Origin of the sequence: Blautia sp. HCP3S3_B11, assembly GCF_052064435.1 — a bacterium.
Lineage (GTDB): Bacteria > Bacillota > Clostridia > Lachnospirales > Lachnospiraceae > Blautia_A.
Window position 1 is genome coordinate 1 of sequence record NZ_JBQHVP010000027.1, and the last position, 44,752, is coordinate 44,752.

Below are 44,752 nucleotides of genomic sequence, written 5' to 3' on the forward strand. Positions count from 1 at the left end.
ACGAGGTAGATAGGGCAGAGGTGGAAGTGTGGTAACACATGGAGCTGACTGTTACTAATCGGGTGAGGGCTTGACCAAGAATCGCAGGAAGTAATGATTTTCAGGGAAATGTCAGCATGTATGTAGTTTTGAAGATACAGTAGAAACCAGCTAGTAGTTAGCTGGTTTTTTTGTGCGCAAAAATAAAAGAAAGTCTGTTATATTGACTGCAAATATGCGAAGAAATCCTGCCGTTAGAAGAATGTAGAAAATTATATAATTGCATTACAGAAAATTATAGAAAGTGGGATTAAAAATATATTGTATTGCAGAAAAAAGCACTTTAAAATTAGTAGCAAAGTTTATAGAATCTAATTTATTTAAAAACATATATGGGAGGGTTTTTCATGAAGATTTATGTAAATGGAAAAGCTGGTCATGACGGAAATGGTACAGAGCAGATGCCATTTCGTCATATCAATGATGCGGCAAAAATTGCACAGCCGGGGGATGAAGTTCTGGTAGCGCCTGGAGTTTACCGGGAATATGTAGATCCGATTCATGCCGGTACAGAAGATGCGAGAATTACTTACAGGAGCGTAGAGCCTCTCGGTGCAGTTATCACTGGTGCAGAACGTATTCAGACATGGGTTCCTTATAAAGAAGATGTATGGGTATGCCGTGTAGCGAACAGTCTTTTTGGCAGCTATAATCCATATACAACTATGGTTTATGGTGACTGGTATTTTGCCAAAGCTGACAAACACACAGGATGTGTATATCTTAATGACCGTGCTCTTTATGAAGCTGGAAGTGTAGAGGAATGCATCAAAGCTGAGGTTTATGAGTGCAGCTGGGTTCCGGAAGAGTCTACTTATAAATGGTATACAGAACAGGACCAGGAGAAAGACGAGACAGTCATTTATGCGAATTTCCATGGAGCAGATCCAAATAAAGAAAATGTAGAGATAAACGTACGCCGTGAGTGTTTTATGCCATCCAAAACCGGTGTGGGATATATCACAGTCAGTGGCTTCGTAGTTACAAAAGCAGCAACTACCTGGGCTCCGCCTGCAGCTTATCAGGATGGTATGATCGGACCTCACTGGAGCAAAGGATGGATCATTGAGGACTGCGAAATTTCTAACAGCAAATGTGCAGGTATTTCTCTTGGAAAATATTATGATGCAGAAAACGATCATTATTTTACAAATAAATATGTGAAGAGTCCAACTCAGATGGAAAGAGATGCAGTATGCCGCGGACAGTATCATGGCTGGCTTAAAGAAAAAGTAGGAAGCCACATTATCCGTCGAAACGATATCCATCACTGCGAGCAGGGTGGTATTATCGGCCGTATGGGCGGTGTATTCAGTATTATTGAGGACAACCATATTCATCATATCAACAATATGATGGAACTGGGGGGTGCAGAGATTGCCGGAATTAAGATGCATGCTGCAATTGATGTTATTATGAGAAGAAATCATATTCATCATTGTACAATGGGAATCTGGTGCGACTGGGAAGCTCAGGGTACACGACTCACTCAGAACTTGCTTCATGATAATCAGCGACCGGCATTTGCAAAACAGTTGAAAGGCGGTATGATGTGCCAGGATATCTTTGTTGAAGTAGGTCATGGACCGACTCTTATTGATAACAATATCCTTCTGTCAGACGCCAGCCTGCGTTTTGCTACTCAGGGTGTTGCTATGGTACATAACTTGATCTGCGGTGCTTTAACCTGTGTAGGTGATGGAACCGGATGGCGTTATACACCTTATCATATGCCTCATCGTACAGAGGTCAGAGGATTTATGACAATACTTCATGGAGATGATCGTTTCTATAACAATATTTTTGTTCAGAAATGGCCTTCAGAAGATTTTATCATAATGCATGATTCTGATGATGGATTTGATTCTGAGAACAGAAAAGTTGGAACCTGGATGTTCGACGAGTATCCAACTTATGATGAATGGATCTCACAGTTTGATTTTGCAAAACCTGCAGATATGAAGAAACTGGAGCCGGTTCACTTTGACCATTTACCGGTATGGAGTGAGGGAAATGTTTACCTTAATGGTGCAAAGGCATGGAAACATGAGAAAAATGGACTCGTTTCTTCTGAGAATGTGAAGGTAGAATTAACAGAGAAAGACGGAAAATATATTCTGGATACAAATATTTACGAGATTCTTGGAGATTTCTCCGGACGTATGATCAATACAGAAGTTTTAGGAAAAGCTTTTGAGCCGGAAGAATTCTTCGAAAATCCGGATGGAACACCGATAACATTTGACGCTGATTACTTTGGTGGACACAGAGGTGCTAAGGTGATTCCTGGACCTTTTGCAGCGAAAGAAGATGCTGAGAAAAATGTTAATATTTGTGCTTTTTAACCGAATCAAGTAAGGAGCGAAGCGGATGATTTTATCCGTTTGACTTAAATTAAGGAAATAGAGAAGGCCAGCTGGATGTCAGCTGGTCTTTTTTGACGTTTTTTTGATTGTTTGTCTTTAAATGAAAAAATTTATATATTACTATATTTGTAGAAAAACAGCTTGACACTAATCTTCTACATATGTAGTATATGATTAACTTCTACAAAAGTAGAAGAAACGGATAAAAATGGAGTTACAATTAATGACGAAAGGGGAATTCTTATGAACAGAAAAAGATTTATTACGGTTGTTGCTTCGTTATCGGTGTTTTGCATGTCCATGACTGGAATGAATGCTGTATGGGCCAGGGATGGCGGGAGTGAGAAGTTTGATCCGCAGCCAGTGAGTTCTGACTGGGAGCAGAAGGATATGAAGGGAACATATGCTTATTTTGTGAGCGGTAAGGACTGGGTTGGTGTTTATAAGTATGATGCAGATGATGATACCCCATTGTTTGCGAAAGCAAGTGATCAGTATGCGGCTTGTTACGAAACGGCTTATTCTGTTGGCAGTGATCTTTATGTGGTGAAGGGATTTGCGAAAGATGTAGATGATATCGGTAAGGTGCGTGAGATGGTGGAGAGTATTTCCTATCCGGGAAATCCGGCATTAGATACACAGGAGGGTTTTGACAATAGTGGAAGTGATCAGGACGACAAGCAGAATGAAGATCAAAATTCAGAGGCAGGAGAAACAGAGACTTCCAATGAGGTAAATGTGGATACAGATGAGGACAGTGGCAATAATATTTATCTTGAGACATTGACACTTGTGAGAGAGGATGGAAGTACTTTTACGATTACTCAGCAAACAAATGGGGATTATTGTTACCGGGATGATGATGGTGTAGGATATACGGACAATGGTGATGAGAGTTATACAGATGAGTATGGAAATACTTATAGGGCTTTAAATGATGCAACACATTACCTGGGAATAACATTGGAGCAGCATACACTGGAGTCTTCTGATGGAAATACGGTTACAGTTACACAGACGACAAATGGAGATTATTATCGGGATGATAATGGAACTGATTTTACTGACAATGGAGACGGAACCTGGACAGATGAAAATGGAAATGATTATACAGAGATAAATTAGCATTGACGGATTATTGTGTGGTTGCTACAATAAAATTATTCCTACAATTGTAGAAGAAATGAGGTGATTTTATTGAAAAAAGCATATCAGCGTTTGCCGGAGTCAGAGTTGGACATTATGCTGGCTTTATGGAACGGGACTCCGCCGATGACCCGGGCGGAGATTGAGAAGCTGGTGAATGTAAAGAAACAGCTGGCTCCGACTACAATCTTGTCACTGCTGACCCGATTAGAGAATAAGAATTTCGTTTCTGTAGAGAAGCAGGGAAAGATGAATCTGTATACGCCTCTGGTATCCCAGGAAGATTATCAGGCAAATGAAAGTAAGAGTGTACTGGAGAAACTTTACGGAAATTCTCTTAAGAAGTTTGTGACTTCTCTTTATCAGGGAAAGAAGATAAGTTCAGAGGAAATACAGGATCTCAGTGATTTTCTGAGGGAGTTGGATGAGAAGGAGGAATAAGTGATGGCGGAATTTGCATTACATGTTTTGAAGCTTAATATTATTTCCGCAGTTGTTATTTTTCTTGTGCTGGGGTTATCTGTTTTGTTAAAGAACAGATTTACAGCAAGATGGAAGTACGTGGTTTGGCTGGCTGTTGCAGTGAGTCTGCTGGTTCCTGCGCGACTTCCATCGGATTTTTCCCTTATAAATTTCAAAGTGCCGGGGATTGAGAGCAGTGGGAATGAAAAGATAACTGCGAAGAGAATAACTTCGGCAAATGCAGATTCTGCGAATGTAAATTCTTCTAAGGTAAATTTAGAGGATAGCAGTACTGCAGATAAAAAACTGCAGGATACGGTTGTGACAGACAAAACATCCGCAGACACAGTTTTGACAGATGAAGTGCAGTCTGCTTCAAAATCTGCAGCATTGTTTGGCAGACATATCGTACCGCTGGCTGCAAAGATTTTTATGATCGTATGGCTGGCAGGTGTGGTTATAAAATTACTGGCAGAGATCTGTGCATATTATTTTTCTATGAGAAGCCTGAAACGGATGAGTCTTCCGGTGAATGATCTGATGAAGTGGAAAATGTACCGGGATGTGTGTGAACAGAAAGGGATTGGCCGAAGACCTGAACTGATGCAGAATGCAGGACTCAGTACGCCGCTTCTGACGGGATTATTCCGGACGAAATTGTATCTTCCGGCAGTTGGATATTCAGCGGAAGAGCTGAAGCTGGTTTATCATCATGAGCTGACGCATTATTTACATAAGGATTTGTGGTATAAGATGCTTCTGAGAATCTGTGCATCTGTGTACTGGTTTAATCCGGCACTGTTGTTTATGCTGTGGGAAGCTGACAAGGATATTGAGAATCTCTGCGATGCGGAAGTTGTCCGTGTCTGCAGCAGAGCAGAACGTAAACTGTACCGGAAACTTCTGCTGAGAACCGTTGCCATAGATAATCAGGTGCCTTATGTGACGGCAAGTCTGAATGACAGCAGTATGGTTTTTAAAGACAGAATTCTGTATATGCTGAATATGAAGAAGCTTCGGAAGAATATTCTTCCAGGAGTACTTTTGGCGATGGTGCTTGTTGGAGGAAATCTGGTGTTTTGTTTTTCGGGAGAGGTGATTTCCGGGGCAGAGAACACGCAGGATCAGATACCAAAAGACGGAGATGAAACAGGACAGGATTCCGAAGAAGATGCTAAGAAGAGAGAATTGGTTGATATGGTGGCAGCTCATGAAACGTCCGGTGGTCAGCAGCTGACAGGAAAGGGAGATAAGCCGGAGGATTCAAACCGTGATGGTTCGACAGAGAATTCAGAACAGATTGATGCTGCAGATCAGGAAGAAAATCAGAATCAGACAGGAGTGAATTCTTCTGATGAAACGGGGGAAAATTCTGACGGTCAGAATCCTGATCCGGATAATTCGGGAGATGGTTATTCAGATACAGATAATAATGGAACCCCTGGAGATGATACTACAGATAAAACGGTTATTAATACATCATCATTGACAGTACGAGGAAGTGGCGGCAGTACATTTGAAATTGAAAGGGTGTTGTATTCTGATTATTCTGTTGAGTACAGAGGATATGATGGTGTTGGATATACTGATAACGGAAATGAAAGTTATACAGATGATTATGGAAATACATATCCCGCTTTAAATGATGCAACTCATTATTTGGGAACAACTTTAGAATCTGTACCATTGCAATGATGGGTTCATTTGGACCAGTGGTAGCGTTATCCAGTCTGTCCAACAATCTGAATCAGACACTGGCCAGTGGTGAGAGAGTTCTGTCTTTACTGGAAGAAACACCGATGGTGGAAGAAATTCCGGAAGATATGCATATAAAAACGGTATCCGAAAATTTTTCAGGTGCAGAAGCAAATAATGTTACATTTGCCTATGAAAATGAAACAATCCTGGATGATTATTCCCTGAAACTGGAGCCAGGCAAGATTACCGGCATCCACGGAGCCAGTGGTTCCGGTAAATCTACACTTCTGAAACTGCTCATGCGTTTCTGGGATGTAAATCAGGGAAGAGTATCTGTAGACGGTGAAGACGTAAGAAAAATCCCAACCAGATATCTGCGTGACATGGAAAGCTATGTAACACAGGAAACTCACCTGTTTCACGACTCCATTGCTAACAACATTGCGGTAGGCAGCCCGGGAGCTTCCAGAGAGGCAATCATCGAAGCAGCAAAGAAAGCATCCATTCATGATTTCATCATGAAACTTCCGAAAGGCTACGACACAGAAGTGGGCGAGCTGGGAGATACCTTATCCGGCGGCGAGAAACAGAGAATCGGAATCGCAAGGGCGTTCTTACATGACAGTCCGCTGATTCTTATGGATGAGCCAACTTCAAATCTGGATTCCCTGAATGAAGGAATCATCCTGAAATCATTGCGAGAGGCTTCAGAGAAAAAGACTGTAGTACTTGTATCACACAGAAAATCTACGATGAATATCGTTGATACTGTATTCGAAATGAAAGATGGCAGGGTTTCGTGAGCCTGATATCAGAGAATAGAAAAGAGGCTGTTGCACTAATTGCTTATGTGGTGTGACAGCCTTGTGTATTGTGAACTGAAAATTTGTTACCGAAATGCAAGTCATAGGGCCTGACACCAATGTGGCAAAATTCAATCGGCAACGCAGAAAATTGATTCTCAAGGAATGTTGACATGTATGTAGTTTGGAAGATATACTAAAACTAATATGACTCACGCTAATTAACAATCTGATTTATGCTGGATAAATTTTCATCTACAAGGCGAAGGAATGAGGCGTAGCGGTGGCTACGCCGATTGACGACAAAGCAGTAGATGGGAATTTATACAAATGAAACAGGTTGCTAATTAGCGTGAGCCATACTAGCTAGATGATAGCTGGTTTTTTTGTGCATAAATATAAAAAGAAGGAATAGAAGAATATGAAAACAAGGGAAGAAGCATTAAAATATGGACTATCATTTAAAAATGTATATGAAGAAAAACCTTTTCATGACCAGAACTGGCAGTTAGTAAGAGCCAGAGAAAGTAAAAAGGCTTTTCTCTGGATTTATGAAAAGGATGGATATATTAATCTGAATGTAAAGGTAGATCCACAGTGGCGTGATTTCTGGCGTTCTGCTTATGATTCAGTAATTGCGGGATATCATCAGAACAAAGAACACTGGAATACGCTTATTTTGGATGGAAGTATACCGGAGAAAGATATAAAAAGAATGATTTCTGAAAGCTATGATCTGGTTACTGACAGTCCGACAAAAAGAATTTATGAAGCGGTCAAAAGAATACCCAAAGGTCATGTTGCGACTTACAGTAAGGTTGCTGAGATGGCTGGTAATCCCAGAATGGCAAGAGCAGTGGGAAATGCTCTCCACAAGAATCCGGATCCGGAACATATTCCATGCTTTCGGGTGGTAAATGCAAAGGGCGAACTCGCGGGAGAATTTGCTTTTGGAGGAGCCGGTGAGCAGGCAAAGCTTTTGGAAGCAGATGGAATAGAAGTAGAGGATGGAAAAGTTAATCTGAAAAAATATGGAATCTGAAAAGAATGATCGAGGTTCCAGTTTTCTGTATCGCGAAACATGTCTCGGGATTTTGGCATTTTCATGCCAAAACACCTCGCGGGATAGTGACGTGTGAACAGTAACGCTGTTACTGTTTTCTGATGTATACGGCGTTTCTTTTGTTGATTATAGGCTTTATGAATGATAAAATCAATTTATGAGTTTTTATTATACGATAAGTAATGCTTATGAAAAAGGAAACTACACAGAAAAAACTATCTGATATCAATAGAGTGGGAGAGTTCAAAAAGATTATGTTAGATTACAGAACGGAAACGTTTATGGCAGTATGCAATGTTATGAATTACAGGGAGGCGGCAGAGCTGTTACATATTACCCAGCCGGCAGTTACCCAGCATATCCAGTTTTTGGAGAAGGAGTATGGCTGCCGTCTTTTTCTTTATGAAAACAGAAAACTGATCAAGACCCCTGCTGCACAGATGCTGGAGGATTATCTGCGATCGGTTCAGCAGCGTGAAAATTTTCTCAGGGAAAAGATAAAAAACAATGGTCTCCGGGAACTGCGTATCGGTGCAACCAAGACCATTGGTGACTATGTGATCACAGACAGGATTCACGATTTTTTAAATCAGCCGGATACAGCACTGACTCTGATCGTGGATAACACAAAGCATCTTTTGCATTTATTGGAACAAAATACTCTGGACTATGCCATCATAGAAGGATTTTTTGACAAAAACAGGTTCGGAAGCCAGCTGTATCGCCGGGAACCTTTTGTGGGAATCTGTCCGAAGGATCATCCCTTTGCAGGCCGTGAAGTATCTGTAGAGGAGATCCTGAAAGAAACTCTGATCCATCGCGAAAAAGGCTCTGGAACGCTGGCTATCCTGGAGGAAAAGCTTCTGGAGCATAATGAATCTTTGGAGCGTTTTCACCGGCATATATGTATTTCCAGCTTTAAGATTATCATCGACTTGATCAAGTCCGGGTATGGAATCTCATTTGTATATGAAATACTTGCCAAAAGCGACCCGGAGCTTGGGATTTTTACACTGAAGGGTGAGCCCATAGTCAGAGAATTTAATGTTATTTATCTGAAGCATGCAGATGTGAGGGAGAAGATGGAATGGTTTTTATGACCAATTGGCTATGCTGTCGGTTTTTTACTAAATTTTTGCAAGAAAAATAAGCTGCCAGCATGATGTTAACCGAATCGAGTAGGGATTTCTATTTTATATGAATATTCTTTTTTGTCGGATAGTAATTATCGGTTACTGTTCATTTGTAGTATTCCGCGAGGTGTTTTTTGTGAGCGAAGGTCACAGAAAACCCGAGACATACCGCGCGAATTTATGCGATTAGCATAAATTTTGTGCATCGCGTAGCGTGTTACTGGGCACGGAGTGCACAGTAATAATTATCGTAGGATTGTATTTAGTTGACAGTAATACTATTGATTTCCAGTAAGAAATTGGATATAATAGGTGCAGAAATAAAAAAGAAATTTTCATCTCTGAAAAATAACAGGAGATCAATAAGGAGGAAAATTCACATCATGAAAATCGGAAATGATATTTATTATGTAGGTGTAAATGATCATCAGGTAGATCTGTTTGAAGGACAGTATGTAGTGCCAAACGGTATGTCTTATAACTCATACGTGATCATGGATGAAAAGATCGCAGTTATGGATACTGTAGATGCTAATTTCAAGGATGAATGGCTTACAAATGTAGCAGAGGTTCTTAACGGCACAAAACCGGATTATCTGGTTGTACAGCATATGGAACCGGATCATGCGGCTAATATTGAGAACTTCATGAAGGCATATCCGGACACAATAGTTGTTGCCAACACAAAGACTTTTACCATGATGGAGAATTTCTTCAGAAAACTGAATCTGGACGGAAAGAAACTCGTAGTAGGTAATGGCGAGAGCCTGACACTTGGAAAACATGTTCTGACATTTGTATTTGCACCGATGGTTCACTGGCCGGAAGTTATGGTTACATATGACAGCGCTGACAAAGTTCTGTTTTCCGCTGACGGATTCGGTAAATTCGGAGCACTTGACGTGGAGGAAGACTGGGACTGCGAAGCACGTCGTTACTATATCGGAATCGTTGGAAAGTACGGAGCTCAGGTTCAGAAACTCCTGAAAGCAGCAGCAACTCTGGATATCCGGACAATCTGTCCGCTCCATGGACCGATCCTCACAGAGAACCTTGGACATTACATTGAGAAATACGATATCTGGTCCTCCTACAAAGTAGAGAGCGAAGGTGTTGTGATCGCCTATACATCTGTATATGGTAACACAAAGAAAGCAGTAGAACTTCTGGCACAGAAACTGGAAGAAAAAGGATGCCCGAAAGTAACTGTATTTGACCTTGCAAGAGATGACATGGCAGAAGCAGTGGAAGATGCGTTCCGCTATGGCAAACTGGTACTTGCAACTATTACATATAACGGAGATATTTTCCCATTCATGCGTACTTATATTGAAAATCTGACAGAACGCAACTACCAGAACCGCACCATCGGACTGATTGAAAACGGAAGCTGGGCACCTGCTGCAGCAAGAATCATGCAGGGAATGCTTGAAAAGAGCAAAAATATTATATGGCTTGAAAATAATGTAAAGATTACTTCTTCCTTAAGCGAAGCAAACGAAGCAGAGATTGAGGCTATGGCAGAGGAACTCTGCAAATAATTGATAATTGTAAACAGCAGGATCGAAAGATTCTGCTGTTTTTCAGAATAAGATAACCCTGGTTACTGAGAATGGAGTGAACAAGTAACTATATTCGTAAGAGAAAGGCAGGAATAAAGCATGACAGTAGCAGAAGTTGTAAAGAAAATGGTAGAGTATTCCAAGGGAGATCTTCATGACATCAATCATTTCATGAAAGTATACGCATATGCAAAAACAATCGCAGAAGGCGAAAATCTGTCACCGGAGCAGCAGAAACTGGTGGAGGTAACTGCAGTTGTCCATGATATTGCCTGCCCTCTCTGCAGAGCAAAATACGGAAATGCCAACGGTAAGCATCAGGAGGAAGAAAGTGCGGCACTGATAGAGGAGTTTTTCGCAGATTCAGATCTGCCGAAAGAATTTGTAGATCGTGTTTCTTATATTGTAAGTCATCATCATACAATAACCGGAATCGACGGTATTGATTATCAGATCATGATAGAGGCAGATTATCTGGTAAATGCAGATGAGAGTAATTTTTCCGGAAACAATGTGAGAAACATGCTGGAAAAAGTATTCAAAACAGAGACAGGAAAATTCCTGCTCCAGTCTATGTATCAGAAGAGGCTGAATGCTGAAGAATAAAAAGAAAACGTTAAGAAAGATTATGAGTGAAAAAAACCGGTGCAGAAATGTGTCGGTTTTTTTGTAGGAAAATTCAGGGATTATAATTTGCTTGTATTACAATTATATGCGGACGAGAAGTTATAATAAATATAAAAAATCTGGCATCTGAAAATTTATTTAAAAGATATGAAACTTTTCTCTATAATTCTCCATCTAATAAGTGTAAAACAAAACAACAAAGCTTCATTCGAATGAAACATATTTGTAAAAACATAAGAGCTACTGGATATGAAGTAAACAGTAACACATAAAACTCTAAGCAAGGAGGATCAGCATTTGATACAGTTGGTAAAGCGCTCCATCTCAGGAGATGCGGATGCATTTCTGGAACTGATGGAAAAGAATTCTCTGGCAATGTACAAGGTGGCGAGGGGAATCCTAGATAATGATGAGGATGCCGCAGATGCCATGCAGGATACCATACTTACCTGCTTTGAAAAAATACATACTCTTAGGAATCCGGAACATTTCAAAACCTGGATGATCCGTATTCTGATTAATGAATGCAATAAAATCCACAGACATTATAAAAACTTCAGCAGAGCCGAAGAACTTCCGGAAGTCCCCGGACAGGACATGTCCATTGCAGAATTTGAGTTCAAGGAAATGCTTGGAATGCTGGACGAATCCTACAGGATCATACTGGTTCTGTATTATGTAGAGGAATTTCGGATCGCAGATATTGCTTCTATATTAAATATGAACGAAAACACCGTAAAAACCAGACTCGCTAGAGCGCGGGTACAGTTAAAGCAGGAATATGCACCGGTAGAGGAGAATGACCGAAAGAAAGTACAGTACATGCCAGGAAGTAAAATGACCAATCAGCCGGGGAAAGAAAACAAAGGAAACACACATGGTATATTAAAAAAAAATCCGGTATCAGCAGGAAGCATGACGGCGAGTGTAAGAAAGGGATGAAGTAAGAATGGCAAAGAAGTTTAATTTTGATAAAAAGATGGAGAATGATGCAAACAATGTAATCGAAGAAATTCTGCAGGCAGATTTCCCACTGCCGAAACAGGCGGAAGCAGCAAAAAATGAGGCATTTGCAAAAATCAGAGAGATGGCAGCTGCTTCTGAAAGACAGGAAAGTGCAAAGGATACATATAGCGAAGAAAATAGAAAAGTCGAAAGTCTGGAAATTAACAAATATAGTCAGGATGACAGAGAGTTTGCTGATAATAGCAATTCAACGCAATCTCACAGAAAATTCAAAACAGTCTATAAGACAGCACTTGGCATGACAGCGGCAGCAGCAGTATTTTCTGCAGTGTGCATTACAAATCCTGCATTTGCAGAAAATATTCCACTGGTTGGCAATGTATTTGAGCGCATTGGCAATTCCCTTGGATTCTCTGGGAATTTCAGCAAATATGCGACACCTTTAGAGGATGAAAACAGCAGTACGGAAGTTGGCAGCACACAGAATGAAAAAGAACAGAACACATCCTCAGACAACATGAACACCAATGCAACAGAATCTGATAATAAAGAAAATGAGAATACGGGTAGTAAATGGAGCCAGACTTATAATGGTACAACACTTACTGTCTCAGAAGTATATTGTAATGATACTGCATTGTACATATCCCTTATCATTAGCATGGAAGAAAAAATTCCGAATACTCTTCTGACAGAAGACGGAACGCCATGGATCAATCTGAACAATGGCAGTATATGGATGAAATGTGATTTTAATGATGGCGATATGCTGGTGAATGCTCCGCTGGATGGACAATTGATTGATGATCACACATTTGCAGGAGTGCTGCGTATAGACAACACTGAATTCACTTATGATTTTGCAGGGGAGCAAAGATTTAATGAAGCCTGGGAAAAATTCTGGAAAGAAAAAGGAATTGATGATGTGTATAATGCTACAAATGAGGAGATGGCAGCAGCAATTGGAATAGAGGATGCAGAGAACGTAACTATTGAGGACGCAGTCGCAGAAGGAGCACCTGACGAAAAAGATTATCTGAAAGAAATCAAAGTTCCGGATCAGTTTACCATGAAATTAAGTTTTCCTCAGATAGTAGGTATGTTACCTGAAGAAGAAACTACAACACCTGAGATTCTACAGGAGTTGAGAGATGAACGTGACCAGGCAGTGGCAGATGCAGGTTTAAACGAAGACGACTATGAGAATTTCACAGAAGAACAGCAGGAAACATTAAGATTGATCGACCAGGAAATGTATAATAAGTATACAAAGCTTTATCCGGATGTAAATAAACACCCAAATAAATATGAAAACTGGTGGGTGGACGGAGACTGGGACTTCACAATTCCTGTAGAAAAAAATGATGCACAGACAGTAACAAAAGAGATTCAGGCTGTAGACAGCGAAGGAAACGGAGTCACATCTCTGACTAAGACACCGTTTGAGATTACCATGAATGAAAGTGGTGACACCGCGGATTATTTCCCGGTTATTCTGGATGCAGATGGAAAACCTATGAGTTTTGGAAAGTTCACAGGAACTGCCAACACAGTTGCCATTTCAGACAGAGATATTTCCACAGTATACGTATACCTCTGCGATTATACCGAATACATGGACGAACTGAAAGGATACTACTGGTCCGACGATTACGAAGAAAAGGCAAAGACTAAGACCTTTAAGCAGCTCTTGGACGAGTGTGCAGTTGCCAGTGCGGAAGTACATTTTGATGAAAATAAATAACAAAGTCCAATAACTGAAACAGCATTCCCATAAACAAAAATGTGAGAATGCTGTTTTTATAACTTTGATAAAAAATAGTCAATTTAAAATAAAAAAAACAGTAGCATCCTGGCAAAGTAAATGTTACAATGTAGGCGTCTCAAAAAAAGAGTGCAGAAGGGAGCAAAATCGAAAATGGATTACGCAAAAGAATCTTTAAAAATGCATTATGATTTAAAAGGTAAAATTGAGGTTGTATCAAGAGCCAAAGTAGATTCCAAAGATGCCTTAAGCCTTGCTTACACACCTGGTGTTGCTCAGCCTTGTCTTGAAATTCAGAAAGACGTAAATAAGAGCTATGAGCTGACAAGACGCTGGAATACAGTTGCTGTTGTCACAGACGGAACTGCAGTACTGGGACTTGGAGATATCGGTCCGGAAGCAGGTATGCCTGTTATGGAAGGTAAATGTGTGCTCTTTAAAGAATTCGGTGGTGTAGATGCCATTCCGCTTTGCGTTCGCAGCAAAGATGTTGATGAGATCGTTAAGACTGTAAGCCTCCTGGCCGGATCTTTCGGTGGAATCAACCTTGAGGATATTTCCGCGCCAAGATGCTTTGAGATCGAAAAGAAACTGAAAGAATGCTGCGACATTCCGATCTTCCATGACGATCAGCATGGAACAGCCGTTATCACACTTGCAGGTGTTATCAATGCGCTGAAACTTGTTGGAAAGAAGCTTGACGAAGTGAAGATCGTTACTTCCGGAGCAGGTGCTGCAGGTATCGCCATCATTAGACTGTTAATGTCTATGGGACTTAAGAACGTAATCATGACAGACAGAAAGGGTGCGATTTACGAAGGCAGAGAAGGATTAAATCCGATCAAAGAAGAGATGGCTAAGATCACAAACTTCAACAAAGAGAAAGGTACTCTTGCAGAAGTGATCAAAGGCGCAGACATCTTCATCGGTGTATCCGCACCTGGAACACTGACACAGGATATGGTCCGCACAATGGCAAAAGATCCGATCATCTTTGCATGTGCAAACCCGGTACCTGAGATTTTCCCTGACGAAGCAAAAGCAGCAGGAGCAGCAGTGGTATCCACAGGACGTTCTGATTATCCGAACCAGGTAAACAACGTACTCTGCTTCCCGGGACTCTTCCGTGGTGTACTGGACGCAAGAGCATCAGATGTTAACGATGAAATGAAAGTTGCAGCAGCATATGCAATCGCAGGTCTGGTAAGTGACGAAGAATTAACAGCGGAATATATTCTTCCGGCAGCCTTTGACCCACGTGTAAAAGACGCTGTAGCTAAAGCTGTAGCAGAAGCAGCAAGAAAATCAGGCGTAGCAAGGATTTAACCGAATTGCGAATATCCGCTTGACACAAATAGAATAATGAAGCCCTCTGTTTTCATGTGAACAGCATGCAGACGGAGGGCTTTTTTTCATAATATTCAATCTGACCTCTAAAAAATTTAAAAAACTGGTCATTGAAATAATGACACATTTCGCGTATGATAACTTCAACGTATTGATGTGTCAATATGAGAGAATATCTGATAACGAGAATCAGGCAGGTAGTTTGGCTTATTGATATGAACCTGGATTCTATCAGATTATACGAGAGGGGACAGTTATTATGAATACTCAGAACAGCACAATTACAAAACTTGCAGAGACAGCTCTTATGGCTGCGTTATGCTATGTATCTTTTACATTCCTGCAGATTAAGATCCCTGTACCGGGCGGTGATGCAACATCCATCCATATCGGAAATGCATTCTGCGTACTGGCAGCACTTCTGATCGGCGGTGTATACGGCGGATTATCCGGTGCCATCGGAATGGGAATCGCAGACCTGATGGATCCTGTATATATCACAGGCGCACCAAAGACATTTGTACTGAAATTCTGTATTGGCCTGATCACAGGTCTGGTAGCACATAAGATTGCAAAGATTAATGAAAGTACAGATAAGAAATATGTTTTCAAATGGAGTGTGATTGCTTCTGTAGCAGGTCTTGCGTTTAATGTTGTGGCAGATCCGATCGTAGGATATTTCTACAAACAGTATATTCTCGGACAGCCTCAGGAACTGGCACAGGCACTTGCAAAAATGAGTGCTGTAGCGACATTATTCAATGCAGTTGTTTCTGTGATCCTGGTAGCAGTGATCTACAATGCAGTACGTCCGGTACTGATCAAAAGTCATCTGCTTACAGTTACCGGTAAGAAAAAAGAACAGGCAGCATAAATGGATACAAAATGAATAAGACATAATAAAACAGCATTTCGGGTGCAGAACCTGAAATGCTGTTTTATTATGTTACAGGAAATTATTCCGTAATGTTCTGCGCAGAAGTTTTTACTTGTCTGACGAAGGAAAAACAGGCACAAGCCATAGGATACAATTCAAAGAGTATGCACTTTTTTGACCTCAAAGTAGCACTTTTTTAGACATAGTGTAATAAGATAGAAAAAAGAAATTGTGCATATTTAACAAATGACGAAAAAGAAAGATAAAAAAATTCAAACTTATGCGAAAAAGGTCTTGCTATTTCAGAAACAAAGTGGTATTATACAACTATCAAAAAACCTTATGCGCAAAAGGTAAAAAGAAACAGTTAAAAAAATGACGAGGTGACGAAAATGAAGAAAAAAGTATTTGCAACACTTTTAGCAGTATCTATGATCGCATCAATGGTTCCGGCAGCAGTATCCGTACAGGCAGCAGACGGTGACAGTATTCGTCTTGTAAACGGTAAGATCGAAGTTGACGCTCAGCTGAAGAAATTAGCTGAAATGTATGAGAAAGAAACAGGAACTAAAGTAGAAATCGAATCCATGGGCGGCGGAATCGATATTCAGGGTACTCTGAAAGGATACTATCAGTCAGATAACATGCCTGACATCTTCGTAAACGGCGGTGCTACAGACTTCGCTAACTGGACAGACCTTTTAGTAGATATGAGTGATCAGGAATGGGCTTCTGACACAGATGCAGCTTATGTTGATGAGAGCCAGGGTACAATCGGTTTCCCATATACAACAGAAGCAATCGGTCTTGCTTATAACAAAGACATCCTTGACAAAGCAGGAATTGATCCTTCTACATTAACAGGTCCTGATGCAATCAAAGAAGCATTTGAGACAATTGATTCCAAGAAAGATGAACTTGGACTGACAGCAGTTGTAGGTTATGCAGCAGAACCAGTTAACCTTTACTGGTCAACAGGTAACCACTTATTTGCAAACTACCTTGATGCAGGTCTTGACAGAGATGATACAACATACATTGACATGCTCAATGATGGCGGTAAGGTTGACGAAGAGCGTTTAACAGATTTCGCTAACTTTGTAGGTCTTCTGAATCAGTATTCAGATCCTGCACTCCTTGTATCCGGTACATATGATCAGCAGATCCTTAACTTCTCATCCGGTAAATATGCATTCGTTACTCAGGGATCCTGGATCGGTGCAACTATGACAGGTGATGATGCAGATGCTTATAAAGAAGCTGGTAACTTCGAAGTTGGTATGATTCCATACGCATTTGAAGACGGAATTGATACAATCCTTACAAACTCTCCATCCTGGTGGTCAGTATATAAAGATGGTAATGTAGAAGCAGCAGAAGCATTCCTTCAGTGGCTGACAACAGATGAAGCTCAGGAAGTTCTTGTTAAAGAAGCAGGTTTCGTAAGTCCGTTCAAGTCCTGCACAATCGTTGGTGATGATCCATTTGCTCAGACAATCACTGATTATGTATCTTCCGGAAAGACATCTGCTTGGCATTGGCTTGGTATGAAAGAAGGTCTTGCACAGAACTATACAGGTCAGGTATTTGCTGACTATGCATCTGGCAGCCTTGATGAAGCCGGATTTGTTAAGACACTGGAACAGGTTATCCAGGGTGCATATGCAAACTAATAATTGAAACTTAACGGGCGGCGCTTATGTTGCCGCCCACTTTTATTTGCGCTGCATACCTGAGTAAAGGTCTGGCAGACCTTTACCCAGGTACGCAAAAAAGTCTAAGACGCATTGATTTTTGCTTTGAAATAAGAAATAGGAAGGATGAAGGCAAAATGAATACAAACAGTGCTAGTAAAAAAGCAATTTCCATGGTATGCCTGATCGCCGGTATTATTTTACTGGCAGCATCATTGATCCAGGATATTTCCGGAAGCGGAGCAGGCTGGAGAGGTCCGGCGCTGATCATCGGTGCAATCGGCATCTTACTGGGAATGTATTTATTCCCGACATTAAAACATCACAGAAGCATCGTTAACTTTATATTTGTATTTCCATTGTTATTTACATTTGTAGTAACAGTTATTATTCCATTATGCCTTGGTGTGTTTTATTCCTTTACAGACTGGAATGGAATTAAGATGACAGGATTTGTAGGATTTGCAAACTATAAGGCAATGTTCAATGAACCAAGTTTTCTCTGGTCACTGATCATCACAATTCTGTTTGTAGTTCTGAACATGGTTCTGGTAAATGTAGTAGCGTTTATGCTGGCCTTACTCTGTACCTCTAAGGTTAAGGGACTCTCATTCTTCAGAGCTTCCTATTTCCTGCCAAACCTGATCGGCGGTATCGTACTTGGTTATGTATGGCAGTTCGTATTTAATAACGTACTGATCAAGATGACAAATAATATTTCACTTCTGTCAAAGACAAACACAGCTATGATGGCTATCATCGTTGTTTATATCTGGCAGTATGCAGGTTATATCATGCTGATCTATGTAACAGGTCTGACACAGGTACCTAAAGATGTACTGGAAGCATCTCAGATCGATGGCGCAAATGCAGTTACAACATTATTTAAGATCAAGATTCCGATGATCGCAGCTACAATTACAATCTGTACATTCCTTACCTTAACATCAGCATTCAAACAGTTCGATGTTAACATGGCTTTGACAAATGGTACAGGTTCTGTTGCAAGTTTCTTCGGAAACTATCTGACAAACGGTACTCAGATGCTGGCTCTGAATATTTATAATACAGCAATCTCCAAGAACAATTATGCACTTGGTCAGGCGAAAGCTATTCTGTTCTTCATTATCCTGGCTGCTGTATCTATTATTCAGGTTAGAATTTCCAATAAGAAGGAGGTTGAAATGTAATGGTTACGAAGAAAACTCCAAAGGTAGTGCTTACAGCTGTTGCGATTGTTATCGCAGCGTACATATTATCTCCTTTCTATCTGGTACTTATTAATACATTTAAGAATGCAAACGGTATTGTTGCAAACCCTGTAAGCTTTGCAGGTGCAAGCTTTGCACAGTTTAAGACTAATATTTCAAACGTTGTCAACAACTCCAACTTCAGTTTCTGGAGTGCATTCGGAACATCTGCGATCATTACAGTTGTTTCCCTTGTATTACTTGCTTTATTCGGCGGTATGGCTGCATGGGTTATCTGCCGTAACAAGACAAAATGGTCTACCGTTATTTACATGACATTTATCGCATCCATGACAATTCCTTTCCAGGTAGTTATGCTTCCTCTGGTTTCTACATTCCGTGATGTAGGTAAATTCCTTGGAATCAACATGCTTCAGTCTATTCCTGGTATTGTATTTGCATACTGTGGATTCGGTGGTGCTATGACAGTATTTATCTTAACTGGTTTTATTAAAGGTATTCCATATGAACTGGAAGAAGCTGCAGCGATTGACGGATGTTCTCCTGAGGGAACTTTCTTCCGCATTATCCTTCCGCTTCTGAAACCGGTTATTGTTACTGTTACTATTCTGAATGGTATGTGGATCTGGAACGATTACCTTCTTCCTTCTCTGATGTTAGGACAGAATGGTAAGGTTAAGACTCTTCCGGTTGCTGTACAGGCGTTTGTTGGTTCTTATGTTAAGCAGTGGGATCTGATCCTTACTGCAGCACTCCTGGCAATGATTCCGATGATCATCGTATTCCTGCTTGCTCAGAAGCAGATTATGAATGGTATGGTTGAGGGTGCTATTAAATAGGCTTGCAAATACTTTTTGAAAAGCTGTCGTTTTCCTCATTTATTTGGAAAGCGACAGCTTTTTTAATGATTTCAAAGGGGACACGAAGAAAAACATTTATTTTTCTTCGCTGTGAATTGGCTGGGACTGTGAATGATAGTATGGAAGTGCGTTATCGGATATGGAGTGGAGAAAAAACGGAACAGAAACGGAATAGAAAATGGTAGTATAAATTTACTGATATGGGCTTGAAATGTTGGAAGTTTTATAGTAATGTAAGTGATACAACGCTTAAGGCGAGGGCTGTCTCAGAACAGTCTATTTTTGTGAAGAAGGATGAGGAAAAGTTTTATGGAGAGGACGAAAGAAAGGTCATCGTTTCGTAAGAAGTTTATCGGTGACAGGAAGTTTTATATGATGGTTCTGGCTGTGGCTGTTCCGATTATGATCCAGAATGGAATCACGAATTTCGTGAGTCTGCTGGATAATATTATGATCGGACGGATCGGGACGGAGCAGATGTCGGGGGCTTCCATTGTGAATCAGTTGATTTTTGTCTATAATCTGTGTATTTTCGGAGGGGTATCCGGAGCAGGTATTTTTACGGCACAGTACTTTGGACAGAAGGATCATGAGGGTGTGAGGCAGACATTCAGGTATAAGTTCTGGATGGCTGTGATTCTGACAATCGGGACGATTTTGCTGTTTCTGACTGTTGGAGAGAATCTGATCAGTATGTATCTTCAGGGAGAGGGTACTGCGCAGCAGATTGCAGATACGCTTAAGTATGGAAAGCAGTATCTGGATATTATGCTGTTGGGACTGCCGCCGTTTATGATGGTGCAGATTTATTCCAGTACTCTGAGAGAGTGCGGAGAGACTGTTCTTCCAATGAAAGCAGGGGTTGTGGCAATCTGTGTGAATCTGTTGTTTAATTATCTGTTGATCTATGGTGTGTTTTTCTTCCCGAGACTGGGTGTGAGAGGTGCGGCAATCGCAACTGTGCTGTCCCGTTATGTGGAGGCGGCAATTGTAATCAGCTGGACACACAGGCATACGGAGAAGAATGCATTTGCAAAGGGGCTGTACAGCACGCTTAAGGTTCCTGCGAATCTGACAAAGAAGATTCTGGTCAAGGGTACACCGCTGTTGTTTAATGAGACTTTATGGGCTTCTGCCATGGCGATGCTGACTCAGTGTTATTCGATTCGAGGGCTGAATGTGGTTGCTTCGCTGAATATTTCCAATACCATCAACAATGTGTTTAATATTGTGTTTATTGCCCTGGGAGATTCCGTGGCAATCATTGTAGGACAGCTTCTGGGAGCGGGAGATATGAAGAAAGCGAGAGACACAGATAACAAGATGATTGCGTTCTCAGTGATGTGCTGTACCTGTGTGGCAATGGTGATGTTTGTTATGGCGCCGCTGTTTCCAATGCTTTATAATACCAATGATGAGGCAAGGGAGCTGGCGAAGTATCTGATTATGATCACTGCATTCTTTATGCCGCAGAATGCGTTTTTGCATGCAACCTATTTTACTCTGCGTTCCGGTGGAAAGACGATTATTACGTTCCTGTTTGACAGTGTGTTTATCTGGTGCGTCAGTGTGCCGATCGCGTTTGTGCTGAGTCGTTATACAGGAATTCATGTGCTTGTGATTTATGCATGTGTGCAGCTGGCGGATTTGATTAAGTGTGTGATTGGATTTGTGCTGGTTAAGAAGGGTGTGTGGCTGCAGAATATTGTTTCATCATGATAAAAATTTTCAATAACATTTGGCTTGACTAACCGATATATTATAGTGTATTATCAGAAAAAATATTTATATTCTCTTTGCACTGCATTACATTCAACAGAATGCGAGATCAACAGTACAAACTGAGCAGGCGATGCCCGAGATGCTCGAGGGCGTGGGGCCGGGCCGCGCGAAGCGGCAGCAGATATGAAAATTTTCAGACATATCTGTGGGACAGTGTATGTTCCGCAGGTGTGTCTTTTTGTTTTCTGAAAAGTATGTTTTGGAAAGATTTTCTTTTAGAGGGATTTTTTTAGGAGGATTTTCTGAGACAGGTGCAGTTCCGAAATACAAAAAGACCCCTGTAAGACCGCACTTTGATAAGTCACAGAAAGGAAATATGTTTTCTGACTGTGGCGCAATGTATGTGACATAAGAAGAACCTGTAAACTCAAATATAGGAAAGTACAAAAGCTTATATATTTGAAAAGAAAATTTAGGAGGTCCTGGTTATGGAACAGACAAAAAAATTAAACATGACAGCAATGTCAGACAAGACAAACAGTAACACGACAGCTAAGAAGGAAGAGCCTGCATGGGAACATAAGGTGGCAATGAAGGTATCAGGTGTGAGTATTGCAGTAAACCTGTTACTTTCCTTATTTAAATTACTTGCCGGAATTCTGGCACATTCAGGTGCCATGATCTCAGATGCGATTCATTCAGCATCTGATGTGGGAAGTACTTTCGTGGTAATAGTCGGTGTGAATTTATCCAGCAAAAAATCCGATAAGGAGCATCAGTATGGACATGAGCGGATGGAATGTGTATCTTCCATTATTTTGTCCGGGTTACTTCTGGCAACCGGTATCGGAATTGGTATGAATGGAATTGAGAACATTATTAAGAGTACTTCAGGAACAAGCATTGCAATTCCCGGAACATTGGCACTGATTGCGGCAGTTGTTTCTATTGTAGTGAAGGAATGGATGTTCTGGTATACCAGAAGTGCTGCGAAGAAAATAAACTCTGGCGCACTGATGGCAGATGCATGGCATCATCGCTCAGATGCAATGTCTTCTGTTGGTGCATTTATCGGTATCCTAGGTGCAAGACTTGGCTTCCCGATCCTGGATCCGATTGCCAGTGTGGCAATCTGTGTACTGATCGTGAAAGCATCTGTGGATATTTTCAGAGATGCAATTGATAAGATGGTTGACCATTCCTGCGATGAGGCAACAGAAGAGAGTATGAGAGAAGTAATCATGGGAGTGAAAGGAGTGAAGGGAATCGACCTTCTCCAGACACGACTTTTCGGTTCCAAGATGTATGTGGATATTGAAATTTCAGCAGACGGAACGATTCCTCTGGATGAGGCACATGACATTGCGGAAAATGTTCATCATAGTATAGAGAAGAATTTTAAAGATGTAAAACACTGTATGGTTCATGTGAATCCGGTGAATGAGTAAGCCCTTAAAAATAAGAAAATCAAGAAAGCGAAAAGTTTCTGGAGAGGATTAAGCGACAGAAACTTTTCGCTTTTATTCGTGAAAAATGACGATTAACAGAAAAAAATATATAAAATCATTTTATGTAAAGTAAGACGTATTGAATTGAAAAAAATATTTTGCTAAAATTAATTTGAATTTTTTAAAACCAACTCCATCCCTCAATCGTCTATATATCAGAAGGAGGGATGAGATGAATGATGATATCCTGAAAAAACTGATTAAAAATACAATTGATAACCTGCCAATTCCCTGGGAACAGCTGTGGATGGTCTTTCAGCGGATTATGCAGTGCATACCGCAGAGTGTACCAGTTCTCGAAAGGGAAAATCAGGGGGAAATTGAGAAAAAATCAAACAAGGAAAAACATATAACAGACCAAAGCAAACAGGAAAGAGGGAGGAATTAGTGATGCTTTGTCCAAATTGTGGAGCAGAATGCGAGGATTCTGCAAAATTTTGTATGGATTGTGGATGTCCGCTGGAGGCGGCACCGGTGTATTGCACTAACTGTGGGTGCAAACTGGAGAAAGACGCTGTTTTTTGCCCGGAATGTGGTATGAAAGTAAATGCAGTAGAAAATCAGAAAAATATACAGCCTGCGCAGTGGACGGAACCACAGCAGGATGATGGTCAGCAGTGGAACGTGCAGCTGGATTCCAGACAGCAATGGGAACAGGAAGAATGGCCACAACAGCCGTCATCTCCGAAAACGCAGAAAAAGGTGAAAAAAGAACGTCCGACAAAAAAGAATAAAAAGGGCAAAAAAGGAGTTTTAGTAGGAGGTCTGGTAGTTGGTGGAGTTGCTGCAGGAGCAGGGGGAGTATTCCTGTATCTGAACCATAAACCGGCTGTTGAACTGAAATCCTGTTATGAAATTACTTTGACCGGTAACGATAAGGGCGCAACCATATCTGTGGAAATAGATGGAGATAAGCTTGAGAAAAAATGTCAGGATCTGACATTGAATGAAAAGAAAGCAAAAGCAGCCATCAGAAAAAAAGCAGAGGCAAGTAGCAGCCTGGAAAGCTCGGATATAGATGAAAATTATGAGGAAATGTTTGAATACTCTGGAAAAACCCCAGGAGAGATTATCGGTTACAATCTGGAACAGGATATGAAGGTAAAGCCTGAGGAAGAATTAAGCAACGGCGATACAGTAGAAATTTCCTATGACGAAGCAAGAATGGAAATCCTGGAAGCTGCATACGGATGTAACCTGAAACCACTTACAGAATATACAGTAGAGGGTCTGGGAGAAACTTCTGAAAGTGAAAAAAATACAAGCGATTCCAAAAAGGAAGCCAAGAAGGATTTAAAGAAAGACTCCAAGAAAGAAAAATCTGAGAAAGCAGAGGCAAGTCCTACACCACAGCCAACAACAACACCGACCTCAAGTCCTACACCGCAGCCAACAGCAACTCCAATTCCTGAGCCAACAGCAACACCGGTTCCTGCCAGAACAAATACTGCATTACGGTCAGATTTCTATAAGGATGGAACTGTAACAGGTACCAGTGAGGATTATATATGTCCGGACAGTATATTCAGACAACTGACAGCAGAAGAGCTGGCAGGTTACAGCAATAAGGGTCTTTGCTTTATCCGTAATGAGATGTTTGCACGTCTGGGCAGACAGTTTAATAACCCGGAACTGGCATCATACTTCAGCTCTATGCCTTGGTATAATGGAAATGTATCTCCTGACAGCTTTATGGTAGCTAATTATTCCGGTATTACCATCGATGGACGTACCGTAGACAGTGCTGCTATCGATTACAATACGGAATTGCTTTTATCCATGGAAAACTCTTTGGGATTATATATTCCACTGTAAGGATTAGTTTATTGTATAAATTAGGAGAAAAAAATGTTTTGCGAAAAATGTGGAAAAGAACTTCCTGCAGACGCCCGTTTCTGTGAACACTGTGGAAATCCTGTAACAAGGGAGGAAAGCCTTCTGGACAGGGCGAAAAGACAGGATCAGGCAGCCCTGGCTGAAATTTATGAGCAGACCAGCGGTGCAGTCTACAGAGTGCTGAAGATACTGATCAAAAATGATGAGGATACTGTGCAGGATTTACTGCAGGATACCTATGTAAAAGCATTTACCAGACTGGATCAGCTGCAGGATGAAAGCAAGTTGCAGCCCTGGCTGAAAACCATTGCCAATAATTCAGCCAAGGACTGGTTGAAGAAATGTAAGCCTGTGTTTTTTACAGCTATGGCAGGCAATGAGGGAAATGAAGAAACAGAGGCTTTGTCCTTTGAGGAGAATATAGAAGCTGATCGTATTGACGAGAATCCGGAGTTGGCAATGGATGAAAAGGAAGTCCGCCGTCTGGTGATGGAGATCCTGAACCAGCTACCGGAAGACCAGAGAGTAGTCCTGGGAATGTTCTATTACGAGGACATGTCTGTAAAGGAAATTGCCTCGATACTGGAGGTAAGTGATAATACAGTAAAGAGCCGTTTGAATTACGGACGAAAAAAAGTAAAGGAACTGGTACTGGATCTGGAAAAGAAAGGCACCAAACTGTACAATGTTGCACCGTTTACCTTCTTTGTATATCTGCTGTACAGACTTGGAAAATCCACATCTGTGGAAGCGGCCGAGCTGGATACCCTGCAGACTGCGCTGCATACAGCATTGCAGCGCACTGCAGCACAGGAGATATGTAAGAATGCAGGACACACTGCACAAGAAGTTGCAGGACAGACAGTTCAAAATCATGCAGAGAATATGGCTTCTCAGGCAGCGACACATACGGCATCCACAGGAGTTGGCAGTGGAGCGTCAGAGGCAGCATCAACGGTACATAATGCATCACAGGCCGCTTCAGCAGCATCAAAAGCTACGGGAGCTGCCGCCGGCACTGCAGCCAGACATGCAGGGCTGAAGGTGGCAGCAGTGATTCTTGCCAGTGTAGTAGGCGGTGGCGGTATTACCTATGGAGTGGTAAAAAATGCAGACAAGATTCCTGTGATCCAGAATATAGCAGAGGACAATGAAGGTCCGTCAGTAAAGGTTGCAGAGAAACCGGAAGAAGAGGAAAGCACAGAAGAAACTGCTGACACTGAAGAAGAGAAAGAAGATACTGGGGATAAAGCAGAAGCTGAGATACCGAAAACAGAAGAGGAAATCTATAAGGAGTTTTATGAGGAATATGTAAGGAATGAGAATCTGCAGGTTATAGATAATAATTCCCAGCTGAAGTATCATCCTTATGAGGGTGCATATCAACAGGATCTTATGCTTGGATGTCATATAGAAGATTTTGGCGGAGATGGTAGTCAGGAACTACTACTTTTGCGTACCAAGGAAGAAAATTGGGAGTATGATGTTACGCCACCGGATCCGGAAGTGAACAGAGTACTGGTGTTGGAGTTATATGGGATAGAAGATCAGGAGGTATTTCAGAGACAGACTCTGAAAATGCCAGGCAGTGCATTAAATGAGATTGTATCCTATGTAAAAGAGCAGATTGGAATGGAACGGATCGGAACAGATTTTTATCTGTGCCGTTATGGAATGTATCATGGAAGCGCCGGTCCTGGATCTCATTATAATACTATAGTGAAGGTTACAGATAACGAATTACAGATGACCCACAAACTATATTATGTAAGTTCAGGCAATTATGCTATGAATGGAGCATGTGAAGTAGATGGAACCAGTTACTTTACCGGCAATGCAGATACAGATGAGAACTTTATTAACAGCGTGATACAGCAATATAATATTTCAGCTTATCAGGATGTTTCCCTTCCCTTCCTGTTTAATTTGAACAGGGAAGAAATAACAGCTCAGGAGATGAATGATACCTTCGTGGTAGACAATTGCTTTACAGCACCGGAACAGACAGCACAGGTGGAAGCTGCTTCCCAGTCTGGGCAGGTGGATAACACAGTGTATTACTATACATCACAGATCAATACCCAGGAGATGACCATAGATGGAAATTCTTATGGAAAGGCTGTGATCAGCGGGGTAGAGTATAATGATGACAATATTACTTTTGACTGGTCATATCACAAAGTAACAGATGCGAATTCTGATGAATATTATCAGAACAGCAGCTTTGTGCCCCGGGAAAAAACAACATTTCAAATAACTCCGGAGACAAAATATTATACTGCAGAATTAGATACAAGCACAGATCAGACAATGTATAATTATTATAACAGGGATGAATTCCTGCCGTTAAAATTTAATGGACTTCAATTGCATATGAAAGTTCAAAACGGAAAAATCCTGTCCATGTACGAAACATCCTGACATACTGTGAAAAAAATAAAAAAATTTAAAAAATGTACCCCCTTTTTCTATTTTCAATCGTCTATAGATTAGAAGAGAGGAGGAAAAGGTAATTGGAATGTCTTAAAAGTACTGGTATCACTAGAAAAAAGGTATATATTGTCCAAATTGTGGAAAAAAGATTGAAAATTTGGCAGCATTCTGTCCGAAATGTGGAACAAAATTAAATATCAAAAATCGGATGATAATTATTGCTGGCTGGGCGGAGAGAAAAATGAGAGCGGAGCCTGGGGCTGGGTTACAGGGGAAGCCTGGGATTATACCAGCTTTGCAGAAGGACAGCCGGACTTTATGAATTCAGCGGAATATTATCTCTGTACATCAAATCCGGCAAATACCTGGAATGACTCTGATATGGAAGGAAATACCTGGGATCCGGGCTGGGGAAATTCCCGTGGAATCAGTGGATACATTATTGAATGGGACAGTGACCCGGCAGCCTGACTGATGTGGGAGAAGAAAGAATAAAGAAATACAAGAGGAGGAAAGAATATGTTTTGTACAAAATGTGGAAGAAAACTGGAAGAAGGAGAAATTTGCACCTGTCAGCAGCCAAAGAGTGTGCCAAAGATGCAGCCGCAGGCAAAGGTTGAACCGCAGCAAGTAAAAAAAGAACAGACAGGGGAGCCTAGACCTGTAGATTTACAGACAGGTCCGTCAGCTTCACAGCAGAATCAGAAAACCGAAACACATAGCCAGTCAGCACGGCAGCAGGGACAGCAACAGCAGAATGCCGGCTATCAGCAGAGACAGCAGTATCAGCAGAATTCTAATTATCAGCAGGGACAGCAGTATCAGCAGAATTCTAATTACCAGCAGCGACAACAGTATCAGCAGAGTACCAATTACCAACAGAATGCTAATTATCAGCAGAGACAGCAATACCAGCAGAATATGAACTACCAGCAGGGCAACATGCGAGGATCCAGAGAAGCTGAATGGGCCAGGGAAAAAGGTACGGAGGCACTGGGAAGTGCAAAAACATTTCTGGGAGCAGCCGGCAGCGTATTAAAGAGACCTGTATCTGAGGCTGTCAGAATGTCTGGCGATTGCACTGGCAAAAGTGGACTTCGCTTTATCACTGTAAAAGCAATATTTATAACCATTATTGTTTTGATCCTGTCTATGGTGACTGCAGGGAAAATCGCATCTGCCTCCAATGGATACTTCGGTTTCTTTGATATCAAGATGCCATATCTGACACTGATCGTACTGTCTCTGATTGCTACCATTGGTTTTGATATGGTCAAAGTTGGGATTATGACTATGATGACAAAAGCATTTGGCGGTTCTGCAGCTCCAAAGGCAATGTACTCCGTAGTAGGGGTTCAGGCAGTGTTTGATCTGCTGATCACTGCAGTAATATGTGTACTGATGATTATTTCCCCAAGTATTGCAACGGTTGTTGCCTTTACTCTGGGTCTGGTATATGCAATTGGGCTGACACCTTTTGTGGGATATGCGTCCTATACTGCAGTTACCAATATGGACAAAGATAAGAGAGTATATGCTTTCTGGATCATTATTATCCTGCTGGTTATTGTAGCATTGGTGATATGTCTTCTTGTGGGCGTAGGGGTTGTAGAAAAGATTGAGTCTATTGTAAACAGTTCCTATGACAGTTACAGCAATTCCCTGGATTCTCTTTTTAACATGTTCAGCTGATTGCGAATATCCGCTATCCGCTTGACTAAACAGATGGACACATTATGATTGAGGATAAATAAAATAAAAAGAAGTCTCTGAAAAAAAGTGGATACTATTATTATAAAATTGTAGCTTACCGTAAATCAGGTTCCAAAACACTGAAATCTGCAGCATCCAATGAACGTTATACATATATTTATTAAAACAAAATCCATAACAAAATAAAAACACATATCTTTGAATCATTTTCAAATGATCGTTTAAGACCATCGGCTTATCCCAGGCCGGTGGTCTTTTTTGTTGCCTTTTTGTATCAGAAAAAATTTAAAAAAATAAAAAAAAATTTCCAAAATATAAAACCTGTCCCCAGTGTCATTCGTCTATAGAGTAGAAAGCAGGAAAGACGTAATCTGCAAAAGCAGTAAAAAGTAAAAAAATAAAAAAATTTTAAAAAAACTTAAAACCTGCTTACCACTTCGCTCGTCTATAGAGTAGAAGGCAAGAAAAACAACATACAGAAAGAAGGGAAGAAATATGACATGAGTTAGCTGAGACTGTGTTACATGTAAAAAATAAGATGATAATGAAAAGGAGAATTTAATTATGGAAACAAAGGCAGCTGAAAACTATTTAAGAAATACGGAACTTACTTTTAAATTTAAGGCAATTGCCGCAATGGTAATGGCAGCATTATTTGGACTGGTAGTACTTTTGGAAACAATCACCGGACATGGCATAAGTCATTTGGAAGATATCTATCTGGTTATAGGAATCATTGCCCTGATTATAACAGGTGGAGCTGCGAAAGCAATTAAAATTGCATCGGCTGCGTTTACCTGGGGATATCTGTTGACACCACTGCTTTTATTTGACATTGCTTTTGCTCTGGGAGCGGCCGGAATTGTATTGGTTATTTCAGTAGGACTTCCATGTATTCCGATTGCATTAGTAGCCTGGGATATATATAAAGAACGTGCAAATGCAAAATTATACTTATAAAAAGGAGATATAAAACTATGAAGAACAAAAAGGTAACAGCTTTAGCTATGATGATGACAATGTGTATGTTAGGAAATTCTGCTGCAGGTGCAGCAGAGTTTTCTTCCGGACCTTCTTCAGTGACTGATGCATCAGAATCCGATTCAGTGGAGAATTCTAATGTGACAGATGCAGATCAGCCTGATGTACTTACAGACAGTACCGATGAGGAAGTTTTTAATGCACAGGAGGATGCAGAGCCTTTCTCTGATGCAGAGCTACTGGATGAGTTTTCTGCTGATGAGGGGACAGATGAAATTCCGGAAGTACAAGACCCGGGAAGTGTTGACAGTACCCTTGCTGCCAGATACAAAAATGCTGTAGTAGAGGCGGAGCTGGAAGCAGATCCTAATGTGAAGACAACCTGTAAGGTTTATAATGGCAGCAATCTGGAAAATCAGGATTATTCCACATTTGGATCCTGTGTAGATTCCTATGAATGTATAAGTCCGGATGGGGGCATCATGCGTGTACAGTTTGGTGCTATTGATGGAAAAACGCTGGTAGAGTACTATGATACCGATTACAATATCCAGAAGACAGTGACGGTACCTTTGGCACTTCCAAAATATGGTGCCTTTTATGAGAGTGGCAATCATTATTATATCCTTACAGGACAGGATAATCCTGACAACAATGATGCAGTTGAAGTATATCGTGTGACAAAGTATTCCAAAGATTGGAAGGTACAGGGATCAGCAAGCCTTTACGGAGAAAATACAAAGAAACCTTTTGACTTTGGCTCAGCGAGAATGACAATGAACGGAAATATCCTCTATGTAAGAACCTGTCATGTGATGTACGGCGGACATCAGGCAAATGTTACTTTTTCTGTGAACGCAGATAATATGACAGTAGTGGATAAGAAGACCGATATCAGCTATGCAGACACAGGCTATGTAAGTCATTCGTTTAACCAGTTTATACAGATCGATCAGGGTAAGATGACAACTCTGGATCAGTGCGATGCTTTTCCAAGCAGGGCACTTGTAATGCTGAAGTACAGTGCTGATCTTAGCGAAGGTAAATTTGTTCCGGATTTTAATTACGTCTCCAGTGAAGAGATGGAAAGACGTAAATGTGCCAAGACAGATATTATGGAAGTAGGCGGTAATCTAGGCGACAACTATACCGGAACTTCAGCCGGAGGATTTGAATATTCTGATTCCTGCTGGCTTGTGGCCGGCAACTTTGATACAGATGGTGCCGGTTCATCCAGAAATGCATTCATAGCAGCAGTGCCCAAGAATGGCGGTGACCCGGTAGTCAGATATTTTACCAATTATGGGGGAACAGATGACAGTGCGTCAACTCCCCATCTGGTGAAAACAGGCAGCAACAGTTTTATCCTGCTGTGGTCCAGTCAGGGAAAGGTTTACTATACAGCAGTGGATGGAAACGGACAGCAGTCCGGAACAACCTATGTTATGGATGGAAACCTTTCAGACTGTCAGCCAACCGTGATCAACGGAAAAATATCCTGGTATACATGGAAACAAAACGTTAATGTTTTTTATGACATTAACGCATCTGATCTTTCTGAGGCCAATGCGGTGAAAATCGTGAATGGACACAAATATTCTTATGGAACAGAAGTGAAAGATGGAATGATTTCCAGAAGCTGTACCGTATGCGGACAGGATCAGGACAAAGCAGCAGTGCCGGTATCTCTGGATCCGATATACAAAAAAGAAAATGGTGGTCTTGCATATTTAAGCGGAGATATCAGCCTGGATCCGGGAGTTACTTACTCTGTGGAATGTGGCGCGAATTTTACAGCTTCAGGAGAGCGTCTGTACGACTGTGAAGTGATCAGTTCAGACCCGGATGTGGTATCTGTGAATATGAAAGGAACGACCAGTGCAGATATTACTGTACATAAATCAGGAACAGCAACATTGACAATCCGGTCCAAATATAATCCGGCAGCAGCGGTGAATGTGAATATTTCTGCCGGAATGCTGGAGAGCCGGCAGTACAGTATCAAACTTTCCCAGGATAGTTTTGTCTATGACGGAACTGAGCATAAACCTGAGGTGAAATTGTATAAAAATGGGAAAGAAGTTTCTAAGGACAATTACGATGTAACGTATGAAGGTGACCTGGTAAATGCAGGCGTAGTCAAGGCTGTTGTGAAAGGAAAAGGTGGTATTGAGGGAACGCTTACGAAACAGTATGCAATCAAAACGGTGAAGTTTTCCGAATGCAAGGCTTCTGTGTCTGAAGATCCGATTTATTTCTATGAGGACAAGGAATACACTCCTGAATTTACAGTCAGGGACGGAGACAGAGTGCTGACAGAGGGAAAAGATTTTACGGTTTCTTATAGATATAATGACCGCCCGGGATATGCGCAGGTAACATTCAGAGGAATGGGGAATTATGATAGCAGCAGTATTTCTAAACAGTTCTATATCAATGCAAGGGACATGAAGTATTGTAAGATTACTCTTTCATCTGATTCCATCCAGGCGACAGGCAAAAAAATTGAACCGGGAGTGACAGTTAAGTTCGGGGAAAAGACTCTGAAGGAAGGTGAGAATTTTACGGTTTCCTATACAAATAATATCAAACCGGGAACGGCCACAGTGACAGTAAGGGGAATCGGAAAGTATACCGGAGTTTTAAGTGTGAAGTTCACGATTGAAGCTGCCGCTGACGAAAAAAATGATGATGACAGTAAAGGTGACACAGGTAATAAGGGCGACACCGATAGCAAGGACGACACAGGTAATAAGGGAGATGGCAAGAAAGAAGTTAAAATCAGAGATTGCCAGATAGAAATCAAGGCTGAGAATCTCATCTATGATGGAACGGAGAAAAAACCGGAAGTAATCGTTTTGGATAACGGGAAAACACTGGCAGAGGGACAGGATTACAGTTTAATCTATGATAATAATACATATGCAGGAAAAGCGACTGTTTATATCAATGGAAGAGGCATATACACGGGAAGCGTACTCAGAGTTTTTGAGATTGCCCGCGCAGATGCCATTGTAGATGCATCTTCAAAAACTATAACAATGAGCAGTAAAAAACAGAATATCGCAGAATCAGTCACTACTGATGGAAAGATCACATATAAATCTTCTGATTCGAAAACCGTGAAAATTTCCGGAGATAAATTTATAGCATTAAAACCTGGAAAAGTAGTTATTACGATTTCCACAGAGCAGGGAGCAAACTATAATGCAGCTTCGGATAAAAAGATTACAATTACGGTCAGACCACTGAATACCGGAAAAGTTACATCAAAATCCAGTGCAAAAGGTCAGATAAAAATATCCTGGAAAGCTGCAAAATCTGTCAGTGGTTATCAGGTTCAGTATAGCAGATCTGCAACTATGAAAAATGCGAAGAGTGCTACTGTGAAGAGCAATACCAGAAGCATGACACTCAGAAAACTCAGCTCAAAGAAGAACTATTATATCCGCATCCGTACTTACAAAGTTGTAAACGGTAAGAAATATTACTCTAAGTGGAGTACGGTGGATAAAGTAACGAGCAGATAAATAGTTACTGTTCACTCCGTTCTCAGCAACACGCTTCGCGATGCGCAGGATTTATGCTAATCGCATAAATCCGCGCTGTATGTTTCGGGATTTTGGCATATTCATGCCAAAACACCTCGCGGGATAGTGGTGTGTGAACAGTAACAACAGTAACGATAAATATCAATGTTTTAAAGCAAAAGACTTGTAAATATCGTTCTGATGGTGCATAATAAAAAGTAGGAATTTTTAATCGGCAGATATAAATTTACTATTTATTAGCTGCCTGAAAGGGGAGAATTGAAAATGAGGGTATGGAAAAGTAAAATAATCGGATTTATGATAGTGATATGTGCTCTTTGTATCACGGTGAGTCTGGGAAGTGTACAGAACGTTCAGGCGGCATCGAAAGCCAGATACACGATCAGAAAGATACAGGAGAAGAAAACATACAAGAAATCAAGCGCAACTTATTCCTATGAACTTCCACAGTTAAAGGGAAAAAGCGCAGCAGTAAAGAAAATCAACAAATCTTTAAAATCATACTATACCGAGAATCTGAAATTAAAAAAAGATCTCTTCAAACAGTTCTCTGATGATAAGAAGGCAGGCTATCTGGATAAAAAGACAGAGATTCTTTTTGCAAATACCAAATGCAAGGAGACTTATAATAAGGACGGATATGTAAGATTTGTTTATTACTTTACCTGGCATGGATGTGGAACAGGAAACGAGAACGGGACGGCTGTTATTTACCGTCTGAAAGATGGTAAGAAAGTAGAAGAGATTCCAGCTTCAGCAGCAGACCTTAAAGGTCTGAATCTTGTCAAAGGTACCTGGTATATGACTGATTCAGAACAGGATAAGTCCAAAGTGGAGTTTTCAGGAAAAACAATCAAATATTATTGCTCTGATTCATCAACCGTGAATTGGAGTGCGGCGATTGACGAGGTTATCAAAACAGATTATGGATATTACTTCAAAGTAGACTTTGGATTGAATATTTATATCGGATACCAGCTTCGCCTGACAGATACGAATACTCTGATCTATGTGGGAATAGGAGATCCGTACAGTTCTGAAGGTCTTAATAAGGAGGCCAGCTTGTCACGAAATTAACCGAATCAAGTAAGTCCCCTGCTTCAATTGCGAATATCCGATTAACTAAACATTACAGTGCCTTAAAAGATATTAATTCTGAACGGAATAAACTGAAGTAAAAATCTATGAAAAGCGAAAAGTTTTCATTCACTTTATGCGTGGAGAAACTTTTCGCTTTTCTCTATATTATGTTATGATATTCTAATAATTTGGTATTAGAAATTGACCTTTTGCCCGCGACTTTTCATTTACCAGAATAATCTATATTACGCTGATTCTAAAGGAAGATACTATCAGAAGCGTTTTCGTGAAAATGGACAGCTATATTTTACAGCAAGTGGTGCAGCAAAGAAAAACACAAATGCTCTTTTGAAGATGAAAGTTATGCAGACCGTTTCAGCTATAACAAATCCTGGAATGTCGCAGGAACAGAAGCTCCGGGCATGTTGGAATTACATAACAGACTGGAGTAAGTTTAACTATGGTGGGGATGATCCGGACAGAAGTAAAAAGGGATGGTATCGGGAAACTGCGTTGAAAATGTTAAGTTCAAGAACTGGCAACTGTTATTCCTTTGCATGCGCTTTTGCGGCCATGGCAAAGGAAGTTGGATATAAAAATATAAAAGTAATAATAGGGTACGATCACTGCTGGGTAACTATTAATGGAAAACATTATGATCCACAGGCACACTGGTCCGGCTGGATTCGCAATATTTATGGATTGAACGAGTATCCGTCAGGTTCAGATGGCGTGACGGTATGTGATTTTATGAAATGATATCAAAATGGTTGTTATTTGCCAGCAGTATTCGGAAGGATGTTAGTAACGAACAAAAGAGCCGGAAAGCATTGATTTTATTAGCTTTCCGACTCATTAGAAGCAGGGGATGAGAGAATTGAACTTCTTCCACCCCCCCCGATGTGGGGCGTATCGAATTTTTACCAATTATAGTTTTATTCCCTGAATCGCGTTATCATACAAAAACTGCTTTAATTTGTCTGAATTTCCTGTATTGTAAAAATCCAGTAAAAGGGAATTAAATTCTTCCATATATTTATCAGTAATAGTCATAATACCGGCACCGGCAGAAATCAGAACTTTATTGGCAAGCATCAGGCTTGTACGCTTATTTCCATCCCAGAAAAACTGTCCCCTTGCTCCCCAGGTAAAAAATTCTAATGCTTTATCAGTAGCGGAAGCATTTGCATTGGAATAAATGAATTTTAGCTCATGCGTAGTTTTTTCCTTTTCTGGAACAGGCGGTTCATAATCTGTTCCGGAGATACCAACACTTCCGGTACAAAGCTTTCCCCATTCGAGAGCTTCGTTTCTTGCAATATATTCATTCAATTTACACCAGTATTCGAAAGTAATATCTTCTTTTACAGTACTCAGCAAAAATTTCCACGCATCACGCATATTCAGAATAGCCTGAATATCATCAAGCTGTACATCAGGTACGTTTACACCGTTTAAAATAGTCTGTGTCTGAGGAAAGGTTACAGCCCTGTTTTCCATTTTCATACCACAATATACATTCTCGTCCCATTTCTTTTTTGCAAGAAATAAACTCTGCTCAGGAGTTAAATGAAACTTATCTTTAAATACAGGCATTGTTTCTACCTCACTTTTTGCATTTTGGGTATATTATAGCATTCTTTTATATCGTTGTAAAAAAATAAAAAAAATTTCCAAAAATATAAAACCTTTTTTCAGTTTCACTTGTCAGTATAGTGAAAGGGGAAAAATACCTTAAAAATATAGGACATTTTTCCTCTGTGCAGTCTTGATTATAGATAATTTAAAATCTATAATAGAAGTAAAAAAATATGTCTGCAAAGGAGGCTTTGGGAAAAAAGAAGAACAGAAAAAAATAAATCGAAAAAATTTTAAAAATCTTAAAACTTTTTCGAAACTCACATTGTCTATATAGTGAAAACAATAAAAAACACATAAAGGAGAAAAGAGATTATGAAAAAACAGAAAGTATTATCACTCATTTTAGCAGCGGCATTATGTGTCAGCACACCAGCATCTGCCATGGCAGCAGAATTTAGCAGCGGATCTGAAAATGATGCAGTACAGGTAACGACAGAAGCTACTACAGAGGATGTGTTTACAGACAGTGTAGACACCACAGAAAAAACTACAAAAAATGCAGAAGTAACAGAATTTGCTCCAGAAGTTGAAGATGGGGAGGAAGACGCAACACTTAATGCAGAGGCTGGAAGTGATATTGATGATGCGACATCTATTTCATTAAATACAAAGTATACAGGAGTATTATCAGATAATAATGATGCTGATTTTTATAAAGTTACATTAAATGAGGCTGGGTTGTTTAGCATTAAAGGTATTTTTAGAACGAGATATGTCAGATGGAGAATATATGATGATTTTGGAACAGAATTAGATATTAGAGCTTGTAAGATTGATAGTTTGAGTCAGAGAGGTTCTTTTGAATATTCATGGAATTTAACAAAAGGAACTTATTATATTTCAATAGATCGTTATGGAGAGGGGACAACTGGAGCATATTCTTTTACATTAGGACACAAGAGTGCAAATGAATCATTTGTAGAAGATCAGGGCGGTTCTAATAATAATTCAGATGATGCAAACCAAATTGCATTAAATAAAACATATAAAGGTCAGCTTGCACTTAATGATGAATATGACTGGTATAAATTTACAGTTCCGAAAAAAGAAACTGTTAAAGTGATAGGAAGAGCACAAGAAGATGTCCGGTGGAAAATATATGAAGAAGCAGACGGCATTATGACTTCAGTTTGGGATAGGAATGACGATTCATTGGAATCTGATATAGATTTAAATGCTGGTGATTATTATTTAGTAGTATACAAAGGAAATTCTGCAAATTATCAGTTTAAGCTTCAGACTCATACCCACAGCTGGAAAAATGAAATCACCAAAGCTACACTTACAGAGAACGGTACAATCATTCCAAGATGCGCTTGCGGTGAAACTGGAACAATCAAAACAATTTACTGCCCGAAAACCATTCGTTTATCCAAAACAAAATACAAATACAACGGCTACGCACAGAAACCAACCGTAAAAGTAATCGGCAGTGACGGCAAAGTGATCAGTCCTTCCTATTATAAAGTAACTTACAGCAGAGGTTTAACAGCAAAAGGTAAATACACAGTAAAAATTACTTTCAAAGGCAGATATTCCGGCAGCGTTAAGAAATATTTTAAAATCGTATAACTGATTTTTAATCCCGTCCCCACAGACTGATTTTTCTGTGGTCTGTGGGGACGGCAATAATTTTTTTGAATCTATATAGATGTTACAACATCTATATACTTCACAAAAAACAACATAGAAACTATAAGATCACAGTAAAACCAAAAAACATCATATATAACAAAAAAATTACACAGACAGGAGAGAAAAGCTATGAAGAAAAAAACATGGAAAAAAGTAATTGCTTTATTTGCCGCATTTGTGATGTTGCTCACAGCAATTCCGACATATGCAAAAAAACAGATGCCATTTTCGGTAGAACTTTCCAAAAATCTGATTCTTCCATTTCAGCCACCTTTTAATCACAGCAATAAACTGCTGATTGGAACTGTTTATGCAATGAGTCCAGATAAAGTAACGGTTAAATCCAGCAATCCTAAAATTGCAATTATAGAAAAAGAAGACGAGACAGGAAATGACACAACTCTTTCTGCGACACCGGTAAAACCAGGAAAAGCCACTTTTTATGTAACTCCGAAAGGAAAAAAGACTTATACCGTTAAAGTAACCGTTGTAAAATATCAAAATCCCATCTCTTATATTAAAATTGGAAATACCACCATTAAAGGCAGTGCTTTTGACAAAACAGGAAATGTAAATCTTAGCTATGACAAATTTAAAGGAAAAAATGTGAGATTTATTATGAAGGCAATGAATTCAGAAGGATGGCAGATTCAGAAACATAATATTAAAGCCTATAATTATAGCAAAAATTACTATAAAGAGCTTGGAAGAAATGGAACGTTTAAACTGTGTGGCAAAAAAGGAGACTTCCAGATTGGTATGTATCTGAAAAATCCAAAGAAAAATCTCTATATGTATTTAACCATAACTTTTAAATAATATTACGGAGTAGAAAGTTTTCAGTCTGACTATTCAATAAAAGAAATAAAAAAGAAACCAAAGACAAAGCCGGGAGGTGAGAAACATGGATAAGCCTTATCAGAGAGATATTGAACTGCTGCGAAAAGAGCTGGAATGCTATAAATATGTGGCAGATAACTGTAAAAAAGAGCACAGTGAACAGTTCCAGAGATATCTGACCACAACCTGCCTGGAACTCCGCTATGCGATTGAAACGATGGAAGAACGCCAGAAAACAGCGGTAAAAGAGCTGGAGGTACTTTCGCTGAGAGAACGTGAAAGAATGCTGGAACCACTCTTTCAGGCAGCAGAGGAAATTTCAGACAATGCAAAAGGAAAATCCTGTCAGGAACTTTCCGGCTATATTCAGCAGTTTATTACGGGATTTCTCATGGATCTGGTAGATTACAGATACCAGCCGGGATAAAAAGCAGATAACAGATGTATGTGAAAAAGAAAAAGTAAAAAGATTCGAAAAAGACATAAGAAAAAGAAAATAAAAAAGTCATATAAAATGAAAAGGAGTGCAGAAAATGAAGAAGATAAAAAAAGCAGGCAAATATTTCATGACAGTTTTACTGGTAGCTACTTTACTGTTTACATGGTGTGCACAGAGCACAGTTACCGTATCCGCAGCTTCCAAAGCTACCTACACGATTAAGAAAATAACACAGAAGAAAAGTTATAAGAAAGTAAGTGCCAGCTATTTATATGAACTTCCACAGTTAAAGGGAAGCAGTGCAGCGGTGAAAAAAATCAACAAATCACTGAAAAAAGACTATCAGAAAGATCAGGAAAACAGAGAGAGTTTGTTTGACTGGTTTGAGAGCAGCAAAAATTATGGCTATGAACGTGCATTTGTCAGTCATACAACATGCAGTGCATCTTATAATCAGAACGGATATATCAGTTTCCGCTATGGAGTAAACTGGTATGTTGGAACTGCCGTCTATGCCTATGAATATGGAAAAACTTACAGACTGAGAGACGGAAAAGAACTGGGAATCCAGGATGTAGTGGCAGGAAAGGCAAGCAATGTCAAGAAAACAATCGCAACCAAATACGCGAAAGAAGTTGCTGAAAGAGGATATTCCTACATTATGAAAATGAATCTGTCAGATTTTCAGTTCTTTCTTATGCCTGGAAAGAAAGTAATCGTATATTTTGGACCAATACAGCCGATGGGAGGACATGGTCCGGCACAGATTACACTGAAATCCAAAATGTAAAAATCAGATCACGGACAGTTACACAAAAAGAAATTCAGCAGTTTTAAGAAGGAGAACCGTCTATGAAGAATAACACAGTGAAATCGTTATCAATTCTTCTTTCAGTGTGTATGCTTGGAACCTCTGCCGTGAGCGCAGCAGAATTTTCTTCCGGTCCGGCTACAATAGAGACAGCTCCGGCACAGGTAGAGATTCCGGATGCGGTAAATGAGGACACAGATGCAGCGAACACAGAAACTCAGAACATACAGGAAGACACTATTGATCCGGCAGGAACTCTCACAGATCAGAACAGCACAGAAAAAAGCGAAGAAGAAGCATTTGGCACCGGAGAAGAAACATTTTCCGATGAAGAAAAAAATGAGGAATTTTCCTCAGAGGAAGAAATTCCGGAAGCAGAAGAGGAAGTGGTGGCAGGTCCTGTGGACCCCACTCTGGAAGCCAGAATGAAGGACTCAGCAGTGGAAGCAGACATAGAAGCAGACCCAAATGTAAAGACCACCTGTAACGTGTACACCGGAAACAGTGTGGAAGCACAGGATTACGATATGTATGGTCATCGCATCAGTTCTTATCTGACAACCAGCCCGGACGGCGGGCTGATGCGTGTTCAGGCAGGGGCGATTGATGATAAGGTTCTGGTAGAGTATTACGACAACTCCTATAACATTCAGCGGACAGTAACCGTTCCGCTTGCACTTCCATTGTTTGGTGCATTTTACGAAAGTGGCAGCAATTATTATATTCTGACAGGACAGAATAACGACAGCCAGGACGATAACAAAGAAGTCTACCGTGTAACCAAATATTCCAAAGACTGGAAAGTACAGGGTTCCTGCAGCCTTACCAGCAGCACGAAGGGAATCAATACTGTGCATCCATTTGAGGATGGCTCTGCGCGAATGACAATGAATGGAAACTATCTTTATGTAAGAACCTGCCGTACCATGTATGCATATGCGGTTGATGGAAGGAATCATCAGTCGAATATTACATTTTCCATTGATACTTCCAACATGACTCTGGCAGATCATTATGGCAGTGCGCTTGGCACGAAGTACGGCTATGTTACCCATTCTTTCAACCAGTTTATTCAGGTTGACAATGGAAAACTTGTGGGGCTTGACCAGGGTGACAGCCACCCGAGAGCACTTGTGCTCCTGAAATATCCTTCAGATTTAAGTGAAGGCAAATTTGCACCGAAATCACAGGAAAATGGCTGTGAAGAAATTCACTTTATGGATTTTCCGGAAGGTGGAGGAAACTATACGGGGGCTTCTGTGGGGGGATTTGAATATTCAGATTCTGCATATCTGACAGCAGGAAACTATGACAGTGGCGGAATGTATTCTTCCCGAAATGTATTCGTAGCTTCTGTAGCAAAATCAGGTACAACACCTACAGTAAAATATTTTACCAGTTATTCCGGTGAAGACAGTGCATCCACACCATATCTGATCAAGACAGGAAGTAATCAGTTCATACTGATGTGGTCGAACCGCGGAACGGTTTACTATACCATGCTGGATGGAAATGGAAATCGGGTGGGAAGTACTTACAGCATGACCGGAAACCTTTCAGACTGTGCGCCTTCTGTTATCAATGGAAAGCTGATCTGGTATACCTGGCATGATAACGCAAATGTATTTTATGAGATCAATCTGTCATCTCTTTCCGCAACACGTGCAGTGAAGATCGTCAATGGTCATCAGTATGTTTACGGAAAAGTGAATGATGGCAGAGTCACCAGAAAGTGCAAGATTTGTAATCAGGATCTGGGAAGTGTATTAGTTCCAACAGGAATAGGCAGAGTTTCTTATAAAAAAGGAAATTCCAAACGTGCACTGGAATCAGGACAGGAATTTGCTAACGGACAGAGCTATGAAATAGAATGGGAAACGCAGCATGAGAACTGGAGCAGTGATTTAGAGGCTCTGGATGACTGCGTGGTCAGCAGTTCTGATGAAAGTATCTTATCTGTAAAACAGACAGATGAGAATCATGCAGTGATCACAACGAAAAAATCAGGAAAGGTAACTCTGACGATCGCTCCCAAATATAATCCGGAAGCAGCCTTAAATATTGATCTTTATATCGATATGCATTTACTGAATAATAATGGATATAAAATCACATTTTCTCCTTATAGTTTCACTTACAATGGTAAGGAACAGAAGCCGAAAACAGTTCTCCAGATTCTTTCAGGAGGTAAATGGCAGGATCTTCAGAAAGGAAAAGATTATACAGTCAGCTATGATGGTGACTTCACCAATGCAGGAACACATACAGCTACTGTAACAGGAATCGGCAGTTATACGGGAACTTTAAAGAATAACTTTACGATCAATCGGAAAAGGTTAAGAGACGGATGCACAGTTACGCTGGCGAAGGAGTCTGTCAGCTATAATGGCAAGGAACAGAAACCGGATTTCATAGTTAAGGACGGAGACAGGACGCTGGTTCCGGATAAAGATTATACGGTTACATACAGAAACAACAAAAATGTAGGTACCGCTACAGCAACAATCAGCGGAACCGGAAATTATACAAGCTATGTCACAACCACTTTCAAAATCACTCCGGCTCCGACTGAAAAACCGGGCAAACCGGAGAAACCGGGCAAACCAGAGAAAACAGATATCAGCAAATGCACAGTAACTCTTTCAGCAACGTCTTTCAAATACGACGGAAAAGAGAAGAAACCATCCGTAACAGTAAAAAATGGAACAAAAGTCCTCACTGCAGGAACCGATTACACAGTCAGCTACAGCGACAACATAAAAGCCGGAACAGCCAAAGTCGTGATCACCGGAAAGGGAAACTATACCGGAAGTGTAACTAAAACATTCAAGATTGTAGAAGAGACGAAAGGAAACGATGACATCAGCAATGCTTATGTGCTTCTTTCAAAAAATTATTACGTGTATGATGGAGAAGAACACAAGCCGACAGTTACCCATGTATATGTAAACAATAAACTGGTCGATTCGAAGAATTACACTGTTACATATTCCAAAGATCTTGTAAATGCAGGAGAACCGGAGATAACAATTACCGGAACAGGAAGCTTCACCGGAACCTGCAAGACTACATTTACCATCGCACCCCGTGAATTTTTAAACTGTACAGTCATAGATCCGGAGGGACCATTTTACTATTATGAAGGAACTGCTTATACACCTAAATATGTAGTAAAAGACGGAGATAAAACTCTGGTAGAGGGAAAAGACTACAAAGTTACCTATAAATATAACGATAAGCCGGGACATTCCTGGAATACGATCGAGGGTATGGGAAACTACAGAAATGATGTGATTCAGAGACAGTTTTACATCATTCCGCCGCTCTTAAGTGAATGTGTGGCATCTCTGGAGCAGGATCCGGTCATTTATGAGGGGCATCCGGTAGAACCGAATATCATCGTAAAATTCGGAGAAAAAACACTGAAACTGAATCAGGATTATACAGTCAGCTATGTAGGAAATGACGGACCTGGTACTGCAATCGCATATATCAACGGAAAAGGAACTTACAATGGTCTTATCATTCTGAATTTTACGATTAAAAAAGCAAATGCCAAAACAAAAGATCTCAGTAAAGCAAAAGTCACGATTTCCGGCGATGCAATACACTATGAAAAAAGAGTCGAAATGCCGCCTGTAACTGTGGAACTGGATGGAAAAGTTCTGACCAAATCTGTAGATTTTATTGTAACATTCAGAGGCAGTGTCGGAGCAAAGACAGGAACTCTGGTTATTACAGGAAAGGGCGACTATACGGGCGTGATTGAAAAGCCGGTTAATGTTGTTTACAAAGATACAACAAATACAGAACAACCAAAAGATATCAGCGGCTACACAGTGGGAATCGGAGGAGATACCTTTACCTATACCGGTTCTGAGATTAAACCAAAAGTTCAGGTCTCATCAGAAACAGAAACTCTGAAAGAAGGAAGCGATTATACCGTTTCCTATAAAAATAACATTGAAGTTGGCACAGCAACAGCTGTTGTAAAAGGAAAAGGAAATTATACAGGCACCCTGACAATTACTTTTAAGATCGTGAAAAAATCCCAGGATGATGGAAATAAAGATAAGATTTCTGTCGGAAAATGCGACTTTATTGTTATGGATGATGAAGAAACCTACAATGGTACTGCACACAAACCGGATGTAATCGTTGCCTGGCTGGAGAATAAACTGACAGAAGGAACCGATTATACCTTATCCTACAGCAATAATGTAAATGCCGGAACTGCAAAAGTGACCATCACTGGTATAGGAAAATATACCGGATCTGTTACCACAAGTTTCGAAATCAAACCAGCTTCTCCTGAAATTCAGGCCAAAAACAAGACTGTGGATATGGGCAGCGGAAAACAGGATATTATGGAGAAGATTCAGACAGATGCGAAGATAACCTGCATCTCTGATGCTCCTGGCATCGTAGAAATCTCCGGCGATAAATTTATTCCAAAGAAACCGGGAAAAGCTACGATTATTATCACTACAACAGGGGAAAAGAATTATTTTTCAATGGATCTGGCCAGACTTACGATCACAGTACGTCCGATTAATACGCAGAAACTCACCCTGAAATCCAGTGCCAGAGGAAAAATGACAGTCTCCTGGAGTACTGCGAAATCTGTCAGCGGGTATGAAATCCAGTACAGCAGATCAAAGAATATGAAAAATGCACGGTCTCTGACAATGAAAGGAAAAACCACACAGGTAACCCTTAAGAATCTGGCTAAGAAAAAAAATTACTATGTACGCATCCGTACTTATAAAACAACCAACGGTAAAAAATACTATTCCACATGGAGTACCGTAAAAACTGTTAAAGTGAAATAACGGATGCTGACAGTAATTATTTACTCAAACTTCCCACACCAATAAGGTGTGCTGAACCTTGAAAATCCAATATTTCAGCCAATAAAAAAGGCATAAATACAATCCTTTGGT

General features: G+C 40.4%; 32 protein-coding genes, 1 pseudogene and 1 riboswitch. Of the genes and pseudogenes, 32 read left to right on the forward strand and 1 reads right to left on the reverse strand.

Annotated features, from left to right (window positions below; genetic code table 11):
- The first annotated feature begins 386 nt into the window (after window positions 1–386).
- From ACTNC0_RS16750 to ACTNC0_RS16880, 27 genes and pseudogenes are all read left to right on the forward strand, one after another.
- The gene (locus ACTNC0_RS16750) at window positions 387–2,384 is read left to right on the forward strand and encodes a right-handed parallel beta-helix repeat-containing protein (RefSeq protein ID WP_441088285.1); all 1,998 of its coding nucleotides are present in this window, start codon (window positions 387–389) and stop codon (window positions 2,382–2,384) included.
- Between the two features lie 264 nt (window positions 2,385–2,648).
- Window positions 2,649–3,530 (forward strand): hypothetical protein, encoded by an 882-nt coding sequence (locus ACTNC0_RS16755; RefSeq protein ID WP_441088286.1) that lies wholly within the window; start codon window positions 2,649–2,651, stop codon window positions 3,528–3,530.
- Window positions 3,531–3,593: 63 nt separating this feature from the next.
- Entirely contained in the window at window positions 3,594–3,992 is a 399-nt protein-coding gene (locus tag ACTNC0_RS16760; RefSeq protein ID WP_441088287.1) for a BlaI/MecI/CopY family transcriptional regulator, read from the forward strand.
- A gap of 3 nt (window positions 3,993–3,995) precedes the next feature.
- The gene (locus ACTNC0_RS16765) at window positions 3,996–5,708 is read left to right on the forward strand and encodes a M56 family metallopeptidase (RefSeq protein ID WP_441088288.1); all 1,713 of its coding nucleotides are present in this window, start codon (window positions 3,996–3,998) and stop codon (window positions 5,706–5,708) included.
- Window positions 5,690–6,514, forward strand: a pseudogene (locus tag ACTNC0_RS16770) (ABC transporter ATP-binding protein); the annotation flags it as partial. The gene ACTNC0_RS16765 and the pseudogene ACTNC0_RS16770, both read left to right, overlap by 19 nt.
- Before the next feature lie 421 nt (window positions 6,515–6,935).
- On the forward strand, window positions 6,936–7,556 hold the full coding sequence (locus tag ACTNC0_RS16775) for a methylated-DNA--[protein]-cysteine S-methyltransferase (RefSeq protein WP_441088289.1): 621 nt from the start codon (window positions 6,936–6,938) through the stop codon (window positions 7,554–7,556).
- A gap of 275 nt (window positions 7,557–7,831) precedes the next feature.
- Window positions 7,832–8,677, forward strand: coding sequence for a LysR substrate-binding domain-containing protein (locus tag ACTNC0_RS16780; RefSeq protein ID WP_441088290.1), 846 nt, complete (start codon window positions 7,832–7,834; stop codon window positions 8,675–8,677).
- A 416-nt stretch (window positions 8,678–9,093) separates the two neighbouring features.
- On the forward strand, window positions 9,094–10,251 hold the full coding sequence (locus ACTNC0_RS16785) for an FprA family A-type flavoprotein (protein WP_441088291.1): 1,158 nt from the start codon (window positions 9,094–9,096) through the stop codon (window positions 10,249–10,251).
- 120 nt (window positions 10,252–10,371) lie between these two features.
- Window positions 10,372–10,878, forward strand: a complete 507-nt coding sequence (locus ACTNC0_RS16790) for an HD domain-containing protein (RefSeq protein WP_441034949.1) — start codon at window positions 10,372–10,374, stop codon at window positions 10,876–10,878.
- Between the two features lie 318 nt (window positions 10,879–11,196).
- On the forward strand, window positions 11,197–11,841 hold the full coding sequence (locus ACTNC0_RS16795; protein ID WP_441088292.1) for an RNA polymerase sigma factor: 645 nt from the start codon (window positions 11,197–11,199) through the stop codon (window positions 11,839–11,841).
- A 7-nt stretch (window positions 11,842–11,848) separates the two neighbouring features.
- Window positions 11,849–13,609: a DUF4179 domain-containing protein gene (locus tag ACTNC0_RS16800; protein ID WP_441088293.1), complete on the forward strand. Its 1,761-nt coding sequence runs from the start codon at window positions 11,849–11,851 to the stop codon at window positions 13,607–13,609.
- 174 nt (window positions 13,610–13,783) lie between these two features.
- Window positions 13,784–14,956, forward strand: a complete 1,173-nt coding sequence (locus tag ACTNC0_RS16805; protein WP_441088294.1) for an NAD(P)-dependent malic enzyme — start codon at window positions 13,784–13,786, stop codon at window positions 14,954–14,956.
- A 280-nt stretch (window positions 14,957–15,236) separates the two neighbouring features.
- Complete coding sequence (locus tag ACTNC0_RS16810) at window positions 15,237–15,851, forward strand: ECF transporter S component (protein WP_008705795.1); 615 nt, start codon at window positions 15,237–15,239, stop codon at window positions 15,849–15,851.
- 434 nt (window positions 15,852–16,285) lie between these two features.
- Entirely contained in the window at window positions 16,286–17,527 is a 1,242-nt protein-coding gene (locus ACTNC0_RS16815) for an ABC transporter substrate-binding protein (protein ID WP_441088308.1), read from the forward strand.
- A 158-nt stretch (window positions 17,528–17,685) separates the two neighbouring features.
- Window positions 17,686–18,738, forward strand: a complete 1,053-nt coding sequence (locus tag ACTNC0_RS16820) for a carbohydrate ABC transporter permease (protein ID WP_020993413.1) — start codon at window positions 17,686–17,688, stop codon at window positions 18,736–18,738.
- Window positions 18,738–19,598, forward strand: coding sequence for a carbohydrate ABC transporter permease (locus ACTNC0_RS16825; RefSeq protein WP_026649942.1), 861 nt, complete (start codon window positions 18,738–18,740; stop codon window positions 19,596–19,598). Before ACTNC0_RS16820 ends, ACTNC0_RS16825 begins: the two co-directional genes overlap by 1 nt.
- Before the next feature lie 330 nt (window positions 19,599–19,928).
- Window positions 19,929–21,338 carry an MATE family efflux transporter gene (locus ACTNC0_RS16830; RefSeq protein WP_243102303.1) on the forward strand — a complete coding sequence of 470 codons (1,410 nt, stop codon included), beginning with the start codon at window positions 19,929–19,931 and terminating at the stop codon, window positions 21,336–21,338.
- A 112-nt stretch (window positions 21,339–21,450) separates the two neighbouring features.
- Window positions 21,451–21,557, forward strand: a riboswitch (NiCo riboswitch).
- Window positions 21,558–21,862: 305 nt separating this feature from the next.
- Window positions 21,863–22,789, forward strand: a complete 927-nt coding sequence (locus ACTNC0_RS16835; protein WP_441088309.1) for a cation diffusion facilitator family transporter — start codon at window positions 21,863–21,865, stop codon at window positions 22,787–22,789.
- 232 nt (window positions 22,790–23,021) lie between these two features.
- Window positions 23,022–23,237 (forward strand): hypothetical protein, encoded by a 216-nt coding sequence (locus ACTNC0_RS16840; protein WP_441088295.1) that lies wholly within the window; start codon window positions 23,022–23,024, stop codon window positions 23,235–23,237.
- Window positions 23,238–23,239: 2 nt separating this feature from the next.
- Window positions 23,240–24,664 (forward strand): YARHG domain-containing protein, encoded by a 1,425-nt coding sequence (locus ACTNC0_RS16845; RefSeq protein WP_441088296.1) that lies wholly within the window; start codon window positions 23,240–23,242, stop codon window positions 24,662–24,664.
- A 33-nt stretch (window positions 24,665–24,697) separates the two neighbouring features.
- On the forward strand, window positions 24,698–27,106 hold the full coding sequence (locus ACTNC0_RS16850; RefSeq protein ID WP_441088297.1) for a sigma-70 family RNA polymerase sigma factor: 2,409 nt from the start codon (window positions 24,698–24,700) through the stop codon (window positions 27,104–27,106).
- A 189-nt stretch (window positions 27,107–27,295) separates the two neighbouring features.
- Window positions 27,296–27,589, forward strand: coding sequence for a hypothetical protein (locus ACTNC0_RS16855; RefSeq protein WP_441088298.1), 294 nt, complete (start codon window positions 27,296–27,298; stop codon window positions 27,587–27,589).
- Window positions 27,590–27,637: 48 nt separating this feature from the next.
- Window positions 27,638–28,810: a Yip1 family protein gene (locus ACTNC0_RS16860; protein ID WP_441088299.1), complete on the forward strand. Its 1,173-nt coding sequence runs from the start codon at window positions 27,638–27,640 to the stop codon at window positions 28,808–28,810.
- A 585-nt stretch (window positions 28,811–29,395) separates the two neighbouring features.
- Window positions 29,396–29,791, forward strand: a complete 396-nt coding sequence (locus ACTNC0_RS16865; RefSeq protein WP_441088300.1) for a hypothetical protein — start codon at window positions 29,396–29,398, stop codon at window positions 29,789–29,791.
- A gap of 17 nt (window positions 29,792–29,808) precedes the next feature.
- A complete protein-coding gene (locus ACTNC0_RS16870) occupies window positions 29,809–33,342 on the forward strand; it encodes a fibronectin type III domain-containing protein (RefSeq protein WP_441088301.1) in 3,534 nt (1,177 codons plus the stop codon).
- A 285-nt stretch (window positions 33,343–33,627) separates the two neighbouring features.
- Complete coding sequence (locus ACTNC0_RS16875) at window positions 33,628–34,440, forward strand: hypothetical protein (RefSeq protein WP_441088302.1); 813 nt, start codon at window positions 33,628–33,630, stop codon at window positions 34,438–34,440.
- A 366-nt stretch (window positions 34,441–34,806) separates the two neighbouring features.
- The gene (locus tag ACTNC0_RS16880; protein WP_441088303.1) at window positions 34,807–35,202 is read left to right on the forward strand and encodes a transglutaminase domain-containing protein; all 396 of its coding nucleotides are present in this window, start codon (window positions 34,807–34,809) and stop codon (window positions 35,200–35,202) included.
- 168 nt (window positions 35,203–35,370) lie between these two features.
- On the opposite strand, the gene ACTNC0_RS16885 is transcribed toward ACTNC0_RS16880, so the two are convergent.
- A complete protein-coding gene (locus ACTNC0_RS16885; RefSeq protein WP_441088304.1) occupies window positions 35,371–36,039 on the reverse strand; it encodes a Fic family protein in 669 nt (222 codons plus the stop codon).
- A 357-nt stretch (window positions 36,040–36,396) separates the two neighbouring features.
- On the opposite strand from ACTNC0_RS16885, the gene ACTNC0_RS16890 reads away from it, so the two are divergent.
- The 5 genes from ACTNC0_RS16890 to ACTNC0_RS16910 all read left to right on the forward strand — a co-directional run bounded on the left by ACTNC0_RS16890 (window position 36,397) and on the right by ACTNC0_RS16910 (window position 44,641).
- Window positions 36,397–37,656, forward strand: a complete 1,260-nt coding sequence (locus tag ACTNC0_RS16890; protein WP_441088305.1) for a hypothetical protein — start codon at window positions 36,397–36,399, stop codon at window positions 37,654–37,656.
- Between the two features lie 192 nt (window positions 37,657–37,848).
- Window positions 37,849–38,538: a hypothetical protein gene (locus ACTNC0_RS16895; protein WP_441088306.1), complete on the forward strand. Its 690-nt coding sequence runs from the start codon at window positions 37,849–37,851 to the stop codon at window positions 38,536–38,538.
- An 85-nt stretch (window positions 38,539–38,623) separates the two neighbouring features.
- Window positions 38,624–38,986: a hypothetical protein gene (locus tag ACTNC0_RS16900; RefSeq protein ID WP_119235251.1), complete on the forward strand. Its 363-nt coding sequence runs from the start codon at window positions 38,624–38,626 to the stop codon at window positions 38,984–38,986.
- A 106-nt stretch (window positions 38,987–39,092) separates the two neighbouring features.
- Complete coding sequence (locus ACTNC0_RS16905) at window positions 39,093–39,788, forward strand: hypothetical protein (protein WP_288547364.1); 696 nt, start codon at window positions 39,093–39,095, stop codon at window positions 39,786–39,788.
- Between the two features lie 62 nt (window positions 39,789–39,850).
- On the forward strand, window positions 39,851–44,641 hold the full coding sequence (locus ACTNC0_RS16910) for a fibronectin type III domain-containing protein (protein WP_441088307.1): 4,791 nt from the start codon (window positions 39,851–39,853) through the stop codon (window positions 44,639–44,641).
- Window positions 44,642–44,752: the final 111 nt, after the last annotated feature.

Coding starts and splice junctions, on each gene's coding strand:
- ACTNC0_RS16750 (WP_441088285.1), top strand. CDS start 387: ATGAAGATTTATGTAAATGGAAAAGCTGGTCATGACGGAAATGGTACA.
- ACTNC0_RS16755 (WP_441088286.1), top strand. CDS start 2,649: ATGAACAGAAAAAGATTTATTACGGTTGTTGCTTCGTTATCGGTGTTT.
- ACTNC0_RS16765 (WP_441088288.1), top strand. CDS start 3,996: ATGGCGGAATTTGCATTACATGTTTTGAAGCTTAATATTATTTCCGCA.
- ACTNC0_RS16775 (WP_441088289.1), top strand. CDS start 6,936: ATGAAAACAAGGGAAGAAGCATTAAAATATGGACTATCATTTAAAAAT.
- ACTNC0_RS16780 (WP_441088290.1), top strand. CDS start 7,832: ATGTTAGATTACAGAACGGAAACGTTTATGGCAGTATGCAATGTTATG.
- ACTNC0_RS16785 (WP_441088291.1), top strand. CDS start 9,094: ATGAAAATCGGAAATGATATTTATTATGTAGGTGTAAATGATCATCAG.
- ACTNC0_RS16790 (WP_441034949.1), top strand. CDS start 10,372: ATGACAGTAGCAGAAGTTGTAAAGAAAATGGTAGAGTATTCCAAGGGA.
- ACTNC0_RS16800 (WP_441088293.1), top strand. CDS start 11,849: ATGGCAAAGAAGTTTAATTTTGATAAAAAGATGGAGAATGATGCAAAC.
- ACTNC0_RS16805 (WP_441088294.1), top strand. CDS start 13,784: ATGGATTACGCAAAAGAATCTTTAAAAATGCATTATGATTTAAAAGGT.
- ACTNC0_RS16810 (WP_008705795.1), top strand. CDS start 15,237: ATGAATACTCAGAACAGCACAATTACAAAACTTGCAGAGACAGCTCTT.
- ACTNC0_RS16815 (WP_441088308.1), top strand. CDS start 16,286: ATGATCGCATCAATGGTTCCGGCAGCAGTATCCGTACAGGCAGCAGAC.
- ACTNC0_RS16820 (WP_020993413.1), top strand. CDS start 17,686: ATGAATACAAACAGTGCTAGTAAAAAAGCAATTTCCATGGTATGCCTG.
- ACTNC0_RS16825 (WP_026649942.1), top strand. CDS start 18,738: ATGGTTACGAAGAAAACTCCAAAGGTAGTGCTTACAGCTGTTGCGATT.
- ACTNC0_RS16830 (WP_243102303.1), top strand. CDS start 19,929: ATGGAGAGGACGAAAGAAAGGTCATCGTTTCGTAAGAAGTTTATCGGT.
- ACTNC0_RS16835 (WP_441088309.1), top strand. CDS start 21,863: ATGTCAGACAAGACAAACAGTAACACGACAGCTAAGAAGGAAGAGCCT.
- ACTNC0_RS16840 (WP_441088295.1), top strand. CDS start 23,022: ATGAATGATGATATCCTGAAAAAACTGATTAAAAATACAATTGATAAC.
- ACTNC0_RS16845 (WP_441088296.1), top strand. CDS start 23,240: ATGCTTTGTCCAAATTGTGGAGCAGAATGCGAGGATTCTGCAAAATTT.
- ACTNC0_RS16850 (WP_441088297.1), top strand. CDS start 24,698: ATGTTTTGCGAAAAATGTGGAAAAGAACTTCCTGCAGACGCCCGTTTC.
- ACTNC0_RS16855 (WP_441088298.1), top strand. CDS start 27,296: ATGTGGAACAAAATTAAATATCAAAAATCGGATGATAATTATTGCTGG.
- ACTNC0_RS16860 (WP_441088299.1), top strand. CDS start 27,638: ATGTTTTGTACAAAATGTGGAAGAAAACTGGAAGAAGGAGAAATTTGC.
- ACTNC0_RS16865 (WP_441088300.1), top strand. CDS start 29,396: ATGGAAACAAAGGCAGCTGAAAACTATTTAAGAAATACGGAACTTACT.
- ACTNC0_RS16870 (WP_441088301.1), top strand. CDS start 29,809: ATGAAGAACAAAAAGGTAACAGCTTTAGCTATGATGATGACAATGTGT.
- ACTNC0_RS16875 (WP_441088302.1), top strand. CDS start 33,628: ATGAGGGTATGGAAAAGTAAAATAATCGGATTTATGATAGTGATATGT.
- ACTNC0_RS16880 (WP_441088303.1), top strand. CDS start 34,807: ATGCAGACCGTTTCAGCTATAACAAATCCTGGAATGTCGCAGGAACAG.
- ACTNC0_RS16885 (WP_441088304.1), bottom strand. CDS start 36,039: ATGCCTGTATTTAAAGATAAGTTTCATTTAACTCCTGAGCAGAGTTTA.
- ACTNC0_RS16890 (WP_441088305.1), top strand. CDS start 36,397: ATGAAAAAACAGAAAGTATTATCACTCATTTTAGCAGCGGCATTATGT.
- ACTNC0_RS16895 (WP_441088306.1), top strand. CDS start 37,849: ATGAAGAAAAAAACATGGAAAAAAGTAATTGCTTTATTTGCCGCATTT.
- ACTNC0_RS16900 (WP_119235251.1), top strand. CDS start 38,624: ATGGATAAGCCTTATCAGAGAGATATTGAACTGCTGCGAAAAGAGCTG.
- ACTNC0_RS16905 (WP_288547364.1), top strand. CDS start 39,093: ATGAAGAAGATAAAAAAAGCAGGCAAATATTTCATGACAGTTTTACTG.
- ACTNC0_RS16910 (WP_441088307.1), top strand. CDS start 39,851: ATGAAGAATAACACAGTGAAATCGTTATCAATTCTTCTTTCAGTGTGT.